Source organism: Mucilaginibacter sp. P2_A5 (assembly GCF_056404995.1).
On the sequence record NZ_JBFUCY010000005.1, the window covers coordinates 173,015 to 230,685 of the forward strand.

Genomic DNA, 57,671 nt, shown 5'->3' on the forward strand with positions numbered 1-57,671 from the left:
AGCGCAAATTGCAGATGCTAAGGCATTTGTGCAATTGATGAAACGAATAAAAGAAACAGACAAGGAACATACTGTTGTCATGATTCAGGCCGAAAATGAAGTTGGGGCATTCCAGGATATAGATTACAACAAACAAGCGCTCGATTTATTTCATTCTCAGGTTCCGGAAACCTTAACCCGGTATTTGCAAAAAAATACAAATAATCTGAGCCCCGAAATGAAATATGTTTGGCGAAAAAATGGAAGTAAAACTAAAGGCACATGGTCGGAAATATTTGCTGATACGATGAAAAGTGCACAAAACTTCTTCATGACGTGGCAATACGCCAGCTATATTAATGAAATATGCCGCTTAGGCAAAAAAGAGCTAAACCTTCCTATGTATGTAAATGCCTGGCTGGTTCAACCTGCTGATTTACCCGGGGTATATCCCAACGGCGGGCCTGTATCCAGGGTAATTGACATTTATAAAGCCATTGCGCCTGATATTGATTTATGCGCACCTGATATTTACGCGCCTAACTATAAAGAAATATTGTCGATGTACCATCGGTCTGATAATCCGCTTTTCATTCCCGAAAGCACTACTGAACAGGCCCGGGCTTTTTATGCCTATGCAGAACATGATGCCATTTGTTTTTCTCCTTTTGGGATCGAAGATGCTTATCCCAATTTGGCTTACCGGCAGGCAATCTCTGTAATAAATGAATTAATGCCATGCCTGATAAAATATCAAGGAACAGGTAAAATGCGAGGCTTCATGCGCACTAAAAATATTAAGGCCGACACGCTTGTATTTGGCGGGGATAAAGTAATTGTAGAATATAATGATTGGGACAAAACAGGATATGGCCTGGTTATTCAAACTGCTCCGGATGAATATTTGGTAGCAGGCATTACAGCACGACTAAAATTTGAATCTGGAAATCCATCAAAAAAAATTCGCATTGGCCAGGTGTTTGAAGGGGGATTTGAGGGAGGGAAATGGGTAACTTCCCGTATGCTCAACGGTGACGAAACCTGGCATCATGATTGTCTTATTGTAACAGGTCGAAAAACAATGATCTCTCAAACATTAGAAGGACAAGTAGTTCCTCCTCAGCCGGGGCCAAATCAACCTGTATTGGAATCAGCTAAGAGTGTAGAAGTCCAAACTCCCGCGGTCTATAAGGTGATTACTTATGAAATGAAATGAAAAAAAACTTTTTGAAAACTCCCGATCTTATTTACCTTTTTAGACAATGCAGAGTATTCTTTCCAAATATTCAAGGTTGGAGCGATATTAAACAAAAAACAAAAAACTATCGACCTGAACTCACCTAAAAATTACTTGAATTTTTTTATTTAATTTATTAGTCGTGAGGAATGAAAACTTGTATATTGGCATTCAACATTGTTGACTATATGTAAACCTATTTTACTATTAAAGTTTTTGGATATAAGAATGAAAGGTTCAAATATTGGCGCACGTATCAAAAAATTGAGGATTAGTCAAAAAAGGACTTTGCAGGAAATTGCCGATAGCAGTGAGCTATCAAAAAGTATGATATCCAAGATAGAAAATGATAAAACAATACCTTCGGTTGCCACGCTGGTCAAAATAGCTAAAGCTTTAAGTGTCTCTATTTCAAATCTATTGGAGGGTGATGGTAGCTTAAGTACCATTTTAACCACCAGGCAAACTGCTGAAGATAACCTGGTACTTACTGATAAAGGATATGCTATCTATCCTTATGGTTCGGGCTTTCATGAAAAAAAAATGCAACCTTTTTTATTTGTTGCTAAAAAGAGTGAAGTAGTACCTCACCGGTTATCACATGAAGGTGAAGAGTTTATTTATGTTATCAGTGGCGAAATGAAGATGCAGGTTGGAGAGATAGAATATCATTTACGGGAAGGCGACAGCCTTTATTTTGATACTTTACAAAAGCACGGTATTATGCCGGTTTCAGATACGGTTACTTACCTGGATATTTTTATTTAATAACCTTTTCTGTTACTTATTTAGTAATGGACATTAAAACGGTCAAAACCAAATTATACCAATGAAATGGCCCGGTAAATACCAGGGATACCATTTTTGTTACACCGGTGAGGTTAGTGCCTTTCCAAAATGATTCACGGGCGTAGCTTCTTTAGTGGCGGAGATTGAAACAGGTGAGGAGTACATTGGTATTGGTAATGCCGTTTAAGCCCACAGGAGCAGGGTAAATATAAACATGCTGAACGAACAGCAATTGGATACGAGATAAATAAAAAACATAATCTAAATATGAAAAAGCTATTGAGCAACAGTTTGAAGGTTTTATTGATGATATTGGTTTTATGCAGCAGGGCTGTTGCTCAGCATGTTTTAAATGAGCCCACACAAATAACAGTAGATCTATCAAAGCCTATAGCCCCGATGAATCCAGTTTGGGCCTGGTTTGGTCACGATGAACCCAACTATACCTATATGAAGGATGGCAGGAAACTGCTTACTGAACTGGCTGCCTTAAGCCCTGTACCAATTCATATGCGGGTGCATAACCTGCTTACTACGGGCGATGGTACGGCAGCGCTAAAATGGGGATCGACTAATGCTTATACCGAAGACGCAAACGGCAAGCCTGTTTATAACTGGCACCTGGTAGATAGTATATTTGACACCTATATTAAACGGGGGATTAAACCATATGCCCAAATTGGTTTTATGCCCGAAGCCCTGTCAACCCATCCGAAACCTTACCGGCACTATTGGAAACCTGGAAGCAATTATAATGATGTTTATACTGGCTGGACATATCCACCCAATGATTATAATAAATGGGAAGAGCTGATATACCAATGGGTAAAACATTCGGTTGAAAGGTATGGGAAAAAGGAGGTGGAAAGTTGGTACTGGGAAGTATGGAACGAACCAAATATAGGCTACTGGAAAGGCACCATGCCCGAATTTTTTAAGATGTACGATTATGCCGCCCATGGCCTTAAAAGAGCCTTGCCGACCGCTAAAATAGGCGGACCGGAAATAGCCGGAGGATCGAGCAAAAGCGGGATGAAGTTTTTGAAAGCCTTTATTGAACATTGCGTAGCCGATACCAATTATGCCACCGGCAAAATAGGTTCGCCGCTGGAAGTGATATCATTTCATGCCAAAGGGCAGCCGGTGTTAACTAACGGCCGCGTATGGATGAATATGGCCCCGCAGCTGCGTGATATTGCCGAAGGATTTAAAATTGTGGCATCGTACCCGCAAACTAAAAATGTACCCATAGTTATCGGCGAATCTGACCCCGAAGGCTGCGCTGCCTGTGGTATGGCTACCAATCCATCCAACGCCTACCGTAATGGCACCATGTACTCCAGCTATACTGCGGCTTCTTTTGCCCGTAAATACCTGCTTGCAGATTTAACTGGTATTAACTTTATGGGAGCTGTCTCCTGGTCGTTTGAGTTTGAAAACCAGCCCTGGTTTTACGGATTCCGTGATTTAGCTACTAATGGCGTAGATAAACCCGTGCTCAATGTGTTCCGGATGTTTGGCAAGATGACGGGCCAAAGGGTAACCGCCTTAAGTAACCATATGTACCCGCTGAAAACGGTTTTGGATTCCGGCATCCGGCAGCAAACCGATGTTGGTGCGTTGGCGTCGCATGATGCCAGGTCAGCATCTGTAATGATATGGAACTATCATGATGAAGATAAACAGGGATCGCCCGAACCAATAAAACTATCAATTAACCACCTGCCGGCAAAAACAGTGACCGTAACACATTACCGTATTGACAACGAGCACAGTAACTCCTATGAATTATGGAAAAAAATGGGCTCTCCACAAACACCCACACTTGCCCAAATAACAGAATTAGAAAAAGCCGGACAACTGCAAACGATGGGTAAGCCCGTAAGGTTAAAAAGTAATAATGGAAGCCTGGTAGTGGATATTTCGTTACCAAGACAAGGTGTTTCCTTAATTAAATTAAGCTGGTAATACAGCTTAAATGCACCGCTTTTAAATGATAATTGTTAAACTTATTTTTAAAAACTGCTTAATTTGATGTTGTATCCTAACTGGGTACGGCCGACAAATTTAAAGCGAAATTTATATCGCCCTGCTGGTATATCAAACCTGGTAAAAAATGAAATATATCATACTTATTACACTTTTAATAGCAAGCAAAAGTTTAGCCTTTGCCAACACAAATAAACCTATCGCTGATACACCTGCACATGGCAGCATATTACTTGATGCCGATGGCCAGCCCATCAATGCCCATGGCCCGGGTGTAATGTATCATCAAGGTATCTATTACCTTTTTGGCGAAATAAAAAACGGAAAAACCTGGCTTGTTCCCGGCCAAAACTGGGAAGATTACCGAGTTCCGGCAGGTGGGATATCCTGTTATTCATCTACCGATCTGAATCATTGGAAATACAGGGGTATTGCCTTGAAACCGGTAGTTAATGACCCGGGTAATGACCTGGATACCGGCCGGGTGATAGAAAGACCCAAAGTGATCTACAATGAACATACAAAGAAATTTGTGATGTGGATGCATATAGATAAGAACGACTACAACTATTCGCGGGGTGGTGTCGCCATAAGTGATAGCCCGGCTGGGCCATATCAATACCTGGGGAGCATAAAACCCAATGACCAAATGTTAAGGGACATGACCTTGTATAAAGATGATGACGGTAAAGCTTACCTAATCTATTCATCCGAAGATAACAATACCATGCATGTTTGCCTGCTGAGCGATGATTATTTAAAGCCAACAACAACATATGTAAGAATATTTGAGAATAAAAAAAGGGAAAGTCCGGCTATTTTTAAAAATAAGGGAAAATACTATTTAATTACCTCAGGGTGTTCGGGTTGGTCGCCGAATGCGGCATCGTATGCGGTTGCCGATAACATAATGGGGCCATGGATAGAACAAGGTAATCCATGTAAAGGACCCAACGCAGAAGTGACCTTTTTTTCACAGGGAGCATTTGTGCTGCCCGTTGCTGGCGGGGTCGGAAAGTTTATCTTTATGGGAGATGTGTGGAATAAAACCGACCTGGAAAAGTCTGCTTATCTATGGTTGCCTTTAAGCCTAAATGATGATAGGGTAGAGATTTACAACCCTTAACGTAGCCATCTGAATTACTTAGATATTTTTACCGGAGTAGTTTTTGTTTACTTTGATGCAAAAGCAGGTTGTTTTATAAAATAGTCTATAGCAATTACAGGCGGTTATCTTCGTCGGGGACAAAACATTTCAACTATTTGCTTTTACCTTTTTCCGGTACTCGTTTGGCGAGCTGCCCATCAGTTTGGTAAACATCCTTGAAAAATAGTATTGATCTTCTATTCCTAAGGTTAAAGCAATGTTTTTGATAGACATGGTAGTAAATGAGATATACTGACACGCTTTTTGAACTTTTAGCTGGTTAAAATATTCAATAGGGGAGTAGCCTGTTTTTGCCCGGAAAATGGCCGAATAATGCGAGGTAGATAGCTTGGCGAAGCCACTCAGGTCGTCAAGCCTTATCATAGTATTAACATGGTCCTGCATGTATTGAATTGTTTTTTCAACTACATCGTTATCGGCAGGCTTATCGTCAAGATGGTTAAACTTGTCCTCATAGATAAGCGAGGATAGAAAATGCGAGAATATCATGTTTACGTAACGTAGTGCATCGCTGCTGTAGCCTTTCTCCAGGTTAAAGCAAATGTCTTCAAACAGCTTTATCCGGTCTTCATTAAAAGACAGGTACGGTTTGTAATTCTCTGAATTTTTCAGGATCAGTTCTACTATAAAAGATGCTATCTCGCCTTTAAAGTGAATCCAGTATATCGTCCATGGCTTATCCATATTGGCGGCATACTTATGCGGGGTATTGGCTGGTATGGCAATAAATTGCGATGGCGAAACCTCTACCTTTTTCTTATTGATTTCCAGCCAGCCGTAGCCTTCGGTGCAATAAATAATAATATGCTGATTTATGCCGTTGGGGCGCTCGGCGTAGTGGTGCCTGGCTTTGGGGTAGTAGCCAATATCGGTGATGTAAATCTGTTTGGTAACCAAATCCTTACTTAAAAAGTTGGTGATGATCTTTTTGGGCAGCACAATAAGTTTTTGCCCTTCAAAACCATCCCGCCGCCTGATAACCGTGCTTTTAGTCATTTTTTTGGATGGATAACGTGGTAATTAGCGCTTCGTATTTAACTGGTTGATCCCCGGCTACAAACATTCACAAAAAATATGGAAACATTGGCAAAAAAAACAAATAATTGAAATTGGCAGGGCGTAATAAAGTCCATCATTTCCGTAACATTAACTATTTTTTTATCCTGTTTAATCCATGACATTTACATTGTAACCAATTAGTGATACCATGTAATATCAAATGCTTCTTAGTTGTTTTAATTAAGATTTTGGGTATGAGACTGTTAGGAGGTTTGTCTTTTATTTATGACAGCCAACAGGAATCTATCTATGAAAATACACGTGTTGAAATTAAACCTGGCTATTGCCGATAGAAAAAATATAATTACACTAAATGCAGCACTTTAACAAAACAACAGGCCGGTATAAACTAAGCTTAAATAAACCATTCAGGTTAATAACGGTATTTGTTTTAACACTATGCGGCATAGCATTGAAAGCCCAGGAACTACAAAAAAGTGCAGATAATACCACCATCAGCAGCCCACAGGTAAAAATTACGGTTGATAAAACAACCGGCACAATTAACTATTTGTTTACCAATGGTATGCATATCGATAATGCAGTGGCTTACGTCCGCGATTTAAATTCGGGCTACATATCAACCGTTGATTTTTCAAGCCATGCCTGCTCAACAAAAGAGGCGAATGATAAGATTGGCAAATGGCTGCGCCTCATTGTAAAGCATAGCGATACAAAGCACAGCATTAGCATTACCCAGTCTTTCACCCTTTACCAGGGCAAACAATATGTGCTTGTTGATGTAAGCGCCACATCTTCGGGTAAGCCTATCGAAACCCGGGATATCAGCCCTATGGCTATCCTGCCGGCCAATAAAGGCGGATTGTTTATTCCCGGTACCGAGCCGCGTATTTTGGATGTGCCTTTTGATAACGACGACTGGACGCCAACTTTGGAGCGGATCTGGCCGAAAGGCGACGAGCCCAAAAGTAAAGGCATTAGCTATGAATTTTTAGCTGTTTATGATCAGCTTAAAAACTCAGGTTTGATTATAGGCAGCGTAAACCACGATTTCTGGAAAACGGGTTTAGCTTATCAAACCGGAACACAATTGGGTTATGTAGATTCATTAAACGTTTTTGGCGGTGTAGCTACGCCGGATGACCCATCTCTTAAATCGGGCTACGGTGGTTTGGATGGTACGCATGACCATGCCGATCACGGTACCATGCTGGGCCAAACGGTAAATTCGGCCACTGTTTACATCTGCGGATCGGACGATTTGCATGAAGCTTTTAAAGATTATGGCCGGGTAAATTCCATCATCAATGGCAAGCAAACCTGGGAGGGCGCGGCCCCTGTTTACTGGAACAGCTTTGGGGTTGAAGGCGTGCTGGGTTACGAAAAGGTGATGATGCCGCCTGCTGTAAACCAGATCTCGGATTTCATCCATTCCATGCCCAACTTTGGTGCTTACTCCAAACCAGTTTTAAGTATCGACTCGTACGACCAGGGCATTTACACTACCGAAGTTTTAAAATCAATAGGGGAGTATGGCGCAAAAAACGGCCAGCAAATGGGGTTTTATTTTACGCCTTTTGCCATGTGGAGCTGGAAGAATGATACCAAAGGGCGCAAGCTGCCGGGTACCGATGTAATGTTTGAGGATGTGTTGTTGCAGGATAAAAACGGTAAGGCCATCATGTACAAAGATGGTGAATGGGGCGCTTATGCCATGGATCCCACGCATCCGGCGGTCAGGCTTTCTATCGTATCGCAGTTGAAAAAGGCAAAAGCCATCAATGCCAAATTTATCAAGATAGACTTTTTAACGGCGGGCACGCTGGAGAGCACCAAACGCTACGATCCTAAGATCCGTACCGGGATACAGGCGTATAACTATGGGATGAAAACGTTGCGGCACCTGGTTGATTCTATTATGGGTAAGGATGTTTTTATCACCCAGGCCATCTCGCCGCTGTTTCCCCATCAGTATACTCACACCAGGTTTGTATCTACCGATGTTTACTCGCACCTGCGCGACGATCAGAAAGGTTTTCCTAATTGGGGCAGTACCGAATCGTCATTAGCCACAGGATCGCATATGGGCTGGGTACAGGGCACTTTGTTTCCTTATACCAACCTGGATGTCAGTATCATGGAAAACTTCCAGAAAAACCCGGATCTGAACGAGCAGGAAATAAAGGTGCGGCTGTATGCCATGATGGTGATGGGCAGTATTTTGGGCGATGGATCTGATTTCAGGAACCCGATAGCCGCCTACCGCGCGCAGGAATTTTTGAATAATAAAAATATCGCCAAATTTTTTAGCGATCCTAAAGCGTTTATTCCCCTTAAAATGGCCGATGGTGAAAGCTTTGATCAGCAGCTGTCATTTTACCTGCCGGGCGATACCACCATGCTGGCCCTATTCAATTTCGACCTTAAAAATGATTTTAAACAATCGTTTAGCAGGCAGGCATTGGGTCTTGATGCGCATAAAAAATACGAATTCAGCGATTTTATGACTGATAAGGCAATTGGTGAATTAAAAGCTGACGCCCAAACATTTAGCATGGCAGCCAACACAGGCGATGCCCTGCTGGTAAAAATAGTAGCGGTAAATTAATGATAAAAATAAACTGTAATATTATGCCACCACCAGTTAAACATATCCACCTAAAAAATGAGTAGTTCAAAAAGCTTTAACAGTAGTTATATTATTGGTATTTCCTTTATTTCGGCCCTGGGCGGGTACCTCTTTGGGTTCGATTTCGCGGTGATTTCGGGCGCGCTGCCTTTTCTGCGCACCCAGTTTGCCTTAACTCCGGTATGGGAGGGGTTTTTAACCGGTTCACTGGCTTTAGGCTGTATAGTTGGCTGTTTGCTGGCAGGCAACATTGCCGATAAATATGGCCGTAAACCGGGGCTTATCATCGCTGCTTTAATTTTCGCGGTATCATCTATAGGGATAGCGTTTTCTGCATCCCTAACTTACTTTCTAATCCTGCGCTTTGCTGCCGGGATAGGCGTGGGTATGGCCTCCATGCTTTGCCCCATGTATATTGCCGAAGTTTCGCCCGCCGAAGTGCGCGGCCGTAACGTGGCTATTAACCAGCTTACCGTAGTGATTGGCATATTGGTGACCAACCTGGTCAACTACTTCCTGGCTGATCACGGTGCCGATTCATGGCGCTGGATGTTTGGTTTAGGCGCAGTACCATCGGCCATATTTTTAATTGGAGTAACCTGGCTGCCCGAAAGCCCAAGATGGCTCATGAAATCCGGTCAGCCTGCTAAAGCCAGGGTTATCCTCAACAAAATTGGCTCGCCTGATTTTGCCGAATCAACCTTTAAAGCAGTAGAAAAATCGCTGGTCGGCTCAACCAAACAATCATACGCCATGGTGTTTGAAAAGGCAGTTCGCCCGGCCGTGGTGGTGGGTATTACGCTGGCGGTATTCCAGCAGTTTTGCGGTATTAATGTGGTGTTTAACTATACTTCAACCATTTTTGAATCGGTAGGGGCAAACCTAAACAGGCAATTATTCGAGACCGTAGCCATTGGCGTGGTTAACCTGGTATTTACCTTATTAGCCATGTGGCAGGTTGATAAACTGGGCCGCCGCCCGCTGATGCTTTGGGGTTCGCTGGGTTTAGCTATTTTGTATATCGTACTGGCATTCCTGCTGCAAAATCATTTCCCGGCGGGGCTGGTATCTATATTTGTGCTGCTGGCTATCAGTACCTATGCTATTTCGCTGGCGCCGGTAACCTGGGTGCTTATTTCCGAGATTTTCCCCAACAAAATTCGTGGCGTGGCGTCGTCCGTGGCCATCGTATCGCTTTGGGGGGCTTACTTTATCCTGGTGTTTACATTTCCTATCCTGGCCAAAATATTGGGCGCATACGGACCATTTTACCTGTATGCGGGCATCTGTTTTGCGGGCTTCCTGTTTGTAAAGGCCAAGGTGAAAGAAACAAAAGGCCAAACTTTAGAAGAGTTAGAAGACAATTTAATAAGACATTAAAATATAATACATAGTATGCAAAGTTCAACTGTTTCCGTTTGGGAAGAGCAAGTAATTATCCCCACTTATGGTGTTGGCAAGCCCGATAAAAACCCCATGTTTTTTGAAAAAAGGGTTTACCAGGGCAGCAGCGGGGTGGTTTATCCAAACCCGGTGATTGAAAAAATTGCCGATGAAAAAGAAGATAAAGAATACACAGGCCTGTTCCTCGAGAATAAATACCTCAAGGTGATGATACTGCCGCAGTTAGGCGGCCGTATTCAAACAGCCTTTGATAAGGTTAAACAGCGCCATTTTATTTACCATAACCAGGTAATTAAGCCTGCTTTGGTAGGTTTGACCGGTCCCTGGATCTCGGGCGGCATCGAATTTAACTGGCCGCAGCATCACCGTCCAAGCACCTTTGATCCGGTTGATTACAAGCTGGAAGAGCATGCCGATGGCAGCAAAACCGTTTGGGTGAACGAAGTGGAGCGCATGTTCCACACCAAAGGAATGGCCGGTTTTACCCTGCACCCCGATACGGCCTATATCGAAATAAAAGCCAAACTGTTTAACCGCTCGGCCCTGCCGCAAACTTTTTTATGGTGGGCAAACCCGGCAGTAAAGGTGAATGACTATTACCAATCGGTTTTCCCGCCTGATGTAAACGCTGTTTTTGACCACGGCAAGCGCGATGTATCCGATTTTCCGATAGCAACGGGCACTTATTACAAGGTTGATTATTCGCCGGGTACCGATATTTCGATGTACAAAAATATTCCGGTACCCACATCATACATGGCCATCAATTCCGATTATGATTTTGTGGGGGGCTATGAGCATGATAGCCAGGCCGGCTTGCTGCATGTAGCCAATCACCATGTATCGCCCGGCAAAAAACAATGGACCTGGGGCCACAGTGATTTCGGCCAGGCCTGGGACAGGAACCTCACCGACGAGGATGGTCCGTATATTGAACTAATGACGGGCGTATTTACCGATAATCAGCCCGATTTTAGCTGGCTGATGCCTTACGAAGAAAAAACTTTTACCCAATACTTTTTACCCTACCGCGAGTTGGGAATGGTAAAAAACGCATCGAAAGATATTTTACTGGCGCTAAACAAAACTGACGATAAGTTAACTATAAAAGTGCAGGTAACATCGGTGCAAAATAACCTGTATATCAGCCTCACCTGCAGGGGCGAAGAACTGTTTAAGCATACTGGAACGATCGTTCCCGAAGCTGTTTTTGTTAAGGAATTAGCCGTTGCTGCCGGGTTAAACGAAAATGAATTTTTGCTCGTTATCACCAATGGCAGCAGCCAGGAAGTATTGCGCTACGAACCCGCCAAAAACAAAAGGGACGAAATGCCTATCCCGGCCAGGCCTGCTTTGGAACCCGCCGATGTGGAAAGCGTGGAACAACTGTTTTTAACCGCGCAACACCTGGAACAATACCGCCATGCCACTTATAGCCCGGTACCTTATTACGAGGAGGCCTTACGACGCGAGCCCACCGATATTCGCAATAACAACGCTTTAGGCAAATGGTATATCCGTAAAGGCCAGTTTGCCAAAGCCGAGTCGTTTTTGCGGCAGGCGGTTGAAACCAGCATTCAGCGCAACCCTAACCCCTACGATAGCGAACCTTATTATAACCTGGGTTTGTGTCTGAAATATTTAGGCAAAGCCGATGAAGCATACACGGTTTTTTATAAGTCAACCTGGAGCAATGCCTGGAAAGATACCGGCTTTTTTGAGGCGGCCAAAATAGATATGGCCCGCGGGCACTTTGCGTTAGCGTTAGATCATATTAACCAGTCATTGGATAGAAATGCCAATAACAGCAAGGCTTATGTGATAAAAATAGCCGCCTTACGCAACCTCAACCAATTGGATGCAGCCTTTAAAGTGGCTGATGCCGCGCTTGAGCGGGATGCCTTTAACTTTGGGGTTATTTTCGAAAAAATTCAGCTTTATAAGCAGGAAGGCGATGCCGGCATAGTTGCAAAATGCCTGGATGAACTGATCGCCCTTTCAAGAAATGATGATCAAAATTATATAGAATACGCCCTTGATTATGCCGCCGCCGGTTTATATACCGAAGTCGGCCAGCTATTGCGGTTGGCGTTAAAAAGCGAAGGCAACAACCCGATGGTTTATTACAGCCTGGGCTATTTCAGCCACAAAAACGGCGCACACGATGAAGCCCAAAATTGGTTTGAAAAGGCCGCCGCAGCTGATCCTTACCTGTGCTTTCCCAACCGTTTAGATGAGGTGAAAATATTACAACTGGCAATGGAGCTTAACCCCGCTGATGCCAAAGCACCTTACTATTTAGGCAACTTATTTTACGATAAGCGCCAGTACGACGATGCTGTAAGCAACTGGGAAAAAGCCGCAAAACTGGATGACAACTTTCCCACTGTATTCAGGAATTTGGCCATTGCCTATTTCAACAAACATAACAATGCCGAAAAAGCATTGACCTATTTTGAAAAAGCATTTGCCTTAGATACTACCGATGCACGGGTGCTGATGGAACTGGATCAGCTTTATAAAAGGTTGAACTACCCGGTTGGCGACCGATTGAAATTTTTAGAGGAAAACCTGCAGGTTGCCCAACAGCGCGACGATGTTTACCTGGAGATTGTTACCCTTTATAACCTGTTGGGCCAATACGATAAAGCCCTGGGTTTGCTGATGAAACGCCAGTTTCACCCATGGGAGGGCGGCGAAGGTAAGGCATCCGGCCAATACGTGTTTAGCCTGGTGCAGCTGGCCAAACAGTATATTGACGAAGGCGACTTTAATAAAGCCATAGCCAACTTAAACATGGCTAAAAGCTATCCGCATAATTTGGGCGAAGGCAAATTATACGGTACACAGGAAAACGACATCGACTACTGGCTGGGCCGTGCTTGTGAAGGTTTGGGCCAGGCTGATGCAGCTAAAAGTTATTTCACGCTATCAACCATCGGTTTAGATGAGCCATCCGCCGCCGTGTTTTATAACGATCAGCAACCCGATAAGATCTTTTACCAGGGCCTGAGCTGGAAAAAACTGGGCGGCCCGGAGAAGGCAAAACAGGTTTTTAATAAACTTGTTGCCTACGGTAAAGCCCATGAAAATGATGTAGTGAAGATAGATTACTTCGCGGTATCGCTGCCCAACCTGCTCATTTTTGATGATGATTTAAACCTGCGCAATACCATCCATACTTACTTTTTACAGGGCTTAGGTATGTTGGGCTTGCACCAGTTTGATGCCGCACAGGCCATGTTTGCCAAAGTGCTGGAGCTTGACGTTACCCACGCCGGTGCAAAGGCCCATTTAGCAATGACCAAACAGCAATTGAAAGTGACAGATTATTAATTAGTCTTAAGTCCAAAGCCTTAAGTTTTAAGTCCAAAGCTTAAGATTTAAGGCTTCTGGCTAAATAAAACAAGGCGACGCGCATTGGTGTTGCCCTTGTGCATCATTTGGGAAAGCTAAAAAATTTTAGCTCAACTTAATACGTGTTGTAATTACAATAATATACTTTACCTTGAGCTACAAATACAATGAAATGATAATCAAAAGCCAAATGAACGTGTCGCGCCAGGAATGGGGCGAATATTTTGGCCGCAAGATTTATTTATTTAAGATTGAAAACGCCGCCGGCGCATATATTGAACTTACCAACTACGGCGCAACGCTGGTATCGGCAGTAGTGCCGGATAAGGCCGGTAATTTTGAAAACGTAGTATTAGGTTACAGTTCATTAACCGGGTATATAGCCGATGAATGCTATTTAGGGGCCACCATAGGGCGCTTTGCCAACAGGATAGGAAATGCAACATTTGCTTTGGATGGCCTTGTTTACCATTTAGATGTAAATGACGGTAACCACTCCAATCATGGCGGCTATGCCGGTTTTAACACCCGCGCTTTTGATTATACAACAACAGAGCATGGAATATCATTCAGCCTTCAAAGTAATGACGGCGACGGAGGGTTCCCCGGTAGCCTCGAACTGGTAGTAACCTACGCCTGGACTGAAGATAACGAATTGAAAATAACCTACCAGGCCACATCCAACCAAAAAACGATTGCCAATTTTACAAACCATGCCTACTTTAACCTCTCCGGAAAAGCAGGCGGGATTTTTGACCATAGCCTCAAAGTTTACGCCGATAAAATATTGGATGTTGATGCCGCGCACCTCCCAACCGGCCTGATCAATGAGGCCGGCGACCGGGCTTTAAACGGTGAGGTTTTAAGGGATAAAATGATTGCTAATGGCGTTATTATCAATGGCTATAACCATTGTTTCGTGTTGCAAAATAACGATGCCAGTGAACTGAAAAAAGCGGCATTGCTCACAGATAACGCATCGGGGCGCAAGGTAGAAGTACTTACTTCCTACCCATCAATAGTGGTGTATACCGGCGGCTATCTTGAAAGTAAAATCCCCGGTAATTATCCGAGGCCATACCAGCCTTTTGATGGCTTATCCCTCGAGTGCCAGTACTACCCGGATAGTCCTAACCATGCCAGTTTTCCTTCCACAGTACTGGGGCCGGGCAACAAATATCACGAAGTTATTGTGTATAAATTTGGGGTTGTCGCTTAATTTCTCTACCCCTTTTGTAAGCTGTAAGTTTGTGATAATAATACAACATTTTTTAACACAAAACAGGTAATTATCTTTCACTTTTTTTCAGAAAAATGCAAAAAATATGCAACTTTTTTGCACTGCAAAATATTGCCTGAAGAAAATCTCCCGCCATCGCCTTCTCCCCGAAATCACAAAAAAAAGGCACTCATTTTTGCCCCGCAAACGGGTATTTGATAAAACCGTTTTTTAGGGCGTAAAATCATAAAATTGTCCATCCTCTTTGAAAATAAATCCATTTTTTGGAGCATCGCCTGCACCTACATTTACAACACCAATTATTTATTAAACCCCAATAGTATGTAAAGACCATGACTCTTAACCTAAGGACAAAACAGAACAATCAATTGTAGCAAACAGCCCGGCGCGGCCGGTAATGGTATGGGCAGGTAGCGCCGAACCCGGTAATTCCAAAAAAGATTATTCTGCCTGCCCGCCTTTCAAAATGATTTGGGCCGATAAAACATCGCCCGATTGATGAACCCAATTATTGAATAAATTATGAACCCAATTTTATGAAGCAACCTTACACATTTAGTAAAAAGCCTGTGCAATTTTACCTGAGGCGTTGTTTAATGCTTTTGATATTATCGCTGTTTTATTGTGCGGCCTATTCACAATCAAAAATTACAGTTACAGGCTTAGTAGTTGATACCACCAAAGTAAAACTACCCGGTGTAACCGTTTCTGTAATTAACAACACCAAAATAGGTACCCAGACTGACGAGAACGGCCGTTTTATCCTCGACGTGCCCGAAGGATCGGTTATCAGGATATCCTTCGTCGGTTTCAGGGCGCAAACCTTTACAGTTACCGCAACCAACAAAGTATTTAATGTAGTATTGAAGGATGATAAGCTGATAGCCGACGAGGTTGTGGTAACGGCCTTTGGTAAAAAGGAACGCAAGGAAGCCCTTGTAGGTTCGGTAACCAGTATAAAGCCCGGCGAACTTAAAATACCTGCAAGTAACCTTACAGCCGCGCTTGCAGGCCAGGCGGCGGGTATTATAGCTTACCAGCGCAGCGGCCAGCCGGGGCAGGATAACGCGTCTTTCTTTGTGCGTGGCGTAACCACCTTTGGCTACAAACAAGATCCTTTGATTTTGATTGATAACGTGGAATTAACCACTACCGACCTGGCCCGTTTACAGGTTGATGACATAGCCAGCTTTTCGATATTAAAAGACGCGAGCGCGACAGCCCTTTACGGAGCAAGGGGCGCCAACGGTGTTATTTTGGTTGCCACTAAAGAAGGTAAGGAAGGTCCGGCCAAGATCAATTTCCGGTCGGAATACTCCTCGTCCCAGTCAACCAAAACTCCTGAGATTGTTGATCCTATTGAGTACATGAACCTGTACAATGAGGCATCACTAACCCGCGACCCTAAATTGCCGATACCGTTTCCCCAAAGTAAAATAAACGCCACTCAAAATACCATAAACAATGGCCCCGGCGCCAACCCTTACGTTTACCCCGCGGTTGATTGGTTAAAAATGCTGTTTAAAAAAACAGCCACCACACAACGTAATAACCTGAGTGTTAATGGCGGCGGTAGTTTGGCGCGTTATTACATCACCGGTACTTATAACCAGGACAATGGCGTTTTACGTACCGATGTGCGTAACAACAATAACAATAATGTTAAATTCCGCAACTACCAGCTGCGTTCAAACATCAACATTAACCTTACCAGGACTACCGAGGTTATTGTAAGGCTTTCGGGTAATTTTAACGAGTATAACGGCCCTATAACCAGCGACGGCTCATTCGCATCCGATTTATACAATATAGCCATACACACCAGTCCGGTGCTGTTCCCGGCTTATTTTGAGCCCGATTTGGCCAATAAGAACGCCCAGCATATTTTGTTTGGTAACGTTGGCAGTGCCGATGGTACCAGCAGCAACAATATTTTGTACAATAACCCATATGCGGCTTTATTACGCGGGCATAAAAACTCGTCAGAGTCGCGCATGTCGGCACAACTGGAGCTGAACCAAAATTTGAACTTTTTAACCGATGGCCTTAAATTAAGGAGCATTTTTAACACCAACCGGCACTCGTATTTTGATTCGCAGCTGGCCTACAGCCCTTTTTATTACAACATAGGCTCCTATGATAAGCCAACAAACCAATACACCTTAACCTGGCTTAACCCGCAGCCAACCGGTTACAACGTGGCGCAGGAGTACTTATCGTACTATAAAAACGAGCCTAATGCCGATACCTTTATGTACCTGCAGTTGGCGCTTGATTATAATAAAAAGCTTGGCGATCATAACATTAATGCAACATTGATAGGCACACAACAGCAAACGGTGTATTCAAGCCAAAAAGATCCTAAAACAAATACTACCACCTTACAGTACTCATTACCGTTCCGCAACCTTGGTTTGGCCGGCAGGTTAACGTATAGCTACAAAAGCAAATACTTTTTAGAGGGTAACTTTGGCTACAACGGATCTGAGCGTTTCAACGCCGCGCACCGTTACGGTTTTTTCCCTACCATCGGCGCTTCATGGATACTATCTAACGAGTCATGGTGGAATCCCGATATTGTGCAGCGCTTAAAATTCCGCGGCAGCTATGGTTTGGTTGGTAACGATGCCATCGGTCAGCAGCGTTTCTTCTACCTGTCTGATGTAAACTTTACTACCGGCCCCAACTACGCGCAGTTTGGCTTTAACAACTCTTACGAGCGCAAAGGTGTATACATTAACAGTTACGAGAACAATAACGTAACCTGGGAAACATCAAGGCAAACCAATATTGCGGCCGAGTTTACCGTATTGAAAAACCTGAATGTTGTTGCCGAGTTTTATAAAAACCACCGTTATGATATTTTACGTCCGCGCCTGGTTCCATCAAGCGAGGGCTTTGAATCGGTTATCAGTACCAATTTAGGGGTGGTTGATTCAAAAGGGATGGACCTGTCTGCCGATTATAAGCAATCATTCAGCAATGGCTTATGGGCATCTTTCAGGGGTAACTTTACTTACTCAACAAACAAGTATACCTATATAGAAGAGCCTAATTACGCCGAGCCATGGAGGCACTTCATCGGCCAGCCTATCAGCCGTGGCTATGGCTACGTGGCCGAAAGGTTATTTGTTGACGACCAGGAAGCCAAAAACTCGCCATCGCAAATATTTAGCGGTAATGGTGTGGTGCCGCAGGGCGGTGATATCAAATACCGCGATTTAAACGGCGATGGTAAAATAGATAACCTTGACCTTACCTTTTTAGGCTACCCGCAAACACCCGAAATTGTATACGGCTTCGGCTTTTCAACCGGCTATAAGGGGTTTGATCTGTCGGCATTTTTCCAGGGCCAGGCACGGGTATCGTTCTTTATCGACCCAAACAGGGTAAGCCCTTTTATCCCAAGCCCGGATGCCTATGTTTATGGCAATACACAGGTATTAAAAGATTTTGCCAACAGCCATTGGAGCGAAGAAAACCAAAACCTTTATGCTGATTATCCGCGCTTAGGCACATCACGCAACGTAATTGAAAACAACCTGCAGCCAAGCACCTGGTGGCTGCGCGATGCCAGTTATATGCGCTTAAAATCGTTAGAGATAGGGTATACCTTGCCCGCGCGCTTAACAAAATCGCTTAAGCTAACCAACTTACGCATTTACTTTAACGGCTTAAACCTGGTTACCTGGAGTCCGTTCAAAATGTGGGATCCTGAGCAGGCGGGCAACGGTTTTGCATACCCAATTCAAAAGGTATTTAACGTAGGCTTAAACGTGAATTTATAATCATAAACAGATTAAAACAGACGACATGAGATCATATTATAAATTTATATTGATGGCGATGCTTTGTTTAACAAGTGTATCGTGTAAAAAATACCTGGATGTTGCTCCCGATAATGTGGGTACGTTGGATTATGCCTTCAGGAACCGCAACGAGGCCGAGAACTATTTGTTCGGCTGCTACTCAACCATGCAGCAAATGTCGAACGTTATTTATAATGCCGGCTTTACCACATCTTCAGAAATTGTATACCCGGTTAACCTTACGGCCAATTTTTTTGATCAAACTGGTTTCAACCTCATACGGGGTGTACAAAGTACCGGCAATCCGGCTTTAAATTACTGGGGCGGGGGCGTTGGCAGCGTAAATATTTTCCAGGGTATCCGCAGGTGTAACACCATGCTGGAAAATATTGATAAACCTATTGACCTGAGCGAACCGGAAAAGAAACGCTGGATAGCCGAGGTGAAATTTTTAAAGGCATACTACCATTACTACATGATAAGGCTTTACGGCCCAATATTGCTGATTAAAGACAGCTACCCTATAGATGCGCCACCGGCAACGTTGAAACGTAAAAGGGTATCAACAGACGAGGCCTTCGCTTATGTAGTGCAATTACTCGATGAAGCCATCCCGGATTTGCCGCCAACCATCGAAAACCAGGTAAAGGAGTTTGGCCGCATCACCAAATTTATCGGTATGAGCGTTAAAGCCGAAGTTTTGGCTACTGCAGCAAGTCCCTTGTTTAATGGTAATCCCGATTATGCAAACATTAAAGATCATGATGGTAAAAATCTTTTTTCAACCACTTATGACGCAACCAAATGGCAAAAAGCGGCCGACGCTGCAAAAGAAGCCATTACCGAGTGCGAAGCACGGGGCCTGCATTTATACAACACCCCGCCAACAACAGGTATAGGTAATGTATCCGACGAATTGAAGAAAATATTGACGCTTCAATCTGCCGTTACCGAAAAATGGGAGCAAAACCCCGAACTGATCTGGGCTTTAAACTATGGTTTTGGTTACCAGGGGTATGCTATACCAAAACTTACCTCAAAGGCAGTAAGTATGGCCAATACCTACCCATCAAACTGGGCAGTACCAATAGCCGAATCGGAATTGTTTTATACCAATAAAGGAGTGCCGTTAAACGAGGATAAAACCTTTGATTACGCCAACCGCTTTGCACCGCAGGCGGGCGACGATGCCAACAAGCATTTTGTAAAGCAAGGCTATGAAACCGCTGCCGAAAATTTGAACCGCGAAAACAGGTTTTATTCGTCAATTGGTTTTGATGGCGGTATCTGGTTCGGCAATGGTGTGGTTGATGAAAGCAACGCCTACTATGTACAGGCCCGCGGTATTTTTGCCGTTTCCGGCCCTAAAAGCTTTAACTCAACCAATATCACCGGTATCTGGCCCAAAAAACTGGTTAACTATCAAACCGTAATGGACCAAAGCTTTACCACGGTTGATTTTCACCTGCCGCTTATCCGGCTGTCGGGTTTATATTTATTATATGCCGAAGCCTTGAACGAAGCGCAGGGCCCTGTGGCCGATGTGTTTACCTATGTAGATAAAGTACGTAACCGTGCGGGCCTTGACGGTGTTAAAACGTCATGGACCGCTTATTCAAAAACACCGGATAAACCAAATACCAAAGATGGCTTGCGCCAGATCATTCACCAGGAACGCCGCATCGAGCTGAGCTTTGAAGGCCAGACAGGATGGGATTTACGCCGCTGGAAAGAGCTGCAGGGTGTTTTAAGCCGCCCGTTACAGGGATGGAATATCAACGAAGGCAGTTCGATAAATTATTATCGCCCGCAAACGGTTATCATCCCGGTATTCGGGTTAAAAGATTACCTATGGCCTATCAGCACACAGGATGTAATTGTGAACGAGAATTTAACGCAAAATCCGTATTGGTAGGAGTAGCCCCATCCGTGGTTTAAAAATGATTAATTATAAAATATAAATTATGAAAAAGATAAATAATCGCAGATACTTTACCTGGTTAATGTTAGCCCCGGTTTTGTTTATTATGCTGTTAGCATCATGCAAAAAGGGCGAGCCAAATGTTGAAGTGGTATCAAACGACAAAACAAAACCCGGCCCGGTTACCGCTGTAAAGGTAGAGAACCTTAACGGCAGCGCCAGGCTTACCTACACGCTGCCCAATTCAAAAAACCTGTTATACGTATTGGCTAAGTATCATATTAACGATACAAAAGTGAGGGAAACCAAGGCAAGCTATTACACAGATACCATTTTGGTTGATGGCTTTGCAAAAGCCAAAGAATATACGGTAACGCTGTATGCTGTGAGCCGTGCCAATGTAATGTCAGATCCGGTTGAGGTAAAGGTAAGCCCTACCACTCCTAATTACGAACTTATAAACACCAACCTGGTAATTAGCCCTGATTTTGGCGGAGCCAATTTTTTTGGCTTCAATCCTAACAAGGTGCCGGTTGCCGTGCATGTTTTAGCATATAACGAAACCACCAAGGCGTACGACGAGGCGGAACCGGAATACATCAGCGGCGATACCATTAACGTATCTGTACGTGGTTACGATGCAACTTCGCACAAGTTTGGCGTATATACTACCGATAGGTTTGGTAATGTATCTGATACCATATTTAAAACATTAACTCCTTTATTTGAAACACTGCTTGATAAAAGTAAATTTTACACCTATCACCTGGCAACAGATAGCCCGATAGGCTACGGCTGGGAATTCCGCTACTTTTTTGATGGCAACCTGGGCGATCCGGGATGGCACACGCTGAGCGCACCGTTAAAAATTGGCACCTTTGGTTTAGGCAGTCTTGCCAAAATAAGCCGGTTGGTTTTATACAACAGGCTATCTGATATATATGGTTACCAAAACACACGGCAGTTTACCATCTGGGGGTCAACAAAGGATGCCCCTGCAGATTACCCTGCATGGCCGGCAACCGTAACCGCCCCTGGTACCGTGTTGGGCGACTGGGTTAACATGGGCAACTTTGTGTACCCTAATCCGCCGTCGGGCTTGCCTCCGGGCCAGGCCAACGCGGCCGATATTGCTTTTGGCGCGGCAGGTGTAAACTTTAAAATGCCGAACACGGCACCGGCGGTTAAATTCATCAGGTTTCAATGTACGCAAACCTGGGCCGGTTTGGATTATGTTAATGCCAAAGAGATTTCATTATATGGCAACCCATTGTAACACAGTATACTGTTAATTAAAAAATTAAGAGAAATGAAAACGAAATTAAATATTGCTGTTATGCTGTGTATGATGTGCTGCGCTATATTGGGCTGCAAAAAATATAATACAGATTATAAAGCATTTTTAGATAACCACGAGGTTACTTACCCCGGCCTGGCCACGGGCGTAACTTACCATGCGGGCAATTTAAGGGCGGTGCTGGTATGGCACCCAAGCCCCGATCCGAGTATAAAAAGCTACACCGTTACCTGGAACAATGGTGCCGACTCGATGGTGGTTGAGGCTACCACCCATTCGCCGGGCGATTCTATCAAAGTATCTATTCCTAACCTTAAAGAGTACGTTTACAGCTTTAAAATAGTAGCTTATGACAACGATGGCAACAAATCTGTAGGGCAGGAGTTAAACAATGTAAGGGTATACGGCAGTGTATATACAAGCGGGTTATCAAACCGGGCTTACAGTACTACAAGCCCTTATGAATTTACGGCTGATGATCAGCTTAAACTTAATTTTAACAGTTCAGATACCGGCAACGTTTATACTACCATTAAATATATCAACAAGGCAGGTGCAAACGCCGAAGCAAAGCTTGCGCCTAAGGTAGGCTCCATCACTCTGCCAGATTATAAGGTAGGTACGGATATAAAGTACCGGTCGTATTACCAGCCGGAGCCTGGGTCGGCAGACGTATTTAGTTCAGGTACTGATGCCGGTTTTGTAAAGATAATTCACGTTGTTGAATGCGATAAATCGCTGTTTAAATCGTACAATCTGCCAACAGATATTCCATCAGCTTACGGCTGGGAAACTTACTACCTATGGGATAAAAACACCGGCGAGCCGGGCTTTCACACGCCGGGGCAGGCCTTTCCGCAATGGTTTACATTTGATATGGGGCAGTCGGCATCGTTATTCAGCATGAAGATGTGGCAGCGCGAATCGGGCCTGTATAATTATGGTAACCCAAAACGCTTCGAGATTTATGGCAGCAACAACCCAAGCTCAAACGGCGATTTCAGCAATTGGGTAAAACTGGCCAGCTTTACATCGGTTAAACCATCGGGCCAGCCCGTTGGCCAAAACACCGATGCCGATCTTGCGTTTGAACGCGCGGGCGAGCCATTTACTTTCCCGGCAAATTTGCCGCCTTACCGCTACATCAGGATGAAAGTAACCGAAACCTGGGGCAGTACCAATTACTTCCACCTGTGCGAGTTGACGATGTACAAAGTAGATAATTAATTAGGTTAAAATAGGTTATATTGGTTAAATGCAGGCCGGTAGCTGTAATGGCTGCCGGTTTTTTTGTTGGGAAAAATGTGGCAAAAAGCAGGGGAAAGCGGGATTCCCCTTGAGAGGGGGGATGAGGGCGAAGGTGAACTCTGGGTAATACACGCCTGTCTTTGCTAAATTCGGTGCGCCTCTCTCGAGAGCTACACAACTATGCACCGTAGGTGCTACCTGTTTGTAGCAGTTATCAAAAAAACAGATTGTGCGCCGTAGGTGCTACCCCCAACGAACGCCATATACTTTAACGGTGTTGGGTAGCCTCTAACGAGGCAAACTAATTTTATGTGTATTTTTCTACAAACAGGTAACCCCTACGGGGTAAGCTAAAAGTATAATTTGTGTACACATGGTAATTTTCTCGGAGGGATTTTGATTGCCCTCTGCGGATTACCTTTAGATCGCTTTTTTTCAAACTCATCATTTTCCCTATATTTAATCCCAAACATCCCTTACATGAAAAAGCTGATCTTATTCATACTCTTTATCTCGCCGTTTTTTGTAAACGCCCAAACCTTCAGGGTAAACATTGATCCTTCTCTTGGCGAAAGCAAGGAATTGGATGGCAGGCTGTTATTGCTCCTCTCCAAAAACAACAAAGCCGAGCCTCGTTTCCAGGTGAGTGACGGTGCCGGATCGCAGCTGGTTTTTGGGATGGATATAAACGGCTGGCAGCCGGGCACCAGCCAACTAATAGATGTGCAGGCCTATGGTTACCCGCTGGAGCGTTTGAAGGATGTGCCTGCCGGTGATTATTATGTGCAGGTGCTGTTACATAAATACGAAACCTTTCATCTTAAAACCGGGCAAACCGTAAAACTGCCGATGGATAGGGGCGAAGGCCAGCACTGGAACATCGCGCCGGGTAACATTTATTCGGCCCCAATCAAAATCCATTTCGATCCGGCTGTTGCTAACGAGTTAACGCTTAATATCAGCAAGGTTATCCCGCCTATAGAAGCGCCTAAGGATACCAAATACATCAAACACATCAAAATTCAAAGCAAACTGCTTACCGAATTCTGGGGCAGGCCGATGTATCTTGGCGCAAATATTTTGCTGCCCGCCGGTTTTGATGAGCACCCTAATGTGAAATATCCGCTGGCCATTTTCCATGGGCATTTCCCTGCCGACCTGGAAGGTTTCAGCACCACGCCGCCCGACCCGAATTTGAAACCCGATACTTCGGCGCGCTTCCATATCACGGGCTACAACAGGATAGTGCAGCAAGAAGCCTATGATTTTTATAAACAATGGACAGGCCCTGCCTTCCCGCGGGTATTGGCCATCGAGATTCAGCATGCCAACCCGTATTATGACGATTCATATGCCGTAAACTCGGCCAATCTTGGTCCGTACGGCGATGCGATAACTTACGAATTGATTCCCGAGATTGAAAAGCAGTTCAGGGGGATAGGTAAAGGCTGGGCAAGGTTTATGTATGGCGGCTCGACGGGTGGCTGGGAAGTACTGGCCGCGCAGGTTTTTTATCCTAACGAATACAACGGCTGCTACGCCGCCTGCCCCGACCCGGTAGATTTTCACCACTACATGACCATCAATCTTTATGGCGATAAAAACGCCTACTTCCTGTCGTCAGATTTCAAACAGACGCCCCGCCCTGAAGAACGTGACTACCTGGGCCACGTAGGATCGACCATGAAAGAGGTTAACCAAAGCGAACTTGCGATAGGCACCCGAAGCCGCAGTGGCGGTCAGTTTGATATCTGGGAAGCGGTATTTTCGCCCATGGACAAGGATGGCTATCCTAAACGCATTTATGATAAAAATACCGGTGCAATTGACACCACGGTTGCAGCTTACTGGCGCGAGCACTTTGATCTTACGCATATTATTAAACGCGATTGGCCCAAAATAGGCAACAGCCTGAAAGGCAAAATTCATATTTATGTAGGCGACATGGACAGTTATTACCTCAATAATGCCGTTTACAACGCCGAGGATATGCTCAAAAAACTCAATAACCCCAACTGCAACTGCGAAGTTGACTACGGCGACCGCGCCGAACACTGCTGGAACGGCGACCATACCCAACCCAACTACATCAGCCGCCTGCGCTACCACCAAATGTTCATCAAAAAATGGGCCGCAGAGGTAAAAATCAGGGCGCCTAAAGGGGCCGATTTGAAGAGCTGGAGGTATTAATAGAATGAAACCCAATTTACCCGATAGCTATGTTTAAACATTCAATACCGGCGATACTATTATTTAGCCTTACTTTTTGTTTGGCGGCCACCTTGCCCGATAAACAAAAACATGGTAGTAGGCCATCCGATAACAGGTCTACTGTGAAACCCCTGCCAAGGATAGCCATTTGCGGCCTCGGCATCGAGTCGAGCACGTTTTCACCGGCGCTAACGGATGAAGCCGCTTTTCACGCTAAGTATGGAGCCGAGGTTTTTAGTTCGTACCCGTTTATGGCTGCCGATTCGCCTTTGCGTAAGAGCGCGGCCTGGTTCCCGGCTTTGGTGGGCAAAAGTTTGCCCGGCGGGGCGGTCACCAGGGCTGCTTATGAATCGCTGGTTGGTAAAACTCTGGATTCGCTTAAAAAACACCTGCCTTATGATGGGTTGTATTTTGATATCCATGGCGCTATGAGCGTAGTGGGTTTAGACGACCCGGAGGGGGACCTGATAACCAGGATCAGGAAAGTAGTGGGCACAAAAACACTTATCTCCACATCTATGGACCTGCACGGCAACGTTTCCTGGCGGCTGGCCCAAAATACCGACCTGATTACCTGCTACCGCATGGCCCCGCATGAAGATGCCATGCAAACCAAACAACGGGCTGTTGCAAACCTCCTTAGCCGGATTGAAACAGGCAAAGGAAAACCGGCGTTCAAGGCCTATATCTCTGTCCCGATTTTACTGCCCGGCGAAAAAACAAGCACCCGGATTGAGCCCGGTAAAAGCATTTACAAGGCTGTAGCCCCGGCTTCGGTGCAGCCGGGCGTTATTGATGCCGCCATCTGGATTGGTTACGCCTGGGCCGATGAGCCGCGCAACCATGCTGTAGTTATGGTAACCGGCGACGATAAAGCCGTAGTAACAGCCACCGCCGAAAAGCTGGCCCAAAACTTTTGGGATGCCCGCAAAGCCTTTGAATTTGTAGCGCCTACAGGTACTTTAACAGAATGCCTCGATAAGGCCGTAGCCAGCCCCAAACATCCATTTTACATCAGCGATTCGGGCGATAACCCGACGGCTGGCGGGGCAGGTGATGCCACCTGGACACTGACACAGATATTGGCCCGGCCGGAGTTTAAAACCGATGCAGGTCCATTGTTGCTGTATGCATCCATCCCTGCGCCGCAATTGATAAAAAGCGCCATTGCCGCGGGCGTAGGCGGCCATGTGGATGGTTTGGCCGGCGCAGCCGTTGATGCCCGTTTTGCACCACCCGTAAGGCTATCGGGCACGGTAGAATCTATCCAATACGGCGATAAGGATGCCGAAGTGGAAGCCGTGATAAAAGTGGGCAGCGTACACGTGATCATCACCCAAAAGCGCAAACCCTATCACAAAGAAATTGACTTTACCCGCCTGGGCCTAAACCCGCGAACCGCCAGTATTGTAGTAGTAAAAATAGGCTACCTTGAACCCGAGTTATACGCCATGCGCGCCGACTGGCTGCTGGCCATAACCCCCGGTGGGGTTGATCAGAACATCGAACGCTTGCCGTACCACCGCATCCAGCGCCCCATGTTCCCACTGGATAAGGACATGAAAGACCCGGATTTGAAGGCAAAGCTGGTGCCGGCGGCGGGTGAATGATAGTTTTTTGATGTAATGCTATGAAGCTGACGGAATTTTATTCAATATTGTAATGCATTGCTAAAGTAGCTTTGCAAGTGATGAAATTTTCCTGAATTCCGAAGGAGATGGCAAGATAAAATTATGTCATTGCGAGGTACGAAGCAATCGCGAACTGTGCAAATCCGCTATGCACGCGAAGAGATTGCCACGCTATCGCTCGCAATGACAAATGTATTTGGCATGATTAGTAGCAAAGGGTGTTAGTCCCCGTTCAGAGTAGATGGAGTTTATAGCTCCGATAACGATTTTAAACAATTTCAATGAAAACCACCGTCCTCATATCCCGTCTGCTGCTTGGCTTTTTATACCTGGTGTTTGGCCTCGATTATTTCCTGCATTTTATACCTTACCAGCCATTACATACCGGTGCTGCGGGTGCCTTCATCGCCGGGTTAAAGGGTACGGGATACTTTTATCCTATTCAAAAAGTGATACAGATAACGGGCGGCCTGTCGCTGCTCACTAACCGTTACGCGCCCTTTTCGGCGGTGGTGCTATTCCCTATCAGTTTGAATGTGTTGTTGTTTCACACCTTCCTGGTGCCGTCAGGTTGGCTGATGGGCGTTTTCCTGGTAGCCCCCAACCTGCTTTTAGGCGTGGGGTATTGGAAATATTATAAAGCAATGTTTGTTGCAAAGGCGGTGGTGTAACATCATTTATATCAGCTGGTAAATTTTTTAAGATGGAAACGGTTTTAATTCAGATACTTGATGCTAAAGCCCATAAGCTCATTGAAGATATGGAATCGCAAAATATGGTTCGGGTTCTCGAAAAAAGGAGTCATGCTAAAATCAAGTTGTCGGAAAAATTTGCTGGAACCCTTCACTTGTCAGATAATGAATATAAAAGCTTTCAGGATTCTATTATCAGGGGTAGAAATGAATGGTGAAATGTTTGTTTGATTCTGCAAATTCAACAATTCTGTAAATTCTGATTCAGACAAATTGCCATCAGGCATTTTACGGATTGCCTGATTTATATCTCTCATCAAATCGCTTCTAATCAGCAATCTCCACAGTAGAAATAACTAAAAAACAGGTATCGATTGCTTGTTTGTGTGCATCAAATACGCTAAATTCGTTCATGACCAATAACCGACGCAGTTTTATTAAGCAGGCGGCCGTACTTACCGGCGCTTTTTCGGCTACGAGCCTGTTTAGCCAGGCCCATGCCGCCGATTGGACATCAGCATTAAACAGGGTGAGCCGTTTAACGCCGCAAGAGGTGGCACAGGACGAGGACTTTTGGGGCGTTATCCAGCGGTCGTACTCGGTAAGCGCCAATATCATCAACCTGAACAACGGCGGTGTTTCGCCGTCGCCAATTGTAGTGCAGCAAGCTGTAGAGCGCTACAACCAGCTTACCAACGAAGGCCCATCGTACTTTATGTGGCGCATCCTTGACCAGGGCCGCGAGCCCCTGCGCGAAAAGCTTGCCTTGCTGGCCGGTACCCTGCCCGATGAAATTGCCGTAAACCGTAATGCTACCGAAGCGCTCAATACCATCATCTTCGGCTTGCCCCTCAAAAGCGGCGACGAGGTGATAGGGGCCCGGTTAGATTACCCGCACATGGTACAGGCTTATCGCCAGCGTGCCCTGCGCGAAGGCATAGTATACAAACAACTTACTTTTGAGTTCCCTATTGAGAACGACGAACAGATTGTAAAAGCCTACCAGGATGCCATCACTTCCAAAACAAAACTGATACACGTTACGCATATAGTAAACTACGTAGGCCAGATTATGCCCGTGCACAAAATTTGCGATATGGCGCACGCCCGGGGTATAGAGGTTATTGTAGACGGGGCCCATTCCTTCGGGCTACTTGACTTCAAGATTCCCGATTTAAATTGCGATTACTTTGGTACCAGCCTGCATAAATTCCTGTCGGCGCCCATAGGCAGCGGCATGATGTGGATTAAAAAAGAAAAGATAAGTAAGGTTATGCCCCTTTTGTGCGATGATAACCCGCAGGGACCCGATATTCGTAAGTTTGAAAACCTGGGTACCCGCAGTTTCCCGATTGAGCAAGGAATAGGCGAGGCCATCAACTTTCAGCTGGCTATTGGCAGCAAGCGTAAGGAAGACCGCATCCGTTACCTTAAAAATTACTGGGCTGCCAAAGTACAGCACCTGCCCAAAGTAAAGCTGCATACCTCGTTAAAAACCGAATACTCCTGCGCCATCTGCGGCATATCTATTGATGGGATGACGCCCGCGCAACTGGATGCCGCTTTGTTTAACCAATATAAAATTCACCAGGTATCTATCGTGTTTGAAAACGTAAGCTGCGTGCGCATAACCCCGCACGTATACACCACCATTGCCGACCTTGACAAACTGGTAAAAGCCATTACAGAAATAGCCGGCAAAGCAACATAAAAAAGGGGCTTTTCGGCTGAATGTATTATAAAAATACCACTTAACATTTACTATAGTAAACTGTAACATTTGTGGCATTTTAAAAAATGGCAATCGCATAGTTTTACGCTTATAACCGTAATTCCGGGTTGTCAATTATTCAAATGTATCAAAAGTCGGTTCCTAACGTGATGCGTGAAACAACGTCCCTGAATCCGGGTGATTGTTTTGCCATATTTTCGAGGGTGAAGGATAAATTTGATTTTCCTTTACATTACCATAACGAGTACGAGTTAAGCCTGGTTATAAATGCCAAAGGCGCCAAACGCATTATCGGCGACAGCATTGAAGTTGTTGACGATATCGAGCTGGTGTTTATCGGCCCCAACGTATACCACGGCTGGCTAACCGGCCAATGTACCAGCAAGGCGATAAATGAGGTTACCATTCAGTTTCATATAGATTTGTTTGACGAAAAGTTTTTACAACGGAACCAGTTGTTTTTTATCAAAAGCATGTTTGAAAATGCCCGGCGTGGCGTGGTTTTCTCCTATGAAACTACCCGCGATATCACCCGGCGTATATTAAACCTTAGTAATAAAGATGGCTTTAACTCGGTATTGGAGCTGCTTGCCATACTGCATACCCTATCTACATCCAAAAACATGCGGATGCTATCTGACCCTGTCTTTTCCGACGAAAAATTTCGGTATACAAACGGGCGTGTTGATAAGGTTTTTGATTATATGAAAAACAATTTCGACAAGCGCTTAACCCTTGCCGAAGTAGCCACCGTGGCCAACATGCCCGAGGCCTCATTTTGCCGGTTTCTGAAAAAAAGCACGGGCAAATCATTTATCGAAAGCCTTAACGATATCAGGCTGGGTAACGCATCCCGTATGCTCATTAACACCACCCATTCCATTGCCGAAATTGCTTACCAGTGTGGCTTCAATAATATTTCAAACTTCAACAGGGTATTTAAACGTAATAAGCTCTGCGTTCCTAAAGAGTTCAGAAAGGCTTACACGCTTGGTGCAAAGGTATCCGGATAGGTAACCGTTTTTTTAATAATTAAAATATATTGATGTTTAATATAGCGCATATTTATGTAATTTTAAAAATCCTGTAAACCGGATTTTAATCCCCACAATCGATTGTTGGTAATTATTTAATAATGAGCATTAAAGGTTATATTGCATTTGTATTTTTTGTTTGTGCCCATCAATGGCTATCGGCCCAAAATCATCTGTACAAATTTTCGCATTTAGATATTACCAATGGCTTATCTGATAATCACGTTAATTGTATTTTTAAAGATAAAAAGGGCTTCATGTGGTTTGGCACAAATTCGGGGCTAAGCAGGTATGATGGGTTTAAGTTTAAAGTTTTTAAGCACGAGGCCAATAACCCCAATTCGCTGAGCGAAAGTTTTGTTTCGCGCATTAGCGAAGGTCCCGATAAAAAACTATGGGTATTTACCCACAGCGATATCAGCATTTATAACCCCACAACAGAAAATTTTGCCATCAGTGTTGCCGATGAACTTCGGCGTTATAAAATTATAACGAGCGATGTAACATTGATAAGAAGGGATAAAGACGGCGGCTTTTGGTTTATTACCAAAAATAAAGGCATGTACAGGTATAACCCTGCCGATGGTGCTACCTCGTTTTATTGCACATCGTCCTTTTCAAAAACCATTTTGCATTCGGATGCTATAATGGATGTGGCAGCTACAAAAAATAACGCTGTTTGGCTTATTTATAGCGATGGTATAATGGAATTGTTAGATACCCGGCAAAATAAAATTATAAAGCATGTTGTTGGCCTTGCAAAAGCCAATTTGTATAAGCCCGAATCATATACGCTTACTGTTGATAACAAAAATAACCTGTGGATTTATTCGGCAGCAGGGCCTTTTGGCACGTATTGCTTCAATACCCAAAACTATTCCCTTTTACACTTTAGTAAAGATACGCCCGATGGCAGGCTCAACTCCAATATCGTTAACACGGTTATACAAACCGATGATAACAAAATGTGGATAGGTACAGACCACGGCGGCATCAATGTACTTGACCCGGTAACCCATAAAGTAACCTACCTGGTAAATAAAGAGGACGACCCTCAATCTATCAGCGGGAACAGTGTTTTGTTATATAAAGATGACGCCGGCATTGTTTGGGCGGGCACCTTTAAACAGGGCGTAAGTTATTATCATAGCGTCATTATCCAGTTTCCTGTTTACAGGCATTTACTTACAGATAATAGCAGCCTGCCCTATGAGGATATTAATGCCTTTGCCGAAGATAAAGAAGGTAACCTATGGATAGGCACAAACGGCGGCGGGCTTATTAAATTTAACCTTCAAACTAAAAAGTATACCCAGTATAAACATAATGCGGCAAACCCCAACAGTTTATCAATTGATATTATAATAAGCTTATACGTCGACCACGAAAATAAACTTTGGATAGGTACCTATTTTGGGGGCCTGGATTGCTTTGATGGCCAAAAATTTATTCATTACCGCCATAATGATAAGGATAAAACCACCATTACCGACGACCGGGTTTACACCATGATAGAGGATGCCTCATTTAATTTATGGGTAGGGACTTTTGCCGGCGGGCTGAACGTACTTGACAGGAAAAGCAATACTTTCCGTCATCCTGAGTACAAAATGGTATCTGACTATACCGCATTTTTTTATAAAGACAAACACCAAAACATTTGGATAGGACGCGATAAAGGCGTTGATGTAATAGATAATAAAACAAATAAGGTACGGCATTACTACTATCAGCCTAACAACCCAAACAGCCTTGCAGGCAGCGATGTAAATGTAATAACCCAGGATAGCCGTGGATTAATGTGGATTGGTACCAAAAGCGGTTTAAGCATACTTAACACCCAAACCAATAAGTTTTTAAACGTAGACAAGGGAATAGGCTGGCCGGTAATTAACGTTTCGAATATTTTAGAAGATAGCCAGGGCCGGATGTGGGTAAGTACCACCAACGGGCTTGCAAACATTAGCTTAACGCAGGCCGGCGGCCAATTTAAATTCCAGGTTGATAATTATAACGAAGCCGATGGCTTGCAGGGGCGGGATTTTAATTTATATGCCGCTACAAAATTAAGGAACGGGCAAATGGCATTTGGCGGGGCGCATGGCTTTAATTTATTTGATCCGGCGGTAATAAATACCCTTAAGCCCAATCCTAAACTGGTATTTACCGATTTTAGGCTATTTAATAAAAGTGTAGCCGCCGGCGATTCGGTAAAAGGACGAGTTGTATTGGATAAGGCTGTATCCGAAACCGGGCTGATAACCCTAAACCATAACGAAAATGTATTCGATATAGAGTTTGCCGCCAACGAGTATTTTTATCCCAATAAAATAACCTACCAATATACGCTTGAAGGCTTTGATAAGGGCTGGATAACCTTCCCCGCAAACAGCCACAGCGCTACCTACACCAACCTTGACGGCGGTGACTATACTTTTAAAGTAAGGGAATTAAACCGAGGTAAAGAGATATCACTTAAAATTACGGTGCAGCCGCCTTTTTGGAAAACCCCCGTAGCTTATTTTGCCTATTTACTGCTTGGGCTTGGGCTGCTATTTTACATCAGGCGCCGGGGTATAATGAAGCTGGAGCGCCAATTTGAATTTAAGCAGGCAGAAATAGAGGCTGAGCGAAAACTGGCCAATGAGCGCGAAGAAGCGCAGCGTATGCACCAGCTTGATTTAATGAAGATCAAATTCTTTGTAAACATCAGCCATGAATTCCGTACGCCATTGTCATTGATCCTGTCGCCAATTGACGACCTCATCAAGGTATCTGATAATCCCGATCAGCAGCATCATCTCACCATGATCAAACGTAACAGCAAGCGTTTGCTTAACCTGGTTAACCAATTGATCGATTTCAGAAAAATGGAGCATAATGAATTGAAGCTTTCTTTGAACAAGGGAGATATTATTCAATTTATTAAGGAGGTTTCCTCGTCGTTTACCGATGTGGCCCATCAAAAGAAAATTCAGTACCTGTTTGAAAGTGAGCTGCATTCGTTTGTAACTAAATTTGATCAGGATAAAATAGAAAGGATTTTGTTTAACCTGCTATCAAACGCTTTTAAGTTTACACCGGCAGGCGGCAGCATTAGTGTAATATTAAACACCCCCGTAATTGATAATTTGCCACCGGATAAAAGAATGCTCGAAATCAGGGTAATTGATACGGGCATCGGTATTACGAAGGAAAATCAGCAGATGATTTTTGAACGGTTTTTCCAGGATGATATTCCCGAAAGCCTGTTAAACCAGGGCAGCGGAATTGGGTTATCAATCACAAAAGAGTTTATAAAGATACATGGAGGAACTATAAGGCTGGAAAGCGAGCCTGACTATGGGAGTTGCTTTATTGTAAGTATACCATTCGAGGGTAAAACCGAGAAATTGACGCTTGCACCGGCAATACAGGAAAACAATGTTATACCGACTTTGAAAAATACCGATGGCATACAGGGTTCAAACAAAAAGCCAACGGTTTTATTAATTGAGGACGATGATGATATGCGTTTTTACCTGAAAGAAAATCTTAATAGTCATTTTCATGTCGTCGAAGCCATAAATGGTAAGGAAGGCTGGCAAAAGGCGCTTGCCCTGCACCCCAAATTAATAGTGAGCGATGTAACCATGCCCGAAATGAATGGTTTTGAACTATCCCGAAAACTAAAAGGAGATAGCCGCACATCACATATTCCTGTTATATTGCTGACCGCCATGGCCGGCGAAGACGATCAGCTGGTGGGGCTGGAATGCGGGGCCAACGACTATATTGTTAAGCCATTTAATTTTGGGATCCTGCTATCTAAAATCAACAATTTATTGCTGATGCAGCAAACCTTTAAGGAAACCTATCAAAAACAGGTCGAAATTCAATCGCAGGATGTGTCGGTGGTGTCTGAAGACGAGAAATTTCTGAAAAACGCGCTCGGCTTTATCGAGCAAAATATTACCAAATCTAATTTCTCGGTAGAAGAACTGGCCCGGCACCTGGCGTTAAGCAGGGTATCCCTTTACCGCAAATTATTAAGCCTTACCGGCAAAACCCCGGTGGATTGCATCCGTACCATCCGTTTGCAACGGGCAGTGCAGTTGCTGGAGAAAAGCAAGTTAAGCATTGCCAATGTGGCTTATGAAGTGGGCTTTAATAATGCCGCTTATTTTGCAAAAGTGTTTAAGGAAGAATTTGGTATGCTCCCGTCTGAATATATTGCCGAATTGAAGAATAAGGAGCACGAGGATGTTTTGGCATAGTTGCATCACAATTTCATGCCAATAACTGATAAAATTGTTAATTTGCGCATCATGAGGATATTTAAAACCCTGTTTCTGGTACCGTTATTTTTTAGCTTTTGGCTGATGGGCAGTGCGCAAACAAAAGCCGTAAATAATCCAATTGTTAAAGGTTATTACGCCGACCCTGCCATCATAAAAGATAAAGGGCTTTTTTATATTTATGCTACCATTGATCCCTGGGGTGGTAAAGAATTGGGCGTATTGGTAACCAAAGATTTTGTGACCTTTAAAACAGTGCATATCAACTGGCCAACAAAACAAGCCTGTACCAGCCCAACGTCCAATGGCTCGATGGTGTGGGCGCCGTCTATCCGCAAGGCAGCCAACGGCAGGTATTATATGTATGTAGCCGTGGGCAGCGAATTATGGGTGGGGGTGAGTAAACACCCGCTTGGCCCCTGGAAAAACGCGAAAGCCGATAACACACCCTTAGTTGCTGGTAATCAATATCCGGGCGTTCATAATATCGACGCGGATTGTTTTATTGACCAGGATGGGCAGGCCTATTTATACTGGGGATCTGGCTTGAACTGGGTAAACGGACACTGTATGGCCGTAAAGCTTAAAAAGGATATGATTACTTTTGATGGCGAACCAAAAGACATTACACCGCCCAACTACTTTGAAGCCCCTCATATGGTTAAACGTGGCGGTTTATACTACCTGATGTATTCGCATGGTAAAGCCATTGATGCCACTTACCAAATTCGCTATTCGGTAAGTAAAACGCCCTTTGGCCCGTGGACAGAAGGTGAGCATGATCCTATCCTGGCCACCACCGCCGATAGCACAACGGTTGGCCCCGGGCATCATAGTGTTTTTAAACAAAACGGGCAATATTATATTTTATATCACCGCATCCATCCCCAAAATAAAGAATATGTATTGCGCGAGCTTTGTTTAGATAGCCTGAACTTTGATAAGCAAGGCAATATTTTGAAAATAAAGCCTTCGGCGCTGAATCGTCTATAAGTCTTAAGTTGGAAGTCTTGAGTCGGAAGGTTGGCGGCTTTAACCGATTTTTATTGTTTCTTTATTTCAGCTTGGAACCTCCTTTCACTACTCCCTACTTAAGATATTTACTAGAGAGCTCCTTCCGGAAAATCAACATTTGTCAGATCCTCAAACCCTGGGCTTCCTACCCCTGACTTCCGACTTAAGACTCCTTTAATGCCTGTATCAAAAGTTGTATCGGCTTATAAGTTATGATATTTTTTTGACCATTAATATTCAATATTCTTATTATATTATTGATAATCAGCTAATTAAATGTGTGTAACATTTGTTGTATCAATTTTAACATAAGTAGTACAATCGATTGTGCTTGTTGCATAGTTTTGGTATCAAGGTTCAGTAATTTTTTTCCGACAGAAAAAGCTGAACCGCTTCTATCGCAAACCAATTTTCAAAATCTAATAATTAATGTATGAGAGGAAAACTACACATCAAAAAATTTGTGGCTTTAATCTGGATCAACTTAGCACTTGTGCTGGTAAGTATGTCTGGGTATGCCCAAAGTAAAATTACCGGTAAAGTCACCGGCTCCGATGACGGGCTACCAATACCAGGTGTTACCGTAAGAGTGAAAGGTGGCACAACGGTAACAAGTACCAATACAGAAGGTGCTTATTCAATTACCGCGGGAAGTAATGCTACACTGATATTTAGTTTTATTGGCTATGTAAGCCAGGAAATGACAGTTGGCGGCAATGCCACCTTAAATATAAAACTAACTCCCGAGAACAAAGCTTTAAATGAAGTAGTAGTGATAGGGTACGGTACTGCCAAACGCAGTGACGTCACGGGTGCCATCAGTTCGGTTAGCGCCGCCACCATCGAAAAAGTACCTGTAACATCGTTAGATCAGGCATTACAAGGTAGGGCCGCAGGCGTACAGGTTACCAATAATGACGCTTCGCCAGGTGGTAATGTCTCGGTAATAATCCGGGGTACAGGTAGTCCGGCTTCTGGTGGTAATTCACCGTTGTACGTAATTGACGGATACCCATTGAATGCAGGTGGTATTAATAACATTAATCCAAGTGACATCGCATCGATGGAAATATTGAAGGATGCTTCGGCAACGGCTATTTATGGTGTGAGGGCTGCCAACGGGGTTGTTATGATTACTACTAAAAGCGGCAAAAAGGATGGTAACGCTGTAGTCGAAATTAATGCTTATAACGCTTTTCAAAGTAAACCTAAACAGTATAGCTTATTAAACGCGCAAGAGTTTGCCACATTGGCCAATACAGTAGCTGCTAATGACCCCAATAAACATTTTACTACATTAGCCAATTGGTCAAATCCATCGTCATTAACCAATGCCGACTGGCAGAACGCGATTTACCGCTCGGGTTTAACCCAAAATTATGACCTTTCTATCCGCGGCGGTAATGAAAAAGTTCAGTCAAAAATTGCCATAGGCTATTATAACCAAAAAGGGATAGTTTACGCTTCATATTTTAAGAGAATCACCCTTGGCGCTAAAGTAGATTATCAGCCTGTGAAATGGCTTAAGTCGACAACAACAGCCAACTACTCTTACCAAAATTACAACACCCCTTATGGAACAGGGAACTTAGGCAGCATTAATCAATTGCCACCAACCTTAGATGGCGGTAATAAATTAACCAGCCAGATAAAGGACGGGAAAGGTAATTATGGTTTCTTTAACCCTATTTATACATATGTTGCAAAAAACAATAACCCGATTTACGATCTTGACCATAATGAATTTAAAAACATAAATAATTTTTTCAAGGTAAATTCACAACTGGAAGCCTCCATTTTTGATGGGCTTAAGTTCAAAACTAATGCTGGTATTACTTATACAGGCTATAATGGCTCATTTTTTCAGCCCTCTGATAATCGTAAAATTGATCAGTACGGCGCTGCCGCAGGTGCATCCGGAAACGCCCTGTTTTCTAAGCACATCAACAGTACTTTTGACTGGTTATGGGAAAATTACCTTTCTTACGATAAAACTTTTGGCTCGCACACCATCAATTTTGTAGGGGGTGTATCTGTGCAGGAGCGTGATTATGAAAGTATGGGGGGGAGCGTGATTCCGCCAAACAATGTTATTAAAGATTTGAACCAGGGAACCAATCTTAAACTTGATACATACGGTAACGGCGAGATCAAACGTTCATATGCATCACAATTTGCAAGGTTATCATACAACTATGCGACTAAATATTACTTAACGGCTACCGTCAGAAGGGATGGCTCATCCCAATTTGCGCCTGGCCACCAGTATGGTACCTTTTATTCAGGTGCTTTAAACTGGAACGCCAAAAAAGAATCTTTCCTGGCCAATGTTGATTGGTTGTCGGGTCTTAAATTTAGGGGTAGTTACGGTGAATTGGGTAACCAGTCTGGTGTAGGTGACTTTACTTATCAATCGTTATATACAGCAGGTTCTGCAGCGGGCACCAGCGGTAATCTTGGCTATGCCTTTGGTAAAGTTGGCGGCAGCAATGGTACTTATCAGGCGGGGATAGCCTCTTCTCAGCCACAAAACGATAATATTCGTTGGGAAACTGACTATGAAACCGATATAGGTACCGACATTTCATTTTTACATGGCGATTTAACGCTTACTATAGATTACTTCAACAGAAAATCAAAGGATTTCTTATTAAATCGTTTGGTTTCTCCGCAAACAGGTTTTATAACCTTGCCGGGTAACACTGGTTCGATAATAAATAAGGGCTGGGAGTTTGCTGTAAATTATAACCATGCCGTTAATAATGATTTGCACTTTGATTTAGGCTTACAGCTGTCATTTATCAAAAATAAATTGAACAGTTTAAATTTTATAACCCCATATATTGGTAATTTGGGAAGTTTATCTTTAACAGGCGAGGGTTGGGGCGACTTTACCCGTACGTATATCGGACAACCCGTTGGCGAATACTATGGATATAAGGCCATTGGTATTATACAAACACAGGCGCAACTTGATGCATTAAATAATGCCGCGAAAGCTAAGGGTAACGACTTTTACTACAAAGCTACTACCGGAGTTGGTGATAGGCTGTTTGCTGACGTAAACGGCAGCGGGAAGGTAACAGCCGATGACCAGACTGCCTTAGGTAGCCCTCAGCCTAAGTTTTTTGGTGGATTTAACCTGGGTGCATCTTTTAAGAACTGGGATTTTAACGCTTATTTCTACGGAGTTTATGGTAACAAGATACTGAATTACCAGGAAAGTAACTTAGAGAGCTTTGCTCAAAGAGGTTCTGTAAGTATCGAAAACGTAAGCAAGCAATATTACAATAATTACTGGACTGCAACGCGCCCGTCAAATCGATATGCTGCCGTACATTTTGATGATACAGATTATGGTAACCTTGCACCATCAAGTGTTTGGGTAGAAAACGGTAGCTTCCTGAAATTAAAGACCCTTACTGTTGGCTACAGCTTACCATCAGATTTGGTAAAAAAACTAACCTTAACCAAAGTAAGGATTTACTTATCGTCACAGAATTTGTTCACCATCACAAAGTATACTGGTCTTGATCCCGAAATTGGTTCACAAGGCGGTAGTCCAACCCAAACCGGGATTGATAACGGTACCTATCCGTCATCGAGGTTTTACACTGTGGGCTTAAACGTAGTATTCTAACCAAGGACTTAAAAATTAAAGACATGAAAATCAATAAAAAATATTTCACTATTGCAACCTTGTGTGGGGCTATGCTGATCCCGCTCAGCTGTAAAAAGAATTTTTTGACCCAGACCAATACATACCAATCAACGGCCGATGCCACTTTTGAAAAATCACAGGATGTAGTTGCCCTGGTAAACAGTATTTACGATGGTTACCAGAATAGTGATCTGTTAAAAAAATCAATTTGGTACTATGCCAATTTTACCACACATGACTGGTTTAATAATGGCGGCGATATCGCCTGGAATAATTATACCATTAGTCCAACTTTTGGCGCATTGTACACCTTTTGGCAAAATGCTTATTTTGATGTCATCAGGGCAAACTCTGCATTGGAAATTATTGCTAAGGCCAAAACAAAAGGCGTGGTTACCGAGGCGTTAGGTAACCGTTTGCTTGGCGAAGCCTATTTTTTAAGAGGCATGACCTATTATTACCTTGCTGGTAGCTTTGGCGGTGTGCCAATTGAATCAAAATCTAACCCTGACGGTTTGGCCCCGAGAAACACACAGGCCGAGGTGTTTGCACAAGTAGTTGCCGATATGAAACAGGCCGAGACCTTGCTGCAATCAAAAACCGTATTGCCGGCTACAGAAAAAGGCAGGGCTACCAAAGGTGCAGCCTATGCTTACGAAGGCTCGGCGCAAATGTGGTTAGGTAAATATGCCGAAGCACTTACTGCATTTAACAATACCGAGTTGACCAGCAATTACCATTTATTGCCAAAATTTATTGATGTACATGAATTTAGCAATCAAAATAACGACGAATCGTTATTTGAAATTCAGTTTGATATCCAGGGTTCACAAAGCTGGGATGGCGGCTGGCAAAATGGTGGCGAAGTAGCATGGATAGATGACTTTAGCTGGCCACATGAGTTAAGCGGTTTTGGTTATGATTATGGTAACCCCGGCTTAGAGTACTCATACCAAACAGGCGATTTACGTAAAAATGCAACCATCATTGGCCCCGGCGATCAAAACATCAGCCCAGGAATTATTGCCAAATGGGGTGGTATAAAAGGCTACCAGGTAGTTATTGACGGTTTCAAAAACGGAACAAAAGATAACTCGGCTCAAAAATATGGCTCATTTGTTGGCGATGATGGTAACATCATTAATACCTGCGGTGCCTTAAGGCAGCCATGGTTTGGCGACGACCTTACCCGTTCTGGCTTCTATTGTGCAAAAAAATGGCGCGATCCAAACCTTACCGGTGCCAATGGTTCATCAACCATATTTGGTTCACAAAACCAGATCCTGATGCGCTATGCCGAAGTTTTATTATCGAGGGCTGAATGTAAAGTACGTACCGGCGATATTCCCGGCGCCATGGCCGACTTGAAATTGGTTAGAGACAGGGCTTTTGGTGGCTCGGCCCCTGCCGTTATGCAGGATGGGCTTACTTATGATGGTAAAGCAACTACGCCTATTACCGACCCGTTGCAGATGGTATTAAGTGAGTACAGGCACGAATTGACCGGCGAGTATTCCTTATTTTACTTATTGCGTAGGGCAGGTCCGGGTGTAGCTGCTGCTTTTATTCAAAAAAACTATGGTACCGATGCTACAGTAACCCCGCAGCCTTATCCTTACGGCCCAACTGCCGATGGAAAACTGCATGGAGTTTGGCGCACATCGTTACCTGCAAACCACGATATATTGCCTATACCGCAAACGGCTATAGGGCTTAACCCCAACCTGAAACAAAACCCGGGTTATTAATAAGGGTTATAATGAACGAAATGAGTTTAGTTATATAATTGGTTACGTTGCTTTGGCTTTCTCCTTCGGGAGAAGGCCTTTTTAAATTCAAACGTTATCCTATTTATTAATTAAAAAATGTCATTTCGATAGAGCAGGTTGGGCCGTGAGTGGGAGGGCGAAAGAGAAACTATCTCTTGAGCGTAGCGAAAAATCTTATACGCCCAGCATTCCGAGATGTTTGTCGTGATGCTGGGCGTATAAGATTTCTCCTCACACCTGCGCTCAAACCCGCGCTGGTTCGTTCGAAATGACATCTTTAATTAATGACCTGGTTTTGAAAGAGTGTATACACGGTAACTAACCGGGGAAACTGGTTAAAAGTCTCCCCTACCGGGGGAGATTTAGAGGGGGCTGGCGGCTTGCAGTTATGAAAAAAACATTAATAGTAACAGGTATTTTGCTTGCCCTACTGGTAGTTATCTACTTCCAGTTTAGGAGTAATAATGCCTATGCCGATCCCCGCGGGCCGTTATATGCCGGGTCAAAAAGTTGCGCCAAATGCCATAGCAAACTTTATGATTCGTACCTGCATACCGCCCACTATATAGCATCAAGCCCGGCAACAGAAAATACAGTACATGGGAGCTTTGCTCCCGGTTTTAATGTATTTAACATCAGCCAAAATCAAAAAATAGTGATGGAAAAACGGGATAGCGGCTTATATCAAACCTATTACCGGGATGGTAAGATTAAGCAAAGTAACCGTTTTGATATTGTTTTTGGAGGGGTTAAAGGCGAGAGTTATTTATACTGGAAAAACAACAGGCTTTATCAATTGCCATTATCCTATTATAACCGGCAAAACCAATGGTCAACAAGCCCTGGGTATCAATTTAATTTTGTCAATTTCAGGTCGATAGGTAAGCGCTGCCTGGAGTGCCATGTTTCATATGTTGATGAACTGCCGCAAGACAATCAACTAAGTCGCGATGAGCAATTTGATAAAAGTACTATGGTATATGGCATTGATTGCGAACGCTGCCATGGCCCCGGCGCACAGCATGTCGATTTTCAAACCAGTAATCCGGGTGTTAAAACATCAAAGTTTATCGCCCGCTATGCAAACTTAAGCAGGGAGCAAAGGATGGATATGTGCGGGGTATGTCACTCGGGTATCCATACTGCTTTACTGAAATCAACCTTTGGCTTTATGCCCGGCGATACCTTTGCCAAATTTAAACTTCCCGAATTTCAGCGTACGTTGGATACCAGCCATTTAGATGTGCATGGCAAGCAGTTGCAGCTATTACAAAGCAGCAAGTGCTACATGAACAGTACGATGGATTGCGCAACCTGCCATGATACGCACCAGAATACGCGCGGCAATGATATTTTATATACCCAAAAATGCCTCAGCTGCCACAACAAGCCCAATCATGTTTATTGCAAAATGACAGATAAGTTGAGCACCGGTGTGCTCGAAAGCAAATGCATCAGCTGCCACATGCCCGAATTAACTACCAATGTAATATCTGTGCAAACAGCCGATAAAACCCCGCCTGTAAGGTTTTTTGTGCACACCCATCATATAGCCATATATCCGCAGGAGGTAAAAAAGGTACTGGCATTTATTACTAATCAATTCAAAGCATCCTATTAAAAATCAGCTAAATTTTTTTATGAATAAGATCCATTTTCCGGTGCTGCTTTTATTGTCGCTATGCCTGTTTTCCTGTAAAAAGCATACGTTGTTTCAGCAAATTTCTTCGTCGCATTCGGGTATACATTTCAATAATCAAATTGTTGAAACGGATAGCATAAACCCTATCGACCTCACCAATATTTATAACGGTGGCGGCGTAGGCGTAGGCGATTTTAATAACGATGGCCTACAGGACCTGTATTTTACCGGCAACCTGGTATCCAACCGGCTTTATCTGAATAAAGGCGATTTTAAATTCGAAGATATTACCGATGTGGCCGGCGTAAGCGGTATGGGCCGCTGGGGCCGCGGCGTTGCCGTTGTTGATGTCAATAATGATGGCCTGTTGGATATTTATGTATGTAATACCATCTACCCCGATTCGTTGCGCCGTAAAAATATTTTATACATTAACCAGGGGCTTGATAAGGATGGCATCCCTCATTTTAAAGATGAAGCCAAAGCCTATGGCCTGGAGCTGACAAAGCAATCGACCATGGCCAGCTTTTTTGATTACGATAATGATGGCGACCTGGATATGTATCTCACTGTTAATACCGCGTCATCTGCTTATTATCCAAACGTTTTTGGCAAAGCCACCCGTACCAGCAGCAGCAGTACCGGCCAGCTATATCGCAATGATTGGGACGATAAACTGCACCATGCCGTATTTCATAACGTATCTGAGCAGGCCGGCATCTATTTAGAAGGTTTTGGCCACGCGGCTACCACGGTTGATATTAATGGCGACGGCTGGAAAGATATTTATGTATCTGATGATTTTGTATCCAGCAATATCCTGTATATCAATAACCATAACGGTACGTTCACCGATAGGTCGAAAGAATATTTTAAGCATACATCCTACAACGCCATGGGGCAGGATATTGTGGATATTAATAATGACGGCCTTGCCGATGTGATAGAACTGGACATGAACCCTGAAGATAATTATCGTAAAAAAATGATACTGGGCGCAAACAGCTATCAAATGTTCCAGCTTTTTGATATGTTTAAAACGCAGTATCAATATGTGCGCAATACCTTACAGGTAAACCAGGGGCCACGTTTGGGCCAGAATGGGGTAGTGGGCAGCCCGGCGTTCAGTGAAGTAGGTTTCATGAGCGGCATATCGCAAACCGACTGGAGCTGGACACCCTTGGTAACCGATTTTAATAACGATGGTTTCCGCGATCTCATCGTTACCAACGGCTTCCCTAAAGATGTATCCGACCGCGATTTTATGACTTACCGGCAGCAGGCTTTTGCGGCTGTGCCGAAGAAAAAAGTGCTGGAGCAAATTCCCCAGATCAAGATCCCCAATTATGCTTTTCAAAACAATGGTGATCTTACTTTCCATGATGTAAGCAAAAACTGGGGGCTGAACACACCATCGTTTTCAAACGGTGCAGTTTATGTCGATCTGGATAATGATGGCACTATGGATATGGTGGTGAACAATATCAACGATGAAGCATCGGTATACCGCAACACATCGCGGGATGATAAAACAAAATCAGACAGCTCACATTACCTGCAAATAAGCTTCAAAGGCGATAAAATGAATATTAACGCCCTTGGTGCTCTGGCCGAAATTTTTTATGACAAAGGCAAGCACCAGGTTTATGAGCATGACCCATACCGCGGATATTTATCATCAGTACAAGCAATAGCCCATTTTGGTTTGGGTAACGTTGGCAAAGTAGATTCTGTTGTGATTAAATGGCCCGGATGCAAAAAACAGGTGTTACGGAATGTTAAAGCCGATCAAAAAATAAATGTAAACATTGCTGATGCCAGGGATAGTTATTCATCCACCTTACCTAAGGTTTACACCAAATCACTGTTTAAAGAAGTTACAGATTCTTTAGGAATAGGTTATGTAAGCAAGGATGCCAATTTTGTTGATTTTAATATTCAAAAACTGTTACCCCACAAACTATCAGAATATTGCCCGGCCCTGGCAGTTGGCGATGTAGATAACAACGGGTTGGATGACGTAGTTATCGGCGGCAATTCAAACTTCCCGGCACAGGTGTTTTTGCAGCAAGCTAATGGAAAATTTATACAGCGCGATCTGGTTAAAAATAACCCCGCACAAAGCACCGGCAAATACAAAGATGGCGGCCTGCTGCTTTTTGATGCCAATGGCGATGGCAAGTTGGATTTGTATGCTGCAAGTGGTGGGTACGAAACCGCTGCCAACAGCCCCGAATACCAGGACAGGCTATACTTAAACGATGGCAAAGGCAATTTTACTTTGGCTACCGATGCCCTGCCAACAAATTTTACCAGTAAGCTGTGTGTACGCGCCTGCGATTATAATAAAGATGGCAAGCCTGACCTGTTTATATCGGGCAGGGTTGAGCCATGGAAATACCCGCAGCCGGTATCGAGCATTATTTTAAGGAACGATAGCCACGATGGCCACATCAAATTTACCGATGTTACCGCCCAGGTTGCCCCGTCATTAAAAAATGCGGGCCTCATTTGTGATGCCTTATTTACCGATTTTGATAACGACGGCTGGCCCGACCTGATCATGGCCGGCGAGTGGATGCCCATTACTTTCCTTAAAAATGATCATGGTAAGTTTGTAAACATCACCTCAAAATCGGGTATTAGCGACAAACCAGGCATGTGGAATACCATAACAGGCGGTGATTTCAGGCATACCGGTCGCACTGATTACATTGTGGGCAACCTTGGCCAAAACAGCCTGCTACAAGCCAGCGACCAGTACCCCATATATATCACCGCCAAAAATTTTGACGGCAGTGGCTATAGTACCATTCCAACTGTTTTCTTTCCCGACGTTAATGGCGAGAAAAAAGAGTTCCCATTGCATGGGCGCGAAGATCAGCTGAAGCAGATGATCAGTCTTAAAAAGAAATATACCAACTACAAATCATTCGCCACCGCCACCCTGCAGGATATGCTCACGCCCGAACAGTTGAACGGCGCTTTAAGACTTAAAGCCAACCTGTTAAAATCATGTTACCTGCGTAACGATGGCAACGGCAAATTTACCCTGATCCCTTTACCAATTGAAGCCCAGGTATCTGTACTCAACGGCATGCAAACCGGCGATTTTGATGGCGATGGCAACCTGGATGTGGTTATGAACGGCAACGATTATGGTTCCGACGCATCCGCAGGGCGCTACGACGCCCTGAATGGTTTAATGTTGAAAGGCGATGGCAAAGGCGGGTTTAAACCGATTAGCATTTTGCAAAGCGGTATTTATATTCCCGGTAATGGCAAAGCCCTGGTGCAGTTGCGCGATAAAAATAACCACGTGCTTTTAGCTGCCAGCCAGAACAGGGATAGCCTGAAAGTTTTTAAACAAAATATAAAGGTTAAAGCAGTGGCGGTACAGGAACGGGATGCTTATGCCATCATTAAGTATAACGGTGGCAGGGTAACTAAGCAGGAGTTTTACTATGGCAGTTCCTTCCTTTCACAATCGGCAAGGTTTTTACAGGTTGATGATGGGATGAAGAGTGTGGTTGTTTTTGATGATAGGGGGAATAAGAGGGTGGTGAAATAGCGGGGAAATTGTTTGCTGCAAAGGATTTTAAAGTGAAGAAGGAATAAAAGAGAGCGGGGGGATGTGCGATTCCTTCCTTGGGGAAGGGGAGGTAGGGGTTAAATCAGGCGTTCAAATAACCTTTGTGCCGGTCGCTCGAATAAACCCCTCCCTGCCTTTACGCTCTAATCCAGCACACCCCTCCCGAGGGAGGGATTTGAAAAATAACGTACTATTTCGCCTCAAACAACTTATTCAAATAATTCCGCAATCGATTGTATAATTTATTAAATTGCACCCAATAAGGGTTAACTGCCTTTACTAAATAAACCAAGTTATAATTCAAATAAAATGTATTCTATTAAGTATCATCCTGTACAATCCGGCAGTAAAAAGCTTGCCATGTTGCTGGCCTGCCTGCTGGGCTGCCAGCAATTGATGGCACAAAACACAGTGCCGCTAACCGATCTTTTAGCCTTCCGGGAGCCGTCCTCAAACTGGAAACTGGCTGCCGCCGCGCAAGCCGATTTGGCGCAGGATGAAGTTTTAACTACCAAAGACGGAACAGGCATATTAGTTAACCTGCCCGCAAAAAAAGGCGCGCAAGACTTATATACCAAAACCTCCTATGGCGATATCGACCTGGAACTGGACTATATGATGGCTAAAGGATCAAACTCCGGAATCTATTTACAAGGCCGCTATGAAATCCAACTGTTGGATAGCTGGGGAAAAGTTAACCCCCAATCGGGCGATAACGGTGGCATTTATGAGCGCTGGGATGATAGTAAGCCCGAGGGGCAGCAAGGCTATGATGGCCATGCGCCAAGGCAAAATGCCAGCAAGGCTCCGGGCTTATGGCAGCACATGCGTATCTCGTTCCAGGCCCCACGTTTTGATGCTCAGGGCAAAAAGATCTCCAACGCCAAAATAATTTATGTTTGGCTAAACGGTGTACTGATACAGGATAATGCAGAGCTTGCCGGGCCAACCCGCGGCGCATTGGACAGTAAGGAGGCAACTGCAGGTCCGCTGCGCATCCAGGGCGATCATGGTGCGGTAGCTTTCAGGAACATCATTATTACCACTTTTGATAAGCCTCATCCTGTTTTATCGAACCTTAAATATTCGGTTTTTAAAGGGACTAAAACTACACCTTTGGGAAAGCCGGATGCAGAAGGGAACTCAACTATACTCTCCTCAAATGTAGGCAGGCTAACTAATGATTTTTTGATCCGTTACACAGGCACAATAACGATTACCGAACCTGGCGAATATAATTTTACTTTAAGTGTACCGGGCGGCAAAGGGGCTTTACATATTGATAATCAGGACGCTATTAAATCGGCAAACAACCGTGGTGTCGGCAAAATTCAGCTACAGTCCGGCGATCATGCATTCGAGTTGTATTACACCAAGACTGCCGATTGGGCTAAACCGGCTTTAGGGCTAACTGTATCCGGTCCCGGTATCCGCGAATACTTGCTGACTGATGCTAACGTAAGTAATAACGATCCGGTTGATCCCATTCTTATTAATGCGACATCAAATACTATTTTGCGCAGTTTTTCTGACCTGCCGGGCGATATCCGCGTTACTCATGGCGTAAATGTGGGCAGTGCCGAACAGGTACATTACACTTACGACCTGGATAAAGGGATGATAGTACAAATATGGCGTGGCGGCTTTTTAGATGCCACGCCTATGTGGCACGATAGGGGCGATGGCTCATCGCGCGTAGCAGGTTCGGTAAAATATTTAGGCAAACCGGTACCCGGGATATTAAAACTTGCCAGCGCGCAGGCCGCCTGGGCCGCTGATACTGCCGGCACGGGCTATCGTCCTAAAGGCTATATTTTAAATACAGATGACAGGCCAACGTTTAGGTACATCATTTACGGATCGATGGTGAATGATGCCAGCACGGTGATTGAAGGCGGCCACGGCATCCGGCGCGAAATAACCCTGCAAAACCCGGTTGATGGCTTGTTTGCTCACCTGGCTACCGGCAGCAATATTGAGGATGCGGGTAACGGATTATATATCGTTGATGATAAATCTTACTATATCAAAGTAGAAGATGCGGCTGGGGCCAAACCTATCCTTAGGGATGCGGGTGGTAAGCAGGAGCTTATTATCCCCATCAAAGGAAAATTAACCTATTCAATTATCTTTTAAGCAGCCGTCATCATGAAATACACATTAAAACAAATGATAAACAGGGCCGGCTTATTTACTACACTGATAGTTGGCGCGCTGTTAAGCAATACACAACACACCCTGGCCCAGGCAGAATCGCCTAAAGAGGATGATTTTTTTAAGATCATGAAAGTGCCTGCACCCGAAGGTACTATACTGGAAGTGGGCGGTTTATGCACCCTGCCCAACGGAACTTTGGCGGTAACCACCCGCAGGGGCGATATTTTTATGGTAGAAAACCCTACCGGCCAGCACCCGTACTTCAGGAAATTTGCATCGGGCCTGCACGAGGTATTGGGCGCTGCCTGGAAAGATGGCGCTTTATACGTAGTACAACGCGGTGAGCTGACCAAACTGCAGGATACCAATATGGATGGCAAGGCCGATTTGTTTGAAACCATTTACGCCTGGCCATTATCGGGCAATTACCATGAGTATAGCTTTGGGCCAAAACTGGCGCCTGACGGCTCTTTCTTTGTAACCTTAAACCTGGGTTTCCCGCCAGATTGGTGGCACCCTAAAAGTTTTGTGCCATACAGGGGCTGGGCTTTAAATATTAAAGAGGATGGTACTGTTACCCCATGGGCGGCAGGTTTCCGCTCGCCATGCGGTATTAGTATGATTGACGGCGAACTGTGGTATAGCGATAACCAGGGCGACTGGGTAGGATCGGGCAGTATTATGAAGGTAGAAAAAGGCGCATTTATGGGGCATCCGGCAAGCCTGGTTTGGACGAGTTTGCCAAACTCGCCATTAAAACTAACGCCCGAACAGTTCTTCGCTAAAAACAATCCGAGGATTGAGTTTGATAAAAATGGCCAACCTTTTAAACCACAGGATATCGTCAACGAAAAATTCAGGACAGAATTTGAAGTGAAGAAAGAAATCCCAGAGCTAACGCTGCCTACCGTTTGGTTACCCCATGGGATATTGGGCATATCAAATTCCGAAATTGTAAAAATACCGGAAGATGCTTTTGGCCCCTTTGCAGGCCAGTTGTTGGTGTGCGACCAGGGGCAAAGCATGATCGACAGGATCTTTTTAGAAAAAGTGAACGGCCAATACCAGGGCGCCGCCTGGGCTTTCCGCAGCGGTTTTCAATCGGGTATTGTAAGGCTGGCCTGGCTGCCCGACGGCTCATTGGCCGCCGGCGAAACCAACCGCGGCTGGGGGTCAGCGGGCGAGGCCACCATGGGCTTGCAACGTTTGGTGTGGAACAACAAAATTCCATTCGAAATGCGCGCCATCCGTGCCATGCCCGATGGTTTTGAAATTGAATTTACCAAGCCGGTTGACAAGAAGGTGGCAGAAGATTTAGCTTCTTACTCGGTAGAAAGTTACATTTATAAGTACCAGGGTGTGTATGGCAGCCCGCCGGTAAATACCCAAAAATGTTCTATTGCAGGTGTTAAAGTATCTGAAGACGGACTGAAGGCCCGGTTAATTGTAAACAACCTGCGCCGGTACTATATCCATACCATTACGTTGGATGGGGTGCGCGATAAGGAGAATTATTTTAACCTGGTTCACCCAACAGCGTATTACACCCTCAACAATATCCCCGAAGGACAAAAACTTTCAATGACTGGGGTTAGCACCATCAATTCGGCCAAAACGGTAAAATCGGTAGCGGCTGCAGGTGCTAAAAAAGGTGCCTTAACCAAGGGTGTGGGTGCAAAAGCATTGGCAATGGTAAACGCGGTGCCAACCTATGAGCAGGTGAAACCATTGTTGATGAAGAACACCTGCCTGTCATGCCATAACGCTAATAAACGCCAGGTTGGCCCGGCTTATGTGGATGTGGCTAAGAAGAAATACAGTGTAAACGAACTGGTTCAACTGATACACAATCCAAAACCAGAACATTGGCCCGATTATTCAACACCGATGCCGCCGATGCCACAGGTGCCTAAAGAAGAGGCCCGCAAAATTGCGCTCTGGATTAATTCACTGGCTAAATAAATTTATTAAAGCAAATCATTAATAGTTTAAAATGAAACACGTTATTATATTATCAGCTTTATTAGCTGCTTCGACAATAGCTGCGAATGCGCAGCAAAAAGGAAAACCAGAGGATACAGAATATTGGTCGCCGGTACCAACGGTGGTAACTCCCGGCCAAAAAATGGGCGAAGCCCCATCTGATGCCATTGTTTTGTTCGACGGTAAAAACCTGGACGAGTGGGTAGCCCTTAACGATTCTGCATCGGCCCATAAATGGACGGTTGCTGATAAAATTATTACGGTTGATAAAAGCGCGGGCGATATCCGCACTAAAAGAAAATTCACAGATTTTCAGCTGCACATTGAGTACCGCATACCATCTAATATTACCGGCGGCGGCCAGGGGCGTGGCAACAGCGGTATTTTCCTGGCTGCCCTGCCATGGGGTGCGGGCGGTTACGAGTTACAGGTATTGGACAATTATAAAAACGCAACCTATGTAAACGGCCAGGCTGGCAGTATGTACAAACAATCGCCGCCATTGGTAAATGCATGCCGCAAGCCCGGCGAGTGGCAATATTATGATGTAATTTGGACAGCCCCGCGGTTTAATGATGACGGTACGTTAAAATCGGCAGCACGCGCTACGGTTTTACATAATGGCGTGTTGGTACAAAACAATACTATCCTGAAAGGAGACACCCCTTACATCGGTCAGCCCGAATACCGTAAGCATGGCGCCGAGCCTATTAAACTACAGGCCCATGGCGATAAAAGCGAACCGATAAGCTATCGCAATATCTGGGTGAGGGAACTTTAAAAGCAGCAGGTTTAAATAGCGCAAGGTGTTTGCTTTTAGTTAATGGTATTTCGTACATAAACTTTAGCAAGCACCTTGTTGTTAATGAAGTTTTTAAATACGGTTAACTTTCCTGTGCGGATAAGGTAACCGGTGAGCAAGGCTATCAGCATAATTTAATTTATTTAACAATACCTGCAAAACGCTGATAAAAAGCGGTTGGACTATCAGCATTTTTTGGTTCGAATTTACCCGCGATGATGGGTATGTATATTACCCTACGCCTGCTTGCTTCGCCAATTATAGTTGATTGTGCTACCCGGTGCCATAAGCGGCCATCGTGTATAGTCAGGTCTCCGGCATTTGGTGTAATTGCTACCTCACTTTCATCAGTATCATGGTCCAGGAAATACTTTTTACGGAAAAGCATCTGGTAAAGGTTTTGCCTGTGGGTGCCGGGTAAAATGCGCAAGCCACCATTTTCGGGTTTCAAAGTGCTTAAATGGATCCCTACATTCAACATCGGGTTTAAACGCTGCCCCTGAAAAATATCGCGCAAGCCATCGGTATGCCAGCCCATTTTGGTAAAACTGCTTTCGGGGCCGTTAACATAATGATTAAAAACCATTCCGTCTTTTTCTTCGGTGCCCAGCCTTGCGCCATCGCCAATAAGGTTTAACAATACCCGGAACCTTGGGTCCTGGCTAAATTCATTCAGCACCGTATGGTGTTGGTTTATAAACGCGAAGCGCTGCACAATTGGCGAACCATCCAAATCCTTGCCATATTTGACCGGGACGCCGTTTATCTTTTCAATTTTATTATCTATCCATTTTTGCTGTACCTGTTCGGATGCCTTTATAATATCGGCCACGGTTTCGGGTTTAATAAAATTGGTAAAATGGATGAAACCATGCTGGTTAAAAAAAGCCTGTTGTTCGGCCGTAATTGTTGTGCCTAAGGTGAATTTTTGATATACCGCTGCCATAAAAATGGGGAGTTAAAATAATGGATAATTAATGCTGAAATGGATAACTGCTTTATGCAGCTATTAAGTAAGGGGGGCTGGGCCGGTGAAAATTAACAACAACAGCTACACATCACCCTTTTTAAGGAGGGCATTCGCATGGAGGATGCAAAGGTAATATGTTGTGTTTTATTCAATGTATATAATGTCTATGTATATTATAGACTGTGCAAATGTAAATAAATTGTTTAATCAAACAAATTTTCCTGAAAATATTTTTATCGCTTGTATAAACCTGCTGTTACGCGTTCAATAAAGCGTTTGGGGCTGTGCCTGGCCGCTGTTGTCGATAGCTTATTTAAAAAGCCGGGTACAATTTCGGCTTTGTTAGCAAACATACCGGCAATGCCAATGGCCGCAACATCATCAGGGTTCATGTTAAATTTGGCTGCCAGTTCGGCTATGGCATCCATCCCTGCACGGTGCACAAAATTGGTATCAGTAGGGCCAGGGCACAGGCAACTTACAGACACCGAAGTATTTTTTAACTCATAACGCAGGGCCCTGGTAAATGATAAAACGAATGCTTTGGAAGCTGCGTAAATAGCCATGGTAGGTACGGCCTGGTAGGCCGCGGTGCTGCACACATTAAGTATATAGGCTTGTTGCTGTAATTTTAAAAACGGAATAAAATAATGCGATAATTCAACAACGGCATCTATATTAACCCTCGTCATGGCCATTTGGCCTGGTAACGGCAGTTCATCAAAGTTACCCCACTGCCCGTAGCCTGCATTATTTACCAGTATGGATATAGGTATGGCTAAACCGGTATACCAGGCTGCTATCTCTGCCGCCGCACCTGCGTTTGACAGGTCGGCCGCGTGATAATGCACATCGACGTGGTGGGCCGATGTGATAGCTGCGGATAAAGTATTTAATTCGGCCTCTGACCGGGCAACAAGCAATAAATTATAACCTTTTTGTGCCAATAAAAAAGCTATCGACTTGCCAATACCTTTACTTGCGCCGGTTACTAAAGCATATTTTTTCATCCTGTAATTGTCATTTTAAACCAAAATCCAAAAAACGCCGCAAGTTAAAATAAATACTCTACTAAATTTGTAGACTATTTAAAATGTTATTACGTTTGTAACGGATATGAAAAACAAACCCACATGTTTTAATTTTTTAGATTGTAGCAGCAACTATTGTTGTTGCAGGTAAGCAAGCCGCATATACCGTTTACCACTAAATTACGTTAATACAATATCCATCTAAGCTCCTTTTCATGAATAGCCATCGCATAACGCATTTTTTGAAAGCGTTTATTATCATAGGTTATCTTTTATATAGCATGTCGGCTCATGCCCAGTTGTCTGCCGCGGTGCATTTTAAACCAAAGCCTATAGATACATTGTCGGGCAGCACAGCTGATTACGACGTTAAAAAAAATTTGCTGCCGACCGAAAGCAAAGCATCTGCGTTAGCAAACAAAACACGGATAGCTGCCGAAGGCAACATTAATTTCCTGGAAAATATGGAAACACATTTAAGCAGCCGCCAGGAGCGCAAGGCATTGATGGGCTATTTAAAGGAATTTTCTACTGTTGGTAACGAAGTAAATTATAACAGGTCGCGGGTAAAGATTTACTATAAACTGGCTAATGTATTTGCCCGGTTACGCATGTACCCGCTTGCGATGAAATGTTTTTTTAAGACGATGCAGTATAAAAAAGGCCAACAAGCGCCTGATTTGAAAATAAAGCCTTTAGCTGATTCGGTATCGGCAGATACGCTAAGCGTTGATTCAAGCCTTAGCACACGTTTCCTGGCTATTAATGCAAAAGACGATTCGTTATTTGTAAACGATCCGAAACCTTTAGCATTAAATGATAAGTCCGAAGAGAAAAGCAAGGCTGTTACATACCAGCGCATCGTAAACACTTTTAATGATGGTAAAAAAGCGGTTGCCTATGCGCTGTTATTTCATGTGAAACAGCCGGTACCCGGTAGGCCAAGGATATTTAAGATAGTTAACACCGGCCATACTTTTATCACGCTTATAAAATATAATACCGATTCAACTTCGGTTTCCATATCGTTTGGATTTTATCCTCAAAAAGATAACCTGTTTTCGGCAACGCCGCTTGATCCTTCCTGCTCGGGCACGTTTAAGAACGATAACGGGCATAACTGGGACGAAGTGATGGGTAAGTTTATCTCCAAAAAAAGGTTTGATAAAATACTGCTGCTCACCAAAAGCTACGATGGGCTTGAATATCATTTATCTAAAAACAACTGCACCGATTTTGCGATTAAAGCGGCTTCATACGCGGGATTTGGTGTATCCAATACAAAAGGATCCTGGCCCCTGGGTCGCGGGAGTAACCCCGCCGTAACCGGGCAAAGTATTATAGCAGGTGGTGTTTATAATACCGAAGGCAAAGATGACCTTTTTATCGATTTTGATGCCGCGCTAAACAAATAGGGGCGCCTAAATAGGATTAAGTAAAAAAGCCCCTCTTTTTTTAAAAGAAGGGCTTTTTGAGCGAAAGACGAGATTCGAACTCGCGACCCCGACCTTGGCAAGGTCGTGCTCTACCAACTGAGCTACTTTCGCATTAGTATAGGCTCTCATTAATAATGAAACCCGATACGCAAGTACCAGGTTTGTGTTGCAAAGATATAGATTTTGAATCAGTTTGTCAACGATCTGGAATTGCTATTTTGCTTAACCGCATAAAATCAACGATTTAAAAAAAATGGGGACGGAGAACTTTATCCGGCCGTTTTATCAGCCTTTTTTTATCCGTTAAAGTTGGTAATTTTCCCTTGTTGCAAATAGGGGTGGAGTTATCTCAACATCAGTCAATTAAAAAGGCACCGTGGTCCGGTGCCTCTGTTTTTATAATACTACATAATTAGGGAGCATCTACTTAATCCTTCTTGACAGATCAAGGAGAATGAACCCAAAGTGGCCGGTAATTTACCTATACACTTAAATCAAATCTGTCCAGGTTCATCACTTTGGTCCACGCGGCAACAAAATCGTTCACAAACCTGTCTGTGGCATCGGCGCTTCCGTACACTTCGGCCACAGCTCTCAGTTCTGAATTTGAACCAAAAACAAGGTCTGCACGGGTTCCTGTCCATTTTACTTCGCCGGTGGCGCGGTTGCTACCTACGTAAACTTCCCTGTCAATAGAGGCCGCTTTCCAGGCCGTGCCCATATCAAGCAGGTTTACAAAGAAATCGTTGCTGAGCACACCCGGACGTGAAGTGAAAACACCATGCTTGGAGCCATCAAAATTGGTGTCCAATACCCGCAACCCGCCAACAAGCGCTGTTAGCTCGGGTGCTGTCATGGTAAGTAATTGCGCTTTATCTATCAATAATTCTTCGGTAGATACCGGTACTTTTGATGTACGATAGTTGCGGAACCCATCGGCAGCAGGCTCCAGGTAACCGAATGATTCCACATCGGTTTGTTCCTGCGAGGCATCCATACGGCCGGGGGTAAAAGAAACGGTGATGGCGTGTCCTGCGTCGTTGGCAGCTTTTTCAACCGCGGCGCAACCTGCCAGTACGATCAAATCGGCCAGCGATACTTTTTTGCCATCAGCCTGGGTCGTGTTAAATTCGTTTTGAATACCCTCAAGTACGTTTAACACTTTTTGTAATTGCACCGGATTGTTTGCCTGCCAGTACCTTTGCGGGGCAAGGCGTATGCGGGCACCATTGGCGCCGCCGCGCTTATCCGAGCCACGGAAGGTTGAAGCAGACGCCCATGCTGTAGAAACCAGTTCGGGCACGCTTAAGCCCGATCCTAATACTTTTGCTTTTAGGGCTGCAATATCATTTTCGGTTATCAGTACATGGTCAACTGCCGGAATAGGGTCTTGCCAAAGCAATTCTTCCTGTGGCACCTCTGGCCCCAGGTAGCGGGCGATAGGGCCCATATCGCGGTGCGTCAATTTAAACCATGCGCGGGCGAAAGCATCAGCAAATGCATCCGGGTTTTCTAAAAAGCGTCTTGATATTTTTTCATAAGCCGGGTCGAACCTCAAAGCGAGGTCGGTAGTGAGCATTGCAGGCTTATGTTTTTTCGCACCGTCATAAGCATCCGGAATAATGGCCTCATCCGTTTTCGCAACCCATTGTTGCGCGCCGCCCGGGCTTTTTGTAAGTTCCCATTCAAAGCCAAATAAGTTTTCAAAGAAATTATTACTCCATTGGGTTGGTGTTTTGGTCCAGGTTACTTCCAGTCCGCTGGTAATGGTATCCGCGCCCTTGCCGGCACCATAGCTATTGCTCCAGCCAAAGCCCTGACTTTCAATATCGACAGCTTCAGGCTCTTTGCCTACATGGTCGGGCGTTGCGGCGCCATGGGTTTTGCCAAAGCTATGGCCTCCGGCAATTAGTGCAACGGTTTCTTCATCGTTCATGGCCATGCGGCCAAATGTATCGCGGGTGTCTTTGGCTGCCATCACAGGATCCGGGTTACCATCTGGTCCTTCGGGGTTCACATAAATGAGCCCCATTTGTACAGCTGCCAATGGTTTTTCCAGGTTACGGGAATGGACGTCGCCATCGGCATCATCTTCCGATACCAATACGCCATGCCCATCAACACCCGGCGAACCATGCGCATAACGCAAATCTCCACCCAGCCAGGTAGTTTCAGAACCCCAATATACCGATTCGTCTGCTTCCCATACATCTTCACGGCCGCCGGCAAAACCAAAAGTTTTAAAACCCATTGATTCCAGTGCCACATTACCGGTAAGGATCATAAGGTCGGCCCATGAAATTTTGCGGCCATATTTTTGTTTGATGGGCCAAAGCAACCTACGGGCTTTGTCAAGGCTTACATTATCGGGCCAGCTGTTAAGCGGTGCAAAACGTTGTAGTCCCGCGCCTGCACCTCCACGTCCGTCGCCCACACGGTAGGTTCCGGCGCTGTGCCAGGCCATGCGTATAAACAAGCCGCCGTAATGACCAAAGTCTGCCGGCCACCAGTCCTGCGAGTCGGTCATAAGTGCGTTAAGGTCGTTTTTTACTGCTGCAAGGTCAAGGCTTTTAAACGCTTCGGCATAATTAAAATCATCACCCATCGGGTTTGATAAAGAAGAGTGCTGACGCAGGATACTCAGCTTTAGCTGATTAGGCCACCAGTCGCGGTTCCGGGTGCCGCCACCGCCAACATTGTGCTTCATAGTGCCGTTGTGAAACGGACATTTACTGATGTCATTTGATTCTCTTTCCATAGTTATAAGTTTATATATTGAACGCTTGCACCTATTATAATTGTGCGGCAATATAAAAGTAGGACATTGAGTTAAACAATCCCAATCGATTAATTCTATGTTAAATAGTTAAAAGCTATTGGGGGCGGCATATTCCGGGGAAGCCAGGATATATTGTAGAATTAAAAAGTATAGATGTTCAGTTTTTTGAAG

General features: G+C 44.3%; 32 protein-coding genes and 1 tRNA gene (1 of these 33 cut by a window edge). 28 read left to right on the plus strand and 5 right to left on the minus strand.

The genetic code is table 11. The annotated features are described in order from the left end of the window. The 4 genes from AC1DXF_RS06145 to AC1DXF_RS06160 all read left to right on the plus strand — a co-directional run. Positions 1 to 1,195, plus strand: the 3' portion of a protein-coding gene (locus AC1DXF_RS06145; protein WP_477447183.1) for a GH35 family beta-galactosidase. Its footprint begins 476 nt before the window's first position; only the last 1,195 of its 1,671 coding nucleotides appear in the window; its start codon lies off the left edge, out of view; it ends in the stop codon at positions 1,193 to 1,195. Between the two features lie 249 nt (positions 1,196 to 1,444). Next, positions 1,445 to 1,984: a helix-turn-helix domain-containing protein gene (locus tag AC1DXF_RS06150; protein ID WP_477447185.1), complete on the plus strand. Its 540-nt coding sequence runs from the start codon at positions 1,445 to 1,447 to the stop codon at positions 1,982 to 1,984. 288 nt (positions 1,985 to 2,272) lie between these two features. After that, positions 2,273 to 3,973, plus strand: coding sequence for a GH39 family glycosyl hydrolase (locus tag AC1DXF_RS06155; RefSeq protein WP_477447187.1), 1,701 nt, complete (start codon positions 2,273 to 2,275; stop codon positions 3,971 to 3,973). A 148-nt stretch (positions 3,974 to 4,121) separates the two neighbouring features. Then, on the plus strand, positions 4,122 to 5,120 hold the full coding sequence (locus AC1DXF_RS06160) for a glycoside hydrolase family 43 protein (RefSeq protein ID WP_477447189.1): 999 nt from the start codon (positions 4,122 to 4,124) through the stop codon (positions 5,118 to 5,120). 129 nt (positions 5,121 to 5,249) lie between these two features. On the opposite strand, the gene AC1DXF_RS06165 is transcribed toward AC1DXF_RS06160, so the two are convergent. Further along, on the minus strand, positions 5,250 to 6,158 hold the full coding sequence (locus tag AC1DXF_RS06165) for an AraC family transcriptional regulator (RefSeq protein WP_477447191.1): 909 nt from the start codon (positions 6,156 to 6,158) through the stop codon (positions 5,250 to 5,252). 376 nt (positions 6,159 to 6,534) lie between these two features. Here AC1DXF_RS06165 and AC1DXF_RS06170 point away from each other — a divergent pair, with 376 nt between their 5' ends. From AC1DXF_RS06170 to AC1DXF_RS06280, 23 genes are all read left to right on the plus strand, one after another. Beyond that, the gene (locus AC1DXF_RS06170) at positions 6,535 to 8,790 is read left to right on the plus strand and encodes a hypothetical protein (RefSeq protein ID WP_477447193.1); all 2,256 of its coding nucleotides are present in this window, start codon (positions 6,535 to 6,537) and stop codon (positions 8,788 to 8,790) included. 57 nt (positions 8,791 to 8,847) lie between these two features. Continuing rightward, the gene (locus tag AC1DXF_RS06175) at positions 8,848 to 10,191 is read left to right on the plus strand and encodes a sugar porter family MFS transporter (protein WP_477447195.1); all 1,344 of its coding nucleotides are present in this window, start codon (positions 8,848 to 8,850) and stop codon (positions 10,189 to 10,191) included. Between the two features lie 15 nt (positions 10,192 to 10,206). Continuing rightward, a complete protein-coding gene (locus AC1DXF_RS06180; protein WP_477447197.1) occupies positions 10,207 to 13,551 on the plus strand; it encodes a DUF5107 domain-containing protein in 3,345 nt (1,114 codons plus the stop codon). A gap of 193 nt (positions 13,552 to 13,744) precedes the next feature. Beyond that, the gene (locus tag AC1DXF_RS06185) at positions 13,745 to 14,791 is read left to right on the plus strand and encodes an aldose epimerase family protein (protein WP_477447199.1); all 1,047 of its coding nucleotides are present in this window, start codon (positions 13,745 to 13,747) and stop codon (positions 14,789 to 14,791) included. Between the two features lie 557 nt (positions 14,792 to 15,348). Further along, complete coding sequence (locus tag AC1DXF_RS06190; RefSeq protein WP_477447201.1) at positions 15,349 to 18,600, plus strand: SusC/RagA family TonB-linked outer membrane protein; 3,252 nt, start codon at positions 15,349 to 15,351, stop codon at positions 18,598 to 18,600. A gap of 25 nt (positions 18,601 to 18,625) precedes the next feature. Beyond that, positions 18,626 to 20,536 (plus strand): RagB/SusD family nutrient uptake outer membrane protein, encoded by a 1,911-nt coding sequence (locus tag AC1DXF_RS06195; RefSeq protein WP_477447203.1) that lies wholly within the window; start codon positions 18,626 to 18,628, stop codon positions 20,534 to 20,536. A gap of 49 nt (positions 20,537 to 20,585) precedes the next feature. Beyond that, a complete protein-coding gene (locus AC1DXF_RS06200; RefSeq protein ID WP_477447205.1) occupies positions 20,586 to 21,818 on the plus strand; it encodes a DUF4959 domain-containing protein in 1,233 nt (410 codons plus the stop codon). 33 nt (positions 21,819 to 21,851) lie between these two features. Next, on the plus strand, positions 21,852 to 23,066 hold the full coding sequence (locus tag AC1DXF_RS06205; protein ID WP_477447207.1) for a DUF4998 domain-containing protein: 1,215 nt from the start codon (positions 21,852 to 21,854) through the stop codon (positions 23,064 to 23,066). A 501-nt stretch (positions 23,067 to 23,567) separates the two neighbouring features. Beyond that, positions 23,568 to 25,277, plus strand: a complete 1,710-nt coding sequence (locus AC1DXF_RS06210; protein ID WP_477447209.1) for an alpha/beta hydrolase — start codon at positions 23,568 to 23,570, stop codon at positions 25,275 to 25,277. Positions 25,278 to 25,306: 29 nt separating this feature from the next. Continuing rightward, positions 25,307 to 26,908 (plus strand): M81 family metallopeptidase, encoded by a 1,602-nt coding sequence (locus tag AC1DXF_RS06215; protein ID WP_477447211.1) that lies wholly within the window; start codon positions 25,307 to 25,309, stop codon positions 26,906 to 26,908. A gap of 302 nt (positions 26,909 to 27,210) precedes the next feature. Beyond that, the gene (locus AC1DXF_RS06220) at positions 27,211 to 27,600 is read left to right on the plus strand and encodes an acyltransferase (RefSeq protein WP_147058702.1); all 390 of its coding nucleotides are present in this window, start codon (positions 27,211 to 27,213) and stop codon (positions 27,598 to 27,600) included. 32 nt (positions 27,601 to 27,632) lie between these two features. Then, positions 27,633 to 27,839, plus strand: coding sequence for a hypothetical protein (locus AC1DXF_RS06225; protein WP_477447213.1), 207 nt, complete (start codon positions 27,633 to 27,635; stop codon positions 27,837 to 27,839). Between the two features lie 194 nt (positions 27,840 to 28,033). Next, a complete protein-coding gene (locus tag AC1DXF_RS06230) occupies positions 28,034 to 29,332 on the plus strand; it encodes an aminotransferase class V-fold PLP-dependent enzyme (RefSeq protein ID WP_477447215.1) in 1,299 nt (432 codons plus the stop codon). Between the two features lie 143 nt (positions 29,333 to 29,475). Next, positions 29,476 to 30,366: an AraC family transcriptional regulator gene (locus AC1DXF_RS06235; protein WP_477447217.1), complete on the plus strand. Its 891-nt coding sequence runs from the start codon at positions 29,476 to 29,478 to the stop codon at positions 30,364 to 30,366. A 122-nt stretch (positions 30,367 to 30,488) separates the two neighbouring features. Beyond that, positions 30,489 to 34,643: a hybrid sensor histidine kinase/response regulator transcription factor gene (locus AC1DXF_RS06240; RefSeq protein WP_477447219.1), complete on the plus strand. Its 4,155-nt coding sequence runs from the start codon at positions 30,489 to 30,491 to the stop codon at positions 34,641 to 34,643. Positions 34,644 to 34,694: 51 nt separating this feature from the next. Further along, entirely contained in the window at positions 34,695 to 35,657 is a 963-nt protein-coding gene (locus AC1DXF_RS06245; RefSeq protein ID WP_477447221.1) for a family 43 glycosylhydrolase, read from the plus strand. A gap of 454 nt (positions 35,658 to 36,111) precedes the next feature. Further along, positions 36,112 to 39,318 carry a SusC/RagA family TonB-linked outer membrane protein gene (locus AC1DXF_RS06250; protein ID WP_477447223.1) on the plus strand — a complete coding sequence of 1,069 codons (3,207 nt, stop codon included), beginning with the start codon at positions 36,112 to 36,114 and terminating at the stop codon, positions 39,316 to 39,318. 23 nt (positions 39,319 to 39,341) lie between these two features. Further along, a complete protein-coding gene (locus AC1DXF_RS06255; RefSeq protein WP_477447225.1) occupies positions 39,342 to 41,087 on the plus strand; it encodes a RagB/SusD family nutrient uptake outer membrane protein in 1,746 nt (581 codons plus the stop codon). A gap of 409 nt (positions 41,088 to 41,496) precedes the next feature. Next, complete coding sequence (locus tag AC1DXF_RS06260) at positions 41,497 to 42,729, plus strand: multiheme c-type cytochrome (RefSeq protein ID WP_477447227.1); 1,233 nt, start codon at positions 41,497 to 41,499, stop codon at positions 42,727 to 42,729. A 19-nt stretch (positions 42,730 to 42,748) separates the two neighbouring features. After that, a complete protein-coding gene (locus tag AC1DXF_RS06265; RefSeq protein WP_477447229.1) occupies positions 42,749 to 46,321 on the plus strand; it encodes a VCBS repeat-containing protein in 3,573 nt (1,190 codons plus the stop codon). Between the two features lie 330 nt (positions 46,322 to 46,651). After that, a complete protein-coding gene (locus tag AC1DXF_RS06270; protein ID WP_477447231.1) occupies positions 46,652 to 48,478 on the plus strand; it encodes a 3-keto-disaccharide hydrolase in 1,827 nt (608 codons plus the stop codon). Between the two features lie 12 nt (positions 48,479 to 48,490). Next, positions 48,491 to 50,461 carry a c-type cytochrome gene (locus AC1DXF_RS06275; protein WP_477447233.1) on the plus strand — a complete coding sequence of 657 codons (1,971 nt, stop codon included), beginning with the start codon at positions 48,491 to 48,493 and terminating at the stop codon, positions 50,459 to 50,461. 31 nt (positions 50,462 to 50,492) lie between these two features. Continuing rightward, the gene (locus AC1DXF_RS06280; RefSeq protein WP_477447235.1) at positions 50,493 to 51,263 is read left to right on the plus strand and encodes a 3-keto-disaccharide hydrolase; all 771 of its coding nucleotides are present in this window, start codon (positions 50,493 to 50,495) and stop codon (positions 51,261 to 51,263) included. Between the two features lie 160 nt (positions 51,264 to 51,423). On the opposite strand, the gene AC1DXF_RS06285 is transcribed toward AC1DXF_RS06280, so the two are convergent. After that, positions 51,424 to 52,230 (minus strand): phytanoyl-CoA dioxygenase family protein, encoded by an 807-nt coding sequence (locus tag AC1DXF_RS06285; protein WP_477447237.1) that lies wholly within the window; start codon positions 52,228 to 52,230, stop codon positions 51,424 to 51,426. Between the two features lie 257 nt (positions 52,231 to 52,487). Then, positions 52,488 to 53,264 carry an SDR family NAD(P)-dependent oxidoreductase gene (locus tag AC1DXF_RS06290; RefSeq protein ID WP_477447239.1) on the minus strand — a complete coding sequence of 259 codons (777 nt, stop codon included), beginning with the start codon at positions 53,262 to 53,264 and terminating at the stop codon, positions 52,488 to 52,490. A gap of 236 nt (positions 53,265 to 53,500) precedes the next feature. Here AC1DXF_RS06290 and AC1DXF_RS06295 point away from each other — a divergent pair, with 236 nt between their 5' ends. Then, positions 53,501 to 54,700 carry a hypothetical protein gene (locus AC1DXF_RS06295; RefSeq protein ID WP_477447241.1) on the plus strand — a complete coding sequence of 400 codons (1,200 nt, stop codon included), beginning with the start codon at positions 53,501 to 53,503 and terminating at the stop codon, positions 54,698 to 54,700. Between the two features lie 59 nt (positions 54,701 to 54,759). On the opposite strand, the gene AC1DXF_RS06300 is transcribed toward AC1DXF_RS06295, so the two are convergent. Together AC1DXF_RS06300 and katG are read right to left on the minus strand one after the other, a co-directional pair. Further along, positions 54,760 to 54,832 (minus strand) — tRNA-Gly (locus AC1DXF_RS06300). A 370-nt stretch (positions 54,833 to 55,202) separates the two neighbouring features. Continuing rightward, positions 55,203 to 57,479 carry a catalase/peroxidase HPI gene (katG, locus tag AC1DXF_RS06305; RefSeq protein ID WP_477447243.1) on the minus strand — a complete coding sequence of 759 codons (2,277 nt, stop codon included), beginning with the start codon at positions 57,477 to 57,479 and terminating at the stop codon, positions 55,203 to 55,205. Positions 57,480 to 57,671: the final 192 nt, after the last annotated feature.

What these genes read in the sequence shown, in the direction of transcription:
- AC1DXF_RS06150 (WP_477447185.1), top strand. Translation starts at nt 1,445, where the DNA reads ATGAAAGGTTCAAATATTGGCGCACGTATCAAAAAATTGAGGATTAGT.
- AC1DXF_RS06155 (WP_477447187.1), top strand. Translation starts at nt 2,273, where the DNA reads ATGAAAAAGCTATTGAGCAACAGTTTGAAGGTTTTATTGATGATATTG.
- AC1DXF_RS06160 (WP_477447189.1), top strand. Translation starts at nt 4,122, where the DNA reads ATGAAATATATCATACTTATTACACTTTTAATAGCAAGCAAAAGTTTA.
- AC1DXF_RS06165 (WP_477447191.1), bottom strand. Translation starts at nt 6,158, where the DNA reads ATGACTAAAAGCACGGTTATCAGGCGGCGGGATGGTTTTGAAGGGCAA.
- AC1DXF_RS06170 (WP_477447193.1), top strand. Translation starts at nt 6,535, where the DNA reads ATGCAGCACTTTAACAAAACAACAGGCCGGTATAAACTAAGCTTAAAT.
- AC1DXF_RS06175 (WP_477447195.1), top strand. Translation starts at nt 8,848, where the DNA reads ATGAGTAGTTCAAAAAGCTTTAACAGTAGTTATATTATTGGTATTTCC.
- AC1DXF_RS06180 (WP_477447197.1), top strand. Translation starts at nt 10,207, where the DNA reads ATGCAAAGTTCAACTGTTTCCGTTTGGGAAGAGCAAGTAATTATCCCC.
- AC1DXF_RS06185 (WP_477447199.1), top strand. Translation starts at nt 13,745, where the DNA reads ATGATAATCAAAAGCCAAATGAACGTGTCGCGCCAGGAATGGGGCGAA.
- AC1DXF_RS06190 (WP_477447201.1), top strand. Translation starts at nt 15,349, where the DNA reads ATGAAGCAACCTTACACATTTAGTAAAAAGCCTGTGCAATTTTACCTG.
- AC1DXF_RS06195 (WP_477447203.1), top strand. Translation starts at nt 18,626, where the DNA reads ATGAGATCATATTATAAATTTATATTGATGGCGATGCTTTGTTTAACA.
- AC1DXF_RS06200 (WP_477447205.1), top strand. Translation starts at nt 20,586, where the DNA reads ATGAAAAAGATAAATAATCGCAGATACTTTACCTGGTTAATGTTAGCC.
- AC1DXF_RS06205 (WP_477447207.1), top strand. Translation starts at nt 21,852, where the DNA reads ATGAAAACGAAATTAAATATTGCTGTTATGCTGTGTATGATGTGCTGC.
- AC1DXF_RS06210 (WP_477447209.1), top strand. Translation starts at nt 23,568, where the DNA reads ATGAAAAAGCTGATCTTATTCATACTCTTTATCTCGCCGTTTTTTGTA.
- AC1DXF_RS06215 (WP_477447211.1), top strand. Translation starts at nt 25,307, where the DNA reads ATGTTTAAACATTCAATACCGGCGATACTATTATTTAGCCTTACTTTT.
- AC1DXF_RS06220 (WP_147058702.1), top strand. Translation starts at nt 27,211, where the DNA reads ATGAAAACCACCGTCCTCATATCCCGTCTGCTGCTTGGCTTTTTATAC.
- AC1DXF_RS06225 (WP_477447213.1), top strand. Translation starts at nt 27,633, where the DNA reads ATGGAAACGGTTTTAATTCAGATACTTGATGCTAAAGCCCATAAGCTC.
- AC1DXF_RS06230 (WP_477447215.1), top strand. Translation starts at nt 28,034, where the DNA reads ATGACCAATAACCGACGCAGTTTTATTAAGCAGGCGGCCGTACTTACC.
- AC1DXF_RS06235 (WP_477447217.1), top strand. Translation starts at nt 29,476, where the DNA reads ATGTATCAAAAGTCGGTTCCTAACGTGATGCGTGAAACAACGTCCCTG.
- AC1DXF_RS06240 (WP_477447219.1), top strand. Translation starts at nt 30,489, where the DNA reads ATGAGCATTAAAGGTTATATTGCATTTGTATTTTTTGTTTGTGCCCAT.
- AC1DXF_RS06245 (WP_477447221.1), top strand. Translation starts at nt 34,695, where the DNA reads ATGAGGATATTTAAAACCCTGTTTCTGGTACCGTTATTTTTTAGCTTT.
- AC1DXF_RS06250 (WP_477447223.1), top strand. Translation starts at nt 36,112, where the DNA reads ATGAGAGGAAAACTACACATCAAAAAATTTGTGGCTTTAATCTGGATC.
- AC1DXF_RS06255 (WP_477447225.1), top strand. Translation starts at nt 39,342, where the DNA reads ATGAAAATCAATAAAAAATATTTCACTATTGCAACCTTGTGTGGGGCT.
- AC1DXF_RS06260 (WP_477447227.1), top strand. Translation starts at nt 41,497, where the DNA reads ATGAAAAAAACATTAATAGTAACAGGTATTTTGCTTGCCCTACTGGTA.
- AC1DXF_RS06265 (WP_477447229.1), top strand. Translation starts at nt 42,749, where the DNA reads ATGAATAAGATCCATTTTCCGGTGCTGCTTTTATTGTCGCTATGCCTG.
- AC1DXF_RS06270 (WP_477447231.1), top strand. Translation starts at nt 46,652, where the DNA reads ATGTATTCTATTAAGTATCATCCTGTACAATCCGGCAGTAAAAAGCTT.
- AC1DXF_RS06275 (WP_477447233.1), top strand. Translation starts at nt 48,491, where the DNA reads ATGAAATACACATTAAAACAAATGATAAACAGGGCCGGCTTATTTACT.
- AC1DXF_RS06280 (WP_477447235.1), top strand. Translation starts at nt 50,493, where the DNA reads ATGAAACACGTTATTATATTATCAGCTTTATTAGCTGCTTCGACAATA.
- AC1DXF_RS06285 (WP_477447237.1), bottom strand. Translation starts at nt 52,230, where the DNA reads ATGGCAGCGGTATATCAAAAATTCACCTTAGGCACAACAATTACGGCC.
- AC1DXF_RS06290 (WP_477447239.1), bottom strand. Translation starts at nt 53,264, where the DNA reads ATGAAAAAATATGCTTTAGTAACCGGCGCAAGTAAAGGTATTGGCAAG.
- AC1DXF_RS06295 (WP_477447241.1), top strand. Translation starts at nt 53,501, where the DNA reads ATGAATAGCCATCGCATAACGCATTTTTTGAAAGCGTTTATTATCATA.
- katG (WP_477447243.1), bottom strand. Translation starts at nt 57,479, where the DNA reads ATGGAAAGAGAATCAAATGACATCAGTAAATGTCCGTTTCACAACGGC.